Origin of the sequence: Chloroflexus aurantiacus J-10-fl, assembly GCF_000018865.1 — a bacterium.
Taxonomy (GTDB): Bacteria; Chloroflexota; Chloroflexia; order Chloroflexales; family Chloroflexaceae; genus Chloroflexus; species Chloroflexus aurantiacus.
The window spans coordinates 1326446-1384116 of sequence record NC_010175.1 but is presented as its reverse complement, the minus strand read 5'-3'; the positions used below and the strand labels follow the sequence as shown (position 1 = coordinate 1384116).

General features: G+C 58.5%; 46 protein-coding genes (2 of these 46 running past the window's edge). 32 read left to right on the top strand and 14 right to left on the bottom strand.

Going from position 1 to position 57671, the window contains the following annotated elements; translation table 11 throughout:
• The 3 genes in view from CAUR_RS05235 to CAUR_RS05225 are tightly spaced (at most 36 nt apart) and all read left to right on the top strand, a layout consistent with a single transcriptional unit that may run on beyond the window.
• On the top strand, window positions 1-1298 hold the 3' portion of the coding sequence (locus CAUR_RS05235) for an efflux RND transporter periplasmic adaptor subunit (RefSeq protein WP_012256886.1). It extends 463 nt beyond the left edge of the window; 1298 of the gene's 1761 nt are visible here — the last part of the coding sequence; its start codon lies beyond the left edge, outside the window; the stop codon is at window positions 1296-1298.
• Window positions 1299-1322: 24 nt separating this feature from the next.
• Window positions 1323-2126: an ABC transporter ATP-binding protein gene (locus CAUR_RS05230; RefSeq protein ID WP_012256885.1), complete on the top strand. Its 804-nt coding sequence runs from the start codon at window positions 1323-1325 to the stop codon at window positions 2124-2126.
• A 36-nt stretch (window positions 2127-2162) separates the two neighbouring features.
• Window positions 2163-3413, top strand: a complete 1251-nt coding sequence (locus CAUR_RS05225; RefSeq protein ID WP_012256884.1) for an ABC transporter permease — start codon at window positions 2163-2165, stop codon at window positions 3411-3413.
• A 360-nt stretch (window positions 3414-3773) separates the two neighbouring features.
• Here the strand turns inward: CAUR_RS05225 and CAUR_RS05220 are convergent, their stop codons facing one another.
• A complete protein-coding gene (locus tag CAUR_RS05220) occupies window positions 3774-4388 on the bottom strand; it encodes an SH3 domain-containing protein (protein WP_012256883.1) in 615 nt (204 codons plus the stop codon).
• A gap of 74 nt (window positions 4389-4462) precedes the next feature.
• On the bottom strand, window positions 4463-5746 hold the full coding sequence (locus CAUR_RS05215) for an NAD(P)/FAD-dependent oxidoreductase (protein WP_012256882.1): 1284 nt from the start codon (window positions 5744-5746) through the stop codon (window positions 4463-4465).
• Between the two features lie 86 nt (window positions 5747-5832).
• Between CAUR_RS05215 and serC the strand changes: the two genes are divergently transcribed.
• The 4 genes from serC to dcd all read left to right on the top strand — a co-directional run bounded on the left by serC (window position 5833) and on the right by dcd (window position 9217).
• The gene (gene serC / locus CAUR_RS05210) at window positions 5833-6915 is read left to right on the top strand and encodes a 3-phosphoserine/phosphohydroxythreonine transaminase (RefSeq protein WP_012256881.1); all 1083 of its coding nucleotides are present in this window, start codon (window positions 5833-5835) and stop codon (window positions 6913-6915) included.
• Window positions 6908-7288 carry a VOC family protein gene (locus tag CAUR_RS05205; RefSeq protein WP_012256880.1) on the top strand — a complete coding sequence of 127 codons (381 nt, stop codon included), beginning with the start codon at window positions 6908-6910 and terminating at the stop codon, window positions 7286-7288. The genes serC and CAUR_RS05205 overlap by 8 nt, the downstream gene beginning before the upstream one ends.
• 168 nt (window positions 7289-7456) lie before the next feature.
• Window positions 7457-8557 (top strand): glycosyltransferase family 4 protein, encoded by a 1101-nt coding sequence (locus tag CAUR_RS05200; RefSeq protein ID WP_012256879.1) that lies wholly within the window; start codon window positions 7457-7459, stop codon window positions 8555-8557.
• Between the two features lie 99 nt (window positions 8558-8656).
• The gene (gene dcd, locus CAUR_RS05195; RefSeq protein ID WP_012256878.1) at window positions 8657-9217 is read left to right on the top strand and encodes a dCTP deaminase; all 561 of its coding nucleotides are present in this window, start codon (window positions 8657-8659) and stop codon (window positions 9215-9217) included.
• Between the two features lie 47 nt (window positions 9218-9264).
• On the opposite strand, the gene CAUR_RS05190 is transcribed toward dcd, so the two are convergent.
• The 3 genes from CAUR_RS05190 to CAUR_RS05180 all read right to left on the bottom strand — a co-directional run bounded on the left by CAUR_RS05190 (window position 9265) and on the right by CAUR_RS05180 (window position 12346).
• The gene (locus CAUR_RS05190; protein ID WP_012256877.1) at window positions 9265-10935 is read right to left on the bottom strand and encodes a ribonuclease J; all 1671 of its coding nucleotides are present in this window, start codon (window positions 10933-10935) and stop codon (window positions 9265-9267) included.
• A gap of 154 nt (window positions 10936-11089) precedes the next feature.
• Window positions 11090-11677 carry a hypothetical protein gene (locus CAUR_RS05185; RefSeq protein ID WP_012660581.1) on the bottom strand — a complete coding sequence of 196 codons (588 nt, stop codon included), beginning with the start codon at window positions 11675-11677 and terminating at the stop codon, window positions 11090-11092.
• 36 nt (window positions 11678-11713) lie between these two features.
• Window positions 11714-12346 carry a uracil-DNA glycosylase gene (locus CAUR_RS05180; protein ID WP_012256875.1) on the bottom strand — a complete coding sequence of 211 codons (633 nt, stop codon included), beginning with the start codon at window positions 12344-12346 and terminating at the stop codon, window positions 11714-11716.
• Between the two features lie 135 nt (window positions 12347-12481).
• On the opposite strand from CAUR_RS05180, the gene CAUR_RS05175 reads away from it, so the two are divergent.
• The 9 genes from CAUR_RS05175 (at window position 12482) to CAUR_RS05135 (ending at window position 25611) form a co-directional block, all read left to right on the top strand.
• Window positions 12482-13588, top strand: coding sequence for a TRM11 family SAM-dependent methyltransferase (locus CAUR_RS05175; RefSeq protein WP_012256874.1), 1107 nt, complete (start codon window positions 12482-12484; stop codon window positions 13586-13588).
• Window positions 13589-13608: 20 nt separating this feature from the next.
• Complete coding sequence (locus CAUR_RS05170; protein ID WP_012256873.1) at window positions 13609-14277, top strand: TIGR04283 family arsenosugar biosynthesis glycosyltransferase; 669 nt, start codon at window positions 13609-13611, stop codon at window positions 14275-14277.
• Window positions 14278-14340: 63 nt separating this feature from the next.
• Window positions 14341-15249 carry an AAA family ATPase gene (locus CAUR_RS05165; RefSeq protein ID WP_012256872.1) on the top strand — a complete coding sequence of 303 codons (909 nt, stop codon included), beginning with the start codon at window positions 14341-14343 and terminating at the stop codon, window positions 15247-15249.
• Complete coding sequence (locus tag CAUR_RS05160) at window positions 15246-15623, top strand: hypothetical protein (RefSeq protein WP_012256871.1); 378 nt, start codon at window positions 15246-15248, stop codon at window positions 15621-15623. The genes CAUR_RS05165 and CAUR_RS05160 overlap by 4 nt, the downstream gene beginning before the upstream one ends.
• On the top strand, window positions 15620-16666 hold the full coding sequence (locus CAUR_RS05155) for a glycosyltransferase family 4 protein (protein WP_012256870.1): 1047 nt from the start codon (window positions 15620-15622) through the stop codon (window positions 16664-16666). The genes CAUR_RS05160 and CAUR_RS05155 overlap by 4 nt, the downstream gene beginning before the upstream one ends.
• Window positions 16667-18503: 1837 nt before the next feature.
• On the top strand, window positions 18504-20840 hold the full coding sequence (locus CAUR_RS05150) for a transglycosylase SLT domain-containing protein (RefSeq protein ID WP_012256869.1): 2337 nt from the start codon (window positions 18504-18506) through the stop codon (window positions 20838-20840).
• A gap of 428 nt (window positions 20841-21268) precedes the next feature.
• Window positions 21269-21763: a c-type cytochrome gene (locus CAUR_RS05145; protein WP_012256868.1), complete on the top strand. Its 495-nt coding sequence runs from the start codon at window positions 21269-21271 to the stop codon at window positions 21761-21763.
• Window positions 21764-21802: 39 nt separating this feature from the next.
• Window positions 21803-23443, top strand: coding sequence for a multicopper oxidase family protein (locus CAUR_RS05140; RefSeq protein ID WP_012256867.1), 1641 nt, complete (start codon window positions 21803-21805; stop codon window positions 23441-23443).
• Window positions 23444-23619: 176 nt separating this feature from the next.
• Complete coding sequence (locus CAUR_RS05135) at window positions 23620-25611, top strand: heavy metal translocating P-type ATPase (RefSeq protein WP_242605073.1); 1992 nt, start codon at window positions 23620-23622, stop codon at window positions 25609-25611.
• Window positions 25612-25615: 4 nt separating this feature from the next.
• Here the strand turns inward: CAUR_RS05135 and CAUR_RS05130 are convergent, their stop codons facing one another.
• Window positions 25616-26404 carry an ABC transporter permease gene (locus CAUR_RS05130; RefSeq protein ID WP_012256865.1) on the bottom strand — a complete coding sequence of 263 codons (789 nt, stop codon included), beginning with the start codon at window positions 26402-26404 and terminating at the stop codon, window positions 25616-25618.
• Window positions 26405-26893: 489 nt separating this feature from the next.
• On the opposite strand from CAUR_RS05130, the gene hutU reads away from it, so the two are divergent.
• From hutU to CAUR_RS05090, 8 genes are all read left to right on the top strand, one after another.
• A complete protein-coding gene (gene hutU, locus CAUR_RS05125; protein ID WP_012256864.1) occupies window positions 26894-28543 on the top strand; it encodes a urocanate hydratase in 1650 nt (549 codons plus the stop codon).
• Window positions 28544-28974: 431 nt separating this feature from the next.
• Window positions 28975-30225 (top strand): imidazolonepropionase, encoded by a 1251-nt coding sequence (hutI, locus tag CAUR_RS05120; protein WP_242605072.1) that lies wholly within the window; start codon window positions 28975-28977, stop codon window positions 30223-30225.
• Window positions 30226-30263: 38 nt separating this feature from the next.
• Window positions 30264-31835, top strand: coding sequence for a histidine ammonia-lyase (hutH, locus tag CAUR_RS05115; protein WP_012256862.1), 1572 nt, complete (start codon window positions 30264-30266; stop codon window positions 31833-31835).
• A 1104-nt stretch (window positions 31836-32939) separates the two neighbouring features.
• Window positions 32940-34481 (top strand): glutamine-hydrolyzing GMP synthase, encoded by a 1542-nt coding sequence (guaA, locus tag CAUR_RS05110; protein WP_012256861.1) that lies wholly within the window; start codon window positions 32940-32942, stop codon window positions 34479-34481.
• A 33-nt stretch (window positions 34482-34514) separates the two neighbouring features.
• Complete coding sequence (gene cmk / locus CAUR_RS05105) at window positions 34515-35228, top strand: (d)CMP kinase (RefSeq protein ID WP_012256860.1); 714 nt, start codon at window positions 34515-34517, stop codon at window positions 35226-35228.
• Window positions 35229-35266: 38 nt separating this feature from the next.
• Window positions 35267-36817: a PH domain-containing protein gene (locus tag CAUR_RS05100; protein WP_012256859.1), complete on the top strand. Its 1551-nt coding sequence runs from the start codon at window positions 35267-35269 to the stop codon at window positions 36815-36817.
• Window positions 36814-38688 (top strand): hypothetical protein, encoded by a 1875-nt coding sequence (locus CAUR_RS05095; RefSeq protein ID WP_012256858.1) that lies wholly within the window; start codon window positions 36814-36816, stop codon window positions 38686-38688. The genes CAUR_RS05100 and CAUR_RS05095 overlap by 4 nt, the downstream gene beginning before the upstream one ends.
• A gap of 26 nt (window positions 38689-38714) precedes the next feature.
• Window positions 38715-39662: an ABC transporter ATP-binding protein gene (locus tag CAUR_RS05090; RefSeq protein ID WP_012256857.1), complete on the top strand. Its 948-nt coding sequence runs from the start codon at window positions 38715-38717 to the stop codon at window positions 39660-39662.
• Between the two features lie 240 nt (window positions 39663-39902).
• On the opposite strand, the gene CAUR_RS05085 is transcribed toward CAUR_RS05090, so the two are convergent.
• The 3 genes from CAUR_RS05085 to CAUR_RS05075 all read right to left on the bottom strand — a co-directional run bounded on the left by CAUR_RS05085 (window position 39903) and on the right by CAUR_RS05075 (window position 45539).
• Window positions 39903-42227 carry a SpoVR family protein gene (locus CAUR_RS05085; protein WP_012256856.1) on the bottom strand — a complete coding sequence of 775 codons (2325 nt, stop codon included), beginning with the start codon at window positions 42225-42227 and terminating at the stop codon, window positions 39903-39905.
• A gap of 24 nt (window positions 42228-42251) precedes the next feature.
• Window positions 42252-43355, bottom strand: a complete 1104-nt coding sequence (locus CAUR_RS05080; protein ID WP_242605071.1) for a DUF444 family protein — start codon at window positions 43353-43355, stop codon at window positions 42252-42254.
• A 105-nt stretch (window positions 43356-43460) separates the two neighbouring features.
• Window positions 43461-45539 carry a PrkA family serine protein kinase gene (locus CAUR_RS05075; RefSeq protein WP_012256854.1) on the bottom strand — a complete coding sequence of 693 codons (2079 nt, stop codon included), beginning with the start codon at window positions 45537-45539 and terminating at the stop codon, window positions 43461-43463.
• A gap of 306 nt (window positions 45540-45845) precedes the next feature.
• Between CAUR_RS05075 and CAUR_RS05070 the strand changes: the two genes are divergently transcribed.
• Entirely contained in the window at window positions 45846-46361 is a 516-nt protein-coding gene (locus tag CAUR_RS05070; protein ID WP_012256853.1) for a CvpA family protein, read from the top strand.
• An 18-nt stretch (window positions 46362-46379) separates the two neighbouring features.
• Here CAUR_RS05070 and CAUR_RS05065 read toward each other — a convergent pair whose 3' ends face one another.
• Window positions 46380-47657: a glycosyltransferase family 4 protein gene (locus CAUR_RS05065; RefSeq protein ID WP_012256852.1), complete on the bottom strand. Its 1278-nt coding sequence runs from the start codon at window positions 47655-47657 to the stop codon at window positions 46380-46382.
• A 109-nt stretch (window positions 47658-47766) separates the two neighbouring features.
• Here CAUR_RS05065 and CAUR_RS21720 point away from each other — a divergent pair, with 109 nt between their 5' ends.
• Complete coding sequence (locus CAUR_RS21720; RefSeq protein ID WP_012660577.1) at window positions 47767-47889, top strand: hypothetical protein; 123 nt, start codon at window positions 47767-47769, stop codon at window positions 47887-47889.
• Window positions 47890-47935: 46 nt separating this feature from the next.
• Here the strand turns inward: CAUR_RS21720 and CAUR_RS05060 are convergent, their stop codons facing one another.
• On the bottom strand, window positions 47936-49699 hold the full coding sequence (locus CAUR_RS05060; protein WP_012256851.1) for a dynamin family protein: 1764 nt from the start codon (window positions 49697-49699) through the stop codon (window positions 47936-47938).
• Between the two features lie 31 nt (window positions 49700-49730).
• A complete protein-coding gene (locus tag CAUR_RS05055) occupies window positions 49731-50081 on the bottom strand; it encodes a hypothetical protein (protein ID WP_012256850.1) in 351 nt (116 codons plus the stop codon).
• Between the two features lie 726 nt (window positions 50082-50807).
• Here CAUR_RS05055 and CAUR_RS05050 point away from each other — a divergent pair.
• Window positions 50808-51185: a response regulator gene (locus tag CAUR_RS05050; RefSeq protein ID WP_012256849.1), complete on the top strand. Its 378-nt coding sequence runs from the start codon at window positions 50808-50810 to the stop codon at window positions 51183-51185.
• 26 nt (window positions 51186-51211) lie between these two features.
• Here CAUR_RS05050 and CAUR_RS05045 read toward each other — a convergent pair whose 3' ends face one another.
• A complete protein-coding gene (locus CAUR_RS05045; RefSeq protein WP_012256848.1) occupies window positions 51212-52624 on the bottom strand; it encodes a sensor histidine kinase in 1413 nt (470 codons plus the stop codon).
• Window positions 52625-52813: 189 nt separating this feature from the next.
• Between CAUR_RS05045 and CAUR_RS05040 the strand changes: the two genes are divergently transcribed.
• The 5 genes from CAUR_RS05040 to CAUR_RS05020 all read left to right on the top strand — a co-directional run bounded on the left by CAUR_RS05040 (window position 52814) and on the right by CAUR_RS05020 (window position 57494).
• On the top strand, window positions 52814-53638 hold the full coding sequence (locus CAUR_RS05040) for a response regulator transcription factor (RefSeq protein WP_012256847.1): 825 nt from the start codon (window positions 52814-52816) through the stop codon (window positions 53636-53638).
• 134 nt (window positions 53639-53772) lie between these two features.
• Complete coding sequence (locus CAUR_RS05035) at window positions 53773-55890, top strand: C25 family cysteine peptidase (RefSeq protein WP_012256846.1); 2118 nt, start codon at window positions 53773-53775, stop codon at window positions 55888-55890.
• On the top strand, window positions 55887-56627 hold the full coding sequence (locus CAUR_RS05030) for a hypothetical protein (RefSeq protein ID WP_012256845.1): 741 nt from the start codon (window positions 55887-55889) through the stop codon (window positions 56625-56627). Before CAUR_RS05035 ends, CAUR_RS05030 begins: the two co-directional genes overlap by 4 nt.
• A 30-nt stretch (window positions 56628-56657) precedes the next feature.
• Window positions 56658-56981 (top strand): hypothetical protein, encoded by a 324-nt coding sequence (locus tag CAUR_RS05025; protein WP_012256844.1) that lies wholly within the window; start codon window positions 56658-56660, stop codon window positions 56979-56981.
• A gap of 57 nt (window positions 56982-57038) precedes the next feature.
• Window positions 57039-57494 (top strand): SufE family protein, encoded by a 456-nt coding sequence (locus tag CAUR_RS05020; protein WP_012256843.1) that lies wholly within the window; start codon window positions 57039-57041, stop codon window positions 57492-57494.
• On the opposite strand, the gene CAUR_RS05015 is transcribed toward CAUR_RS05020, so the two are convergent.
• Window positions 57491-57671, bottom strand: the 3' portion of a protein-coding gene (locus tag CAUR_RS05015) for a hypothetical protein (protein ID WP_012660574.1). 14 nt of this gene lie beyond the right edge of the window; the window shows 181 of its 195 coding nt (coding positions 15-195); its start codon lies beyond the right edge, outside the window; the stop codon is at window positions 57491-57493. The genes CAUR_RS05020 and CAUR_RS05015 overlap by 4 nt on opposite strands.

Below are 57671 nucleotides of genomic sequence, written 5' to 3'. Positions count from 1 at the left end.
TGGCGCAGACGCAGACCAATGTGACGCCGGCAGATATTGCGGCTGCGCAGGCTGCGGTGACCGAAGCCCGTGAGCGTTTGCAGAAGTTGCTGAACGGGGCTACGAATGAGCAACGGGTGCGCGCTGAAGCAGCTCTGGTGCAGGCCCAGGCCGAACTTGAGCGGCAGCGCGACCTGCTCTCGGCGGCTAAATCTGAGGCCCTGGCACGAGTAGAAGCTCAGGCCAATGCTTTGCGTAACGCTCAGAGTGCATACAGTGATGCCTACTGGAATTGGGAGCATGTGAAGGCAAATGGTACCGATCCGCGCACTGGACGCTCTCTCAATGAGACCGAGCAGCGCGATTTTGAACGCGCGTTCGAGCGAGCGGCACGAACATTGGCCGATGCAGAATCTGCATTAGCCCAGGCCCAAATCGCGTATCAGACGGCGGTGCAAAATGAGGTGAGTGGTCTGGCGGCGGCTGAGGCACGGGTAGCCAGCGCAAAAGCCGATCTCGATGCTATTCTGGCCGGCCCTGACAGCGATGCCATTGCGGCGGCCCGGGCGCAACTGGCGCGGGCCGAGGCCGAGCTGGCCCGTCTGACCGGTGCGGCACGGCAGAATGCGATTGCTGCCCAGCAGGCACAACTCGCTGCGGCGCAAGCCCGTCTTGCCCAATTGACTGCCGATCCACGCGCCAGCGATCTGGCCCGCGCCGAAGCTCGCCTGGCCCAGGCTCAGGCGCAACTCGAAGCGGCCCGCATCCGCCTGGAAGAGGCTACGCTGCGCGCACCATTTGCCGGTGTGGTGGCCGCTGTGAATGTTTCGGCGGGTGAAGCGGTCAGTGGTCAGACCCCGATTGTCCTGATTGATGTCAGTCGCTATCTGGTGAAAGTGACGGTTGATGAAGTTGATGTGGCGCGGGTTGCGCCTGGGCAGCCGGTAGAGGTGACCGTTGATGCTCTGCAGGGGCCGCCATTCCGCGGTGAGGTGGTGAACATCGAGCCGCTTCCCGCCGGTACCAGTGCCGTTACCGCTTATCGCGTGACCGTTGCCTTTGATCCGTCCGGTCAACCGGTGCGTGCCGGGATGACCACCACGGCTGCGATTATTGCCGCCACGCGCAGCAATGTCTTGCAGGTGCCGGTGACTGCTCTTCGCAATGAAGGTGCCAAGACCATGGTTCAGGTTGTCACCACCGATGAAAATGGGCAGCGCACCATCAGCGAGCGGGCCGTCCTGGTTGGATTGCAGGCCAACGGTCTGGTCGAAATCAAGAGTGGTCTGGCCGAAGGCGAGCAGGTTGTTGTGCGCTAATCAAATCCTGGAAGGAGTGCCACTGTGACGACTGAATATCGAGGCCGGCCAATTGTTGAGTTGCGCAATATTCGCAAGACGTTCCCAACCGGCGATGGCGAATTTGTTGCGCTGGACGATATTAGCCTGACAATTGAAGAGGGCGAGATGGTCGCCATTATGGGGCCATCGGGGAGTGGTAAGAGTACGCTGATGACGCTGATCGGGTTGCTCGACAGCCCGACAAGTGGCGAGTATATCCTCGATGGCGTTGATGTCTCGCGCCTGAACCGCCAGGAACAGGCCCGGATTCGCAATCGGAAACTGGGCTTCGTCTTCCAGAACTTTAATCTGTTGCCCCGTCTGACGGCGCAGAAAAATGTTGAGTTGCCACTGGTGTATGGTCGGGTCGGCGCGCGCGAACGGGCCGAACGGGCGCGCGCAGCTCTGGAAGCGGTCGGTCTGGGCCACAAGCTCAATAACCTGCCCAACACCCTGTCGGGCGGGCAGAAGCAGCGGGTGGCGATTGCGCGGGCACTGGTGCATGATCCGGCGATTATTCTGGCCGACGAGCCAACCGGTGCCCTCGATACACGCACCGGGGCCGAGATTATGGCGCTCTTTCGCCAGCTCAATCGCGAACAGGGGCGAACTATCGTGATTGTTACCCACGATCCGGAGATTGGCCGGCACATGGATCGGGTGATCGGTCTGCGTGACGGACGCCTGGTTGACAATATCTTGAGCGAATACTACGGGGTTGAGGTGCTGGAGGAGGTTGAGCGGAGTCGTGATCTGGAGCCGGTACCGGTTCCGGTGCGGCGTCAGCCAACCGACGAGGCCGCCTGATGCACTGGTACGGCCAGACCATGATGAGAGGGAACTATGCTCACTGAGTTAATTGCAATGGCGTTTGACAGCCTGCGCGCTAATAAATTTCGCTCGTTACTGACCATGCTCGGCGTCATCATCGGCGCGGGGACACTGGTTGCAGTGTTGTCACTGGGTAACGCCTTGCAGGGGCAGGTCTTTGAACAGTTTGTCGATCTGGGTACCCGCCGGATTGCCGTGACGCCGGGCGATCCGCGGGCGAAGGGTGCCCGTGATGTGCCCGGCTACGGTCTGCTCTCGATCCAGGATTTTCAGGTGTTGAATCAACTGGTTGCTGACCGTCCTGATCTGTTTCGGGCGATTGCGCCAGAAATCACGGTCAGCACCCAGGCGCGGGCCGGTACGGTCGCTTTGCAGACCCTGCTGGTTGGCACCAGTGCTGACTATCCCCAGGTTCAGCGCACACCGATGCTGCACGGTCGGTTTTTAACCCCCGCCGATGAAGCAACCGGAGCGCGGGTTGGGGTGCTGGGCTGGCTGGTGGCCCGTGATCTCTTCGGCACCGACAAAGAGGCGTTGCGGAATGTTATTGGGCAAACGATTGAGGTGAACGGCCAGCCGATTGAGATTATCGGCATTATCAACGAAAACGGCGGGCCGTTCTCGACCGATGGCCGCATTTTTACCCCGGTAAGCACCATGCGGCTGCGGCTGATCGGCGATCTTGACCTGCCGGGGCGCGGGTTGCAAATGAGCAGTATCCTGCTCGGCTTGCAGAGTGAACAGCAGGTCAACGAAGCGGTGGCCTTGATCGAACGCACGTTGCGGGCGGCGCGGAATGTTCCCGCCGATGCCATCAACGACTTTGATCTCCAGACCCCCACGCAGGCGCTGAACGTGCTGGCCGGCATCAGTACCGCGATTACCGGTTTCATTGCCGTAGTCGCCGGGATCAGTCTGGTCGTTGGTGGCATTGGCATTATGAACATCATGCTGGTCGCGGTCACCGAACGCACCCGCGAGATTGGGGTACGCAAGGCACTGGGGGCCAGTGATGGCGATGTGCTTGGTCAGTTTGTGATGGAAGCGGTGGCGCTGAGTCTGGTGGGCAGTATAATCGGTGTGATCGGCGCAATCGGCATTGTCTGGCTGATCAGCACGGTGAGCGGCATTGCCACCGGCATCTCGTGGATCGGCATCGTGCTGGCCCTGACCTTCGCGTCGGTGATCGGGATCGGGTTCGGCTACTACCCGGCCCGCCGGGCCGCACTGTTGCCGCCGATTGAGGCGTTGCGGTATGAGTGACGAGCAGGTGCGACGTTGCACCACATTTTGCTCAACAGTGTGCCAGGGGTGATCCTCGTGCTGAAGCGTTTTCAGGTGTGTTACCGGTGCGTAGGGGCGGGTTCAGAACCCGCCCCCTCCCTGCAGGGGCGACGCATGCGTCGCCGCTACGGGTGTGAGGCGGGGCTACCAGATTTATCTCAGTAATCATCATCGCCCAGCCAGATGATCCTGAAAACGTATGTTATCCCCGTGACCGGCAGAATAACCGATGCGACATTGCCCGGTATCATGCATGGCAACTGCAAAAGCCACGCTCCCGCACTCCAACCCACGCGAGGTAACTACATCCTATCTGGCAGTAGACGGACGACCCCTGTCTTAACCTTCCGGGCTGGTGACCAGTTCGGTACCGGCGACCCAGCCTTCGCGCCCGTCGGTTGTGCGAATCTGCCACCACGGATAACCGTCTTTCTCTTGCGGGCCGGCCAGTAGCGTGAGTTGGGTGCCGGGGGGCAGGCCGTCGAGGACGGTTGAGTCGAGGCCAGGGGCGCTGCGCAGGCGCAGATTCTTGCCGCCGGCCTTCTGCACATACGCCACACCACCAACCTGTAAGCCGCCGGTTGTGGGGGTGGCTGCCGGGGTGCTGGGGCCGATCTTGACCACGCCACTGCTGCCCAGCGCACCGATGGCCCCACCGATGTCGGTGGCGGACGCCGTTGGACTCACTGTTTTGCCGCCGGTACTGGCTGTGGCCTGTTGATCGCGCAACCGTTTTAGTTCAGCCTCCATCTGCGCCAGCCGTGCTTCGGCCTCGGCCAATGCCTTGCGAGCCTGTTCGGCGGCTGCGGCATCCTGCTGCGCTGCCTCAAGTGCTTCCTGCAACCGCTTAATCTCTTGCGCCTGGCGACCGATCTGATCGCTCATCGAACGCAGTGCTTCGCCGACCCCCTTGCCCGCCTCGCCCTCGTCCTTCTTGCTGCCATAGTTGATCATGGAACGACTCCTTCCCTTGCGCACCGCCACCGCATCTACGGTTAGATGCATTATAGCTGTTCCCGGACGTGTTGTCAGCGTGGTAGATCGGCCTGGATCGCCTCTGCGCAACGTTCGCCACTGAGCAGGGCAGCATTGATGCTACTGGCTTCCGTCACTTCCCCGGCCAGATACAGACCACGCCGTTCGGTTCGGTTGTCGGGCAGGTTGGGGTGCAGGCCGGGTGGTTGGCGGAACTGACTGAACGGAATCCGGTCAACCCGCAGGATACGGGCATTCGCCAGCGCAGTGGTGGCTGTGGCTTCGTTGATGAACATGCGATTCAGATCGACCATCGCGCGGGCGACGACCGTGCTGTCGTCCTGTTCGGGAACGCCGAGGATCGCTGCGGCGTAGAGATGCCAGCCGGTGGGCGCATAGCCCGGTGCCACTGCACTCATGGGGGCAAGGGTGTTGACAAAGGCTTTTTCGTCGGCATTCAGGATCAGCTTCTTGCCCCGATACAGCGGCTGGCGGGTGGCCAGCCAGACACACGCCGAACCGAGCTGGCCTTCCGGCATCGGTAAACCGCTGAGGCGGGCTGTTTCGGGGGCCGGGGTCGCCAGGACGACGGCGTCGGCCATCATTGTACTGCCGTCGGCGAGACGCACGCCGCACACCCTGCCAGATTCCTCTACCAATGCCACCGCCCGTGTATTGAGCCGTATGCGTCCGGCTGTGCGCAAGTCAGTAGCGAGCTGTTCGGCAATTGCGCCCATCCCCCGATTCGGCACCACCGTCTCACCGTCGCTCATCATCTTGAAGTTGAACCGGAAGCACTTGGCGCTGGTTTGTAGCGAACGATCCAGAAAGATGCCGCCGAAGAAGGGGCGGAAGAAGCGGTCAATCATCTGGGTACTAAACCCCAGTGCCCGTAACTCTTCAATCGTGGTGCGGTCCGGGCCGGCCAGCAGGTCATCAATCGTGTGCCGGCGCATGCGCAACGCCACCTGGAGGGTGCGGAGTTTATCGCTGAAGGGAACGACCGGTGCCAGTACAGCTCCGGCCAGTGCCGCAGGATCGCGATCCCGGAGTGGATCGGTTAACACGAAGTGACGGCCTTGCCAGACGACAATCGCGCCTGGATCGAATGCCCGCAGGTCTAACGCCGCGAGCTGAAGTTGCCGTTGTACCGCCGGATACGCGGTAAAGAGCACCTGAAAGCCACGGTCGAGGATAAAGCCATCAACCTGATCAGAACGCACCCGGCCACCGAGACCATCGGTGGCTTCGATCAGAGTTACCTCATACCCCTTGCGGTGGAGTGTCCGCGCACACACCAGACCGGCGACACCGCCGCCGATAACAAGTACCTGCATACTCCTTCCTTCTAGGTAAGCACGTTACCATTTCGAGTATACTATGTTTCACAGCGAGCCTGCTCGAAAGGATAAAGGGGGACATCATGATTCACAACTTCAATCCCGGCCCGGCAGCGTTGCCGCCTGACGTAATCGCACGTGCGCAGGCGGAACTGGCTGATTACCACGGCTGTGGGATGTCCGTTCTTGAAATAAGTCATCGCAGCAAGGAATACGAGGCAATCAATGCGGCAGCGGAAGCCAATCTGAAGGCGCTGCTGGGTCTGGGTGACGATTATCGCGTGTTGTTTATGCAGGGCGGCGCCTCGATGCAATTTGCCCTGATCCCGCTCAACCTGTTGCCTGCCGGTGCCACTGCTGAGTATATCGTCACCGGTACCTGGGGCGAGAAGGCGTATGAAGAGGCGCAGCGGGTCGGTGCGGTGCGGTTGCTGGCAAGCACAGCCGCCGATGGCTACCGCAGTTTGCCGTCCATCGATGCCATTACGCCTGACCCACAGGCGGCCTATCTCCACCTTACCACTAACGAGACGATTCAGGGGGTGCAGTGGCCGGCTGAGCTGCCCGATCTCGGTTCGGTACCGCTGGTCGCCGATATGAGCAGTGATTTTCTCTCGCGGCCATTCCCGGCGCAGCGCTTCGCGCTGATCTACGCCGGTGCGCAGAAGAACCTGGGGCCGGCGGGTGTTACTGTGGTCGTGATTCGGCAGGATATGATCGAGCGCGGACGCAAAGACCTGCCGGTCATTATGCGCTATGCCACGTTCGCCAAAAACAATTCGCTTTACAACACGCCACCCGTCTTTGCGGTGTATATGGTGAATCTGGTGTTGGAGTGGATCAAGGATCAGGGTGGATTGGCGGCGATGGCCGAACGGAACGCCCGCAAGGCGGCACTGGTCTACGCCGCGATTGATGGTAGCGATGGCTTCTACAGCGGTCACGCGGTGCCGGCAGCACGTTCGCTGATGAATGTAACCTTCCGTCTGCCCACGCCCGAACTGGAAAAGCAATTTCTGAATGAAGCCCAGGCCGCCGGGATGGTCGGGCTGGCCGGTCATCGTTCGGTAGGCGGCATTCGCGCATCGCTGTACAACGCGGTCGCGCCGGAGTCGGCGGCAGCCCTGGCCGACTTTATGCAAGACTTCGCCAAACGCCATGGATGAGCATCCTTACGCGGCAGCCATCACCTTCATCCCGGTCACCGATTTGCAGGCGAGTGCACGGTGTTACGCCGATGCACTCGGCCTGCCGCTGGTGCTGGATCAGGGTGGGATTCATATCTACCGGGTAGCGCGGGGTGGTTACCTCGGTTTGTGTCAGCGCACTGAGCCGGCGATTGCCGATGACCGTCTCATCCTGACGATTGTCAGCAGCGAGGTTGATGCAATCTACGAGCGGCTGGTTGCCGCCGGTATTGCCACCGACGGCCCACCGCGCGAAAACCCGCGCTATCGCATCTACCACTTCTTTGCCCGCGATCCCGATGGCTATCGGCTAGAAGTGCAGCGGTTTCTCCATCCGTTCGACGAGGGTTGACGCAGTTTCAGCCATCTGTGACCGGCCAGAAGCTGGACTGCCCCCGCCCATGCCCATCCGCTGCCATCCACGGGTCGCACCCTTCGTGGGGCAAGAACTTGATATAATGCCACCGGGATTGGCCGGACATCGCTTACCTGGTTATCTACTACGTCGAGATATTCGCTTATGCGTGTTGTCATGCTCTCGAAGGCCGTGGTCGCCGGGGCCTACCAGCGCAAGCTGGAGGAGATCGCTCGCCTTGGGGTAGAGTTGACCGTTCTGACCCCAGACGGCTGGCGTGAACCGCGGGTTGGACTTATCCCTCTTGAACGGCGCTTCACCGACGGCTATACCCTGCTCACAGTGCCTATTGTCTGGAATGGTCATCATCATATTCATTTCTACCCCGGCTTACGTCCGCTGCTCGCCCGCCTGCGGCCACAGGTCTTCCACATTGATGAAGAGAGTTTTAACCTCGCTACCTTTCTGGCCATGCGGGTCGGACTGGCGGTCGGTGCACGGTGCTGTTTCTACAACTGGGCCAACATTGATCGGCGCTACCCACCACCGTTCTCCTGGTTTGAACGCTACAACCTGCGCCACGCCGCGCACGCGATTGCCGGGAACCAGGAAGCGGCAGCCATTTTACGCCGTCACGGCTACAAAGGGCCGCTCAGCATTATCCCCCAGTTTGGGGTTGATCCCGACCTCTTCACGCCACGTGATGCAGAGCGCCGGCGCTCAACCTTTATTGTCGGCTACGTTGGCCGGCTGGTGCCGGAAAAAGGGGTAGCCGATCTGGTGCAGGCGCTGGCCGGTCTGCCGTCCAGTGTCCGGCTGCGGCTGATCGGTGATGGGATCGAGCGCACACGCTTGCAAAAACTGGCGGCAGAACTGGGGGTGAGCGAGCGGCTTGAGATCAGGCCGGCAGTGAGCAGTACTGCGGTGCCGGCAGCGATGCGTGATCTTGATGTGCTGGTCTTGCCGTCGCGCACACAGGCCAACTGGAAAGAGCAGTTTGGGCGGGTATTGATTGAAGCGATGAGCTGTGGCGTGCCGGTGATTGGATCGACGTGTGGCGAAATCCCGCACGTTATCGGCGACGCCGGGATCGTCTTTCCCGAAGGCGATGTCGCTGCGTTGCAGTCAGCACTTATGCGCTTGATCGAACATCCCGATCTCTGGCACGACCTGAGCCGGCGCGGACGGCAACGGGTGCTGGATTCGTTCACACAGGCAGCCATCGCCCGTCGTCACGTCGCCGTCTACGAGGAGATGGCGCGATGAGCGGCGAGCAGTACCTGAATAAAAATCGAGCTGTAATGTTCTTTTCAGGCAGAGATTGTATGCTGGAAAGCAGCATTCACCAACCGTAAGGAGTCACCGATGCCAATTAAATCAGATCGCTGGATTCGCCGTATGGCACTCGAACACGGCATGATTGAGCCGTTCGTTGATCACCAGGTACGCCGGGGGGTCATCTCGTATGGTCTGACCTCGTATGGTTACGACATGCGCGTCACCGACCACTTCAAAGTCTTCACCAATGTCTACAACGCCCTTGTCGATCCGAAGCAATTTGATCCGCGCTCCTTTGTTGATATTCGTGCCGATTACGTCGATATTCCACCGAACTCGTTTGCGCTGGCGCAATCGCTGGAGTATTTTCGCATTCCCCGCACGGTGAGTTGTATCGTGATCGGCAAATCGTCGTATGCCCGCTGCGGCATCATCATCAACGTTACCCCGCTCGAACCGGAATGGGAAGGCCATGTCACGATTGAAATTAGCAACACGACCCCGCTCCCGGCGCGCATCTACGCGCACGAGGGCATTGGGCAGGTCTTGTTCCTGGAGAGTGACGAGCCGTGCGAGGTGTCGTATGCCGACAAGAAGGGTAAATATCAGGGACAGACGGGGATCGTGCTGCCGCGGATCGATCCGTAAAGCCGCGAGACGTTGTGGCAACCACAACGTCTCGCTCGCAACCACAATCACACTTCCATAACCATCGGCAGTACCATTGGCCGCCGCCGCGTCTCGCGGTAGAGGAATTCGCTCACCACATCGCGAATTTTGCGATTGATGTAGGCTGCGTCCACCGGGTTGCTGCCATTGCGGTTGGCCAGGGCAGCGCGCACCGTTTCTTTGGTGGCCTCGATCAAATCCTGGCTCTGGCGCATATAGACGAAGCCACGCGAGACCACGTCTGGCCCGGCAACGAGCTGACCGGTGGCGCTATCAATGCTCACCACCACGATCAGCATACCGTCTTTAGCCAGCAACTGGCGATCACGGACAACCACATTGCCCACATCACCAACCGTCGTACCATCAACGTAGATATACCCAACCGGGGCCTTGCCGGTAATCTTACCGAAGCCGGGGGAGAACTCCATAATCGTGCCCCCTTCGGCCAGCAGCACCCGCTCACTGTCGGGCACCGCGCCAATTGTTGTCGCCAGCTTGCGGTAAAGCATCAGGTGGCGATAGTCGCCGTGGAAGGGCACAATGTAACTGGGGCGCAGCAACGCCAGCACCAGCTTCAACTCTTCCTGCGCGGCGTGCCCGGAGACGTGGACCCGTGCTTCAGGGCCATAAATCACATCAGCCCCCAGCTTGAAGAGGTTGTTGATCACCTTATTGACACTCACCTCGTTGCCGGGAATCGGCGTAGCCGAGAGCACTACGGTGTCGCCGGGTTTGATCTTGACATTCGGATAGTCACGGTTGGCCATGCGGTTAAGGGCCGACATTGGCTCACCCTGGCTACCGGTGCAGACGATGGCAATCTCCTCGTCGGGGTAGGCCGACATTTCGTGCGGACGGATGATGGTGCTCTCATCGGCCCGCAAATAGCCTAACTCGAAGGCGATGCGGGCATTGGTCTCCATACTCCGCCCGGCCAGCATCACTTTACGGCCATACGCCTCTGCCGAGTCGATTACCTGCTGCACTCGACTGATGTTTGAGGCGAAGGTTGCGACAATGATCCGGCCCGGTGCGGTAGCGAAGATATTATCAAAGGCTTCACCAACAGTCGCTTCACTGGGGGTGTAGCCTTTTGATTCAACCCGTACACAATCGGTTACCAGCACCAGCGGCTTGCGATTACCAAGTTCGGCAATCTTCTCCAGATCGGTTGGTCGGCCATCAACCGGCGTGTGATCGAGCTTCCAGTCGGTCAGGTAGACCAGCAGACCGGCAGGTGTGGTAATGGCAAACCCGACTGCATCGGGGATGGAGTGGGCAATGTGGAAGGCTTCGACATTGAACTGACCAACCTGAAACGGCACCCGTTCATTGATTTGAACGGTCGTCACCTTATCGTGCAAACGATGTTCGCGCAACCGATTGCCAAGCAGGCCCAGGGTCAGTTTGGTACCGTAGATCGGTGGAAAACCTAAATCGGCGATCAGATGTGGCACGGCGCCGATATGGTCTTCGTGACCGTGGGTGAGGAGAATACCGCGAATATGATCCGTCTTCTCGCGTAAGTAGGTAATGTCGGGCAACACGAGATCAACACCGAGCATATCGGCATCGGGAAACATGACACCACAGTCAAGAATGACGATGTCATCGCCATACTCGACCACCCACATGTTCCGACCGACCTCCCCGGCGCCACCGAGTGGAATCACACGGAGACGTTGTTTGGCCATAGATTTCTACCAGGATCGTTGTGCAGACGATCCCTACTCCTTTCTGTTGTATCCAGATATTCGCTTACAAAGGCGCTCCAGCGCAGGCGCCTTACGCACGTATATTGACAGGGCATACCCGAACCCTGAACGTCCCTTTTGGTTGTTGTCGGCATCAAGATGCCGGCGCATGTACTGCGTCTGTCGTAGCGCGTGATCGCACACGCACCATTTCTTCTTGAATGACCCTGATCAGTTCCGCCCGTCGTTCAATCCCGGCACCAATGATCAGGCGTTGGCGGCCATGGGTCTGGCGATGCAGCCAGCGGCGCAGCGGATTGGCTATCGTCTCAGCCGGATCGTACCAGCACAGAATCACAGCCGCTTCATCGGGTGTCACCGGGTGTGGCTGAAGAGCACTCATCACGTGCCAGGGATAACACAAACGAACACCCAGCGTTTCGTACTGAAGTCCCTCTGCTTCCGGGCGAAACGTCGCGTCCCATTCGGCGATCAGGTTCCAGATCAGCAGGGGTGTGGCCACAACCAGCACCAGCATCAGCAGTGCCGGCACAGTCTGCTCAAGTGCCGGCGGTTGGGCCAGAAGCCGTTGCAGATCAGACAGAAATGCGGCGGGATGCAGACTCAGCCGGAGCGTACTGGAAATACTCCACACCGCAAAGACCCAGAGGATCATTGCCACGGCAATCATCAATAGGTTGTCACGCCGTCCTGCCGGCGCGAGGCGATAGTTCTGTGACATTGAATCGTCGCATTGCTGGCGACTTGCGGCCAATGGTCAGAAGAGACGGAGTTGCTCTGGCGGCTCGTCGGGCTGTGGTGCTGGAGTCGAAGCCATCTTTCGTTGCCGCTCGGCTTCGGCCAGAATGTCGGGCAGGCGGCGAAAATCGGCTTCGAGCAATGGCCGGTTCTGCGGCTGATGAAGCGCAGCCGCCGGGTGGATCATCGGCACGATTAATCGCCCCTGAACATAACGCGGTTGACCGTGAATCCGCGAAATCCGTTCACCGGGCAAAAACAGACCCATCGAAAAGCGCCCTAGCGTCACAATCACTGCCGGATCAATGGCCGCAATCTGGCGCATCAGAAACAGTTTCGTACACGTCGCAATTTCTTCTGGTTCGGGATCACGGTTCTGGGGCGGACGACATTTCACAACATTCGCAATATACACTTCGTCGCGCCGCAGACCGGCCAGGGCCAGCAGGTCGGTCAGGAACTGGCCAGAAGGGCCAACAAACGGACGACCCTGCCGGTCTTCGTGATAGCCCGGCCCTTCGCCAATCAACATAATACGTGCGTTTGCCGGCCCCTCGCCGGGCACCGCACGAGTACGTCCTTTGTGCAGATTACAGGCGGTGCAGTGTTGCACCTCTTGCGCAATAGCAAATAGTGTATGATCGGCTGTCACGCGCTTACCCTCGCATGTTCAGCTTTACCAATTTATATTATAGCATACCAATCGGATGGTTGCAGATTTTCGATCCGGCTGATTTTATGCTACACTACCAGTAATAGCCGATTTGCCCGACAGGAATAGTCGCCCATGACAGAACGTTCGTCCTCGGCCCAGTCGCCGTCTCATGCGGATTCGCCCCAGTGGTTGCTTAATCGAGCGGAGTTGACGGCGGTGATCGCCTGGTTGTTCGCTGCGCCAACCCCAGGTGAACTGCGGATCAGACTGGAACAGGTGCAACAGCGGTTGCTGGACGAACACGATCCATTGCACGCTGCCGATGATCAGGCCATCCGCTTTACGCCAGAGGTTTTGCAGGCGGAACTGGAACAGATCGCTGCCGCCCAAACATTGGAGCGGGCACATTACTACCTTAACCGCCTGCAACGCTCGTTGGACGGCCCGCGCTTTGCGCCGGACAGCGATATCGATTTGCGGCGCTGGAAAGAATATGACGACATTCTGACCGATAGCCTCTGGTTAATCGAGCGCCGTGATGGCTCCGGTGTTCACCGCGCCGACTACTGGGGGAATTTCGTCCCGCAGATTCCCCATCAATTCATCCGTCGCTACACCCGCCCTGGTGAATGGGTGCTTGACCCGTTTGCCGGCTCAGGAACAACGCTGATCGAAGCCCGACGTCTGGGCCGTAATGCGATAGGGGTGGAACTTCAGCCGGCGATGGTGCGCCATGTCGAGGAGTTGCTGGCTGCCGAGCCGACTCCACATCCGACTGTTGCGGTTATCGAGCAGGGCGATAGTCTGACGGTGGATTTTGCCGATCTGCTGCGACGTTACGGTACCAGTACGGTACAACTGGTCTTGCTCCACCCACCCTACCACGACATTATCCGGTTTAGTGACGATCCACGCGATCTCTCGAATGCCCCGACCGTCGATGAGTTTCTCCAGCGCCTGACCATCCTGACCGAACGGATTGCCGGGCTGCTGGATCACGAACGCTATCTGGTGCTGGTCATCGGCGACATGTACCGGCATGGCGAGTGGTATCCGCTCGGTTTTCAGGCAATGGAAGCCGTGCGCTCCTGCGGCTTTCGCCTGAAGAGTATCATCGTCAAGAATATTACCGGCACCCAGGGCAAGCGGGGCAGCAACGAACTGTGGCGGTACCGGGCCCTGGCCGGTGGTTTTTACGTCTTCAAACACGAATATCTGTTTCTGTTCCAGCGCCGCTGACCTTCTCGCCAGGAGGAGCTATGCTCAAGATAAGTGTGATCATTCCGGCACTGAACGAAGCTGCCCAGATCACCACCTGTATCCAGGCAGTACGCCAGATCGATCCGACAGTCGAGGTAATTGTTGCCGATGGCGGGAGTGAAGATGATACACCGCGACTGGCATGGGCTGCCGGAGCGAAGGTGGTGAACGCGCCGCGTGGTCGTGGTCGTCAGCTCAATGCCGGTGCTGCGCTGGCCGGTGGTGATCTGCTGGTCTTTCTGCACGCCGATACGCGCTTGCCGGCCAATGCGTTTACGTTGTTGCAGGCAATGTTCGCCGATCCACAGGTACAGATAGCCAAATTCCGTCTCTCGTTCGACGATCCCGATTGGCTGCTGGCCCTGGCCGCACGGTTAATGTGGTTCGACTCTCTGCTTACCAGCTACGGCGACCAGTGTATGGTGTTGCGGCGTGATCTCTTCGCGGCACTGGGTGGATTCCCCGATTGGCCCCTCTTTGAAGATGTCGAACTCTTCCGGCGGGCGCGCGCTGTGACGCGGGTTCACGTGGTGCCGGCGCAAGTCGTAACGTCGGCCCGCCGCTTCCGCGCCAACGGCATTGTCCGTCAACTGCTCCACGATTTCTGGCTCTGGTTGCAATATCTGGTCGGAGTATCACCTTACGAAATTGCCCGTCAGTACCGTTGAATGGCGGGCCGGTGAGTCGGTGTACAATACAATGAGAAACATTACGCCGGGAGCACGTACCTTATGACGTATACCTCTTTCGCGACAATTGACGAACTACAGGCTGCGCTTGCCGCGCATGCCTACATTGCCGACCGTGCGCTGACAACTGCGATCTTTCTGGCCCTGAAGCTCAACAAGCCGCTCCTGCTGGAAGGTGAGGCCGGTGTCGGCAAGACCGAGATTGCCAAAACCCTGGCCCGCATGCAGGGGCGAGAACTGATTCGCCTGCAATGCTACGAAGGGCTGGATGTCAATACCACCATCTACGAATGGAACTACGCCCGGCAGATGCTGCAAATTCGCCTGCTGGAAGCGCAGGGGGCCGCCCAGAACACCGCAGCCCAGCAAAGCATCTTTGGCCCGGAGTTTCTGATCAAGCGGCCTTTGTTGCAGGCAATCGAGGCACGCGGTGATCAACCACCTATTCTCCTGATCGATGAACTTGATCGCGCCGACGAGGAGTTTGAGGCGTTTCTGCTTGAGCTGCTCTCCGACTGGCAAATCTCAATTCCTGAGATCGGCACCATCCGGGCCGAAGTACCGCCAACGGTGATCATCACCTCTAACCGCACCCGTGAAGTACACGATGCGCTGAAGCGCCGTTGTCTGTTCTACTGGGTGGATTATCCGACTCTTGACAAAGAGATACAGATCGTCAAGGCTCGTGTTCCTGGCGCCAGCGAGCGGCTGGCGCGGCAAGTCGTGCTGGTGGTGCAAGAGTTGCGCCGGATGGACCTCTACAAATTGCCCGGCGTCGCCGAGACCCTCGATTGGGTGACTGCTCTGGTGGCGCTTGATCAAACCGAACTGACGCCGCAGGCGGTCGAGGATACGCTCGGTGCCATTTTGAAGTATCAAGACGACATCGCTCAGGTTCGTGGTCAACGCCTGAACGAGCTACTGAAACGCGCAAGTGTGGGGGTGGCATGAGCGCAGAGATCGATGTCGCAGCGACCCTGGCTGCGTTGCGGGCCGAGGTGCGTGCCCGGCGGGCTGCATTGCCGGCAGCCGAACCGACACCGACCGAACGTGAATTGCAGCGTGTGCTGGAAGAGCTAGAGTACACCCGGGTTGTCAGCGCCCACTGGCCGCTGGAAGGCCGCAATCCGCTTGAGCAGGTCGTGGCGTTGATCAACAAAGTGGTACGGCGCTATCTGCGCTGGTACATCAACCCGATTGTCGAACAACAAAATTCGTTCAACGATACCGCGGCGCGGGCTATCCGCCTGTTAGCCGCCGAGAACGCCGCTTTGCGTGCCGAACTGACTGCCCTGCGCAACCAGATAGAACAATCGTCATCATGAGTCGTATTCTGATCTGTGCCACGCAAGTTCCGTTCGTTCGTGGTGGCGCTGAATATCTGGTTGAAAGCCTGCGCGATGAGTTGCAGCGCCGCGGCCATACTGTTGATGTGGTCGCGCTGCCGTTTCAGTGGCATCCGGTAGAACGCATCATCGACAGTGCCCTGGCCTGGCGCCTGCTCGACATCAGTCACGTCAACGGCGAGCCGGTTGATCTGGTGATTGCAACCAAATTCCCGTCGTACCTGATCCGCCACGCCCGCAAAGTGCTCTGGCTGGTACATCAGCACCGGCAGGCTTACGACTGGTATGGAACGCCGTTGAGCGATTTTGACGGTTCGCCTTCACACCGGGCAGTCCGCGAGCAGATCTTTCGGATTGATAGCCGGGCCCTCAACGAATGCCAGGCCCGTTTCACGATCTCGCACAATGTCAGTCGGCGTCTCGAACGCTTCAACGGCCTGAGCAGCACACCACTCTACCCGCCCAGTCGCTACGCTGGCAAATTGTGGGCAGGTGACTACGGCGACTACATCCTCTCTCCGGCCCGGCTTGATCGGGCCAAGCGGATCGACCTGCTCCTGGCGGCGCTGGCACAGACTGCCTCGCCAGTCCGGGCAATCATCGCCGGCACCGGCCCTGATCGCGAACGGTTGCAGCGTCTGGCTGCCGACTACGGGCTGGGTGATCGGGTCAGTTTTCGCGGTTTTGTGCCGGACGACGAGTTGATTGACCTCTACGCCCACGCCAGAGCCGTCTACTACGCACCGGTTGATGAAGATTACGGCTTTGCGACGGTCGAGGCATTCGGTGCCGCTCGCCCCGTCATCACTACCGACGATGCGGGTGGCGTGTTGGAGTTCGTCCGCCACGGGGAAAATGGCCTCGTTTCACCGCCCGACCCGGCAGCGATTGCCGGTCATCTTGATCAACTGACCGGTGATGTTGCCCTTGCCGCACGCCTCGGTCGTGCCGGCAGGCCGCTGGTGGATGGTATTACGTGGGATCGGGTGATTGGGGCGTTGTTGGGGGGAAATAGGAGATAGGAAATAGGAGAGAGGAGATAGGAAATAGGAGAGAGGAGATAGGAAATAGGAGGGAGGAGATAGGAAATAGGAGGGAGGAGATAGGAAATAGGAGAGAGGGAAGAGGAAATAGGGGTAGATGTAAGATGGTGTGTGAGTACTGCATGCCCGGCTTTCTCACCTCTCGCTCCGTAGGCTATGCATTACCCACAAGTCACCTAGTAGTCGATACGATGCATCGGTGTATCACGGGCCACCAGGGATCGCCTTGGCCGTGTCCGGTAGGGGCGCACGGCCGTGCGCCCCTACCACTGCCGGTACGGGATGCTGCCGTCATCCACGGCACGACAATCGTCGCTGGCTGGCACCCGGTGATGCCCGATCAGGGTGCAGCAGTGCCCACGGCGGGGATGAGCGCCTGTCTGGGAAGCACCAGTCCTGACCTATCCCGCAAGATACCTCCGTGTGCCACCACGGTGTCCATCCGGGTGTCGTCGGTGATCCCTGTGGCGACGGGCGGATGAACCGGATAGCTTCGGCATCACGACAGGGCTGGTACCGAGCAGTGATGCCCGGGGGAACACAGGCGGCGATAGTCCCTGATGAGAAGCGCAGATGGCACCTATAGCGTTGTGGGTAATGCATAGCTCCGTAGGGGCGGGTTCTGAACCCGCCCCTACAGGCGGTGCATGTGCCCGTTTGACATCCGAGGGATGCGGTGAACGAGGGGGGGTAAAGGGTGCGTTGTGGGTCGCGTGCCAGGCGTTGGACTGTACCTGATTTGATCCTGGCAGCGTGCGCCGCCGGCACGCATCAGCTCACGCCCTCGACACGAACCGCGTGAGGAGCGCATGCACACTCTCACCCTGGCAGCGTGCGCATCCGGCGCACCCGCAACCTGTAGCGGCCTGCATTTCGACACGTACCGATCAGGTCATTCCCATCCCCAACCATAACTATCCGTCCTATTCGCGACGTGCCGTGTGTGTCACCTGCATGCATGAATGTGTCGGTCGTAGGGGCGGGTTCTGAACCCGCCCCTACGGGAGGTGTATGTGCCCGTTTGACATCCGAGGGATGCGGTGAACGAGAGGTTGAAAGGGTGCGTTGTGGGTCGCGTGCCAGGCGTTGGACTGTACCTGATTTGATCCTGGCAGCGCGCGCCTCCGGTGCGCATCAGCTCACGCCCTCGCCACGAACCGCGTGAGGAGCGCATGTACACTCTCACCCCTGGCAGCGTGCGCTGCCGACGCACCCGCAACCTGTAGCGAACTGCACTTTCGACACGTACCGATCAGGTCATTCCCATCCTCAATCATAACTATCCGTCTCATTTGCGACGTGCCGTGCGTGTCACCTGCATGATGTCGGTATAGTAGGGGCGGGTTCTAAACCCGCCCCTACGGAGGGTGTGTGTGCCCGTTCCCATTGACATCCGAGGGATGCGGTGAACGAGGGGGGAAAGGGTGCGTTGTGGGTCGCGTGCCAGGCGTTGGACTGTACCTGATTTGATCCTGGCAGCGCGCGCCTCCGGCGCGCATCAGCTCACGCCCTCGCCACGAATCGCGTGAGGAGTGCATGCACACTCTCACCCCTGGCAGCGTGCGCTGCTGACGCACCCGCAACCTGTAGCGGCCTGCACTTCCGACACGTACCGATTAGTTCATTCTCATCCCCAACCAGAAATATCCGTCTCATTCGCATACCCACTCACCCCTGGCAGCGCGCGCCTCCGGCGCGCATCAGCTCACGCCCTCGCCACGAATCGCGTGAGGAGTGCTCGCTCACCCACTCACCCTGCCGCCCGGCCTGACACACCCAGAAATGCTATACTGCCTCTGAGTAGAAAGGAGCACGTATGGCGTTGATGCAGTTGTCTCGACAGCGTATCGCAGCGCTGTTGACCTGCTGGCTTTGTATGTACCTGGTCGCCTGCGTGGCACCCATGGCGCAATCATCGGCAACTGTGACCCCTGAACCATTACCGGCAACACCAACTGCCGTTCCAATCACTGCCACCGATCTGCTGCAACGAGCGCAGGCAGCGCTTGAGATTGGTGATGATGACACCGCTGCCGAATTGCTCAGCCAGTTGTTGCAGGTTTTCCCGGCTGCGCCGGAGACAACACCGGCACGCCTGTTATTGGCCCGTTCGTTCGCCGACCGTGGGCGCTGGACATCGGCGGCTGAGGTGCTGCGGCCATTGCTCGCCGTACCGGGCACACCGGCGTATGCGCCGGCCCTGTTTCTGACCGCGCGCGCCCATGAGGCTGCCGGTATGCACGAGGCCGCCGTAGCCACGTATGCCCAATATGAAGCGCTGAACACCCCGCTGGCACCGTATGCAGCAATGCGGGCTGCTGCACAGTTGCAGGCGCTTAATCGTCTGGCAGATGCCGAGACCACCTATCTGCGGGCCGCCGCCGGTGAAATGGCCGCCGGTCAGCGTGCCGCTGCTTACGAACGGGCGATGATGCTGGCCGTTGCGCAGGAACGGCTACCCGATGCCATCGATTACGCCCGCAACATCCTGTCCTTCGCCACCCAGGCTGATTACCGGGCACGCCTGCTGGTCCAGGCAGCCGATCTGGCTGCAACCGCCGGTGATCCAGCGACCGCCAATGCGTTGCGCCGTGAAGCACTGGCAGCCTTTGCCGGGGCAGAGACGGTCAGCGCCGTAGATGCGCTCCGCGCTGCCGGCGACCTGCAGTTCGATCCGTTTGCGGCGGCTGCGGCCTATCGCGCCGTTGAACGCTGGAATGACGTGATTGTCATGCTCGATATTGCCCTGGCGCGTGAGCAGAATCCCGGCGAAGCGCTGCGCCAGCGCGGGTTGGCCCGGCGTGCGTTGGGGGATTTCGCGGGGGCATTGGCTGACCTGGCAGCGGCTCGCGAGCGTGAGCCGGACAGTGATACCGCTCGCCAGGCCGCGCTGGACTGGATTCAAACCTACGGGCAGAGCGGGGCCACCGCCGAAGCAGCAGCGCTCTACCGTCAGTATGCGGATGATCAGCCGGATGATCCGCGAGCGCCGATTGCCCTCGACCGGGCGGCTCAGTTGTACGACCGGCTTGGCGATAGCGCAGCGGCAACCGCTACCCGGCTCGAACTCGGCCAACGGTATCCGACAACAACGGTTGGCCTGACCGCGTTGCATCGGATTGCCCTGGCACGTTTCGATGCCGGTGATCTGGCCGGTGCCGGCGAACTCTGGCGGTTGCTGGCAGAGCGGGGAGAAGGGATCGGACAGGCGTTAGGTGCATTCTGGGCCGGACGAGTGGCGAAACAGATGGGTGATGAGGCGGCTACCTCCTTCTTCCAACAGGCAATTCAGGCTGCACCGGAAAGTTACTATGCAGTGCGTGCGGCTGAAGAATCAGGCACAATCACAGCAGGATCAATCCCTATCGCTGCACCCATTAGTAACGACGATTGGGCATTGCTGAGCGATTGGGTGCTGAGCTGGGCAAGTGGTGAGACCGATCCGGGTCTGGTTGGCGTCGCTGAACGGGCACGGCTCCTGCGCGAGGTGGGACTGTACACTGAAGCGCACGGCGAATGGCTCGATGGCCTGCGCCGGGCCGGCGACTCGCCGCTGAATCTGCTGGCGCTGGCGCAGGCCGCCTATCAGGCCGGTGCCACCTACCCCGCATTACTGGCTGCGGAACGCATCAATCGCCTTGCGCCGGCCACTGCCGCGCCGATACCGACAGCATTACTCCGCCTGCGCTTCCCGACACCGTATGCCGATGTGGTACAGCGTGAAGCAACTGCATTCGGGGTTGATCCATTCTTACTCTACGCCCTCATCCGGCAAGAGAGCCTCTTTCAGCCGAACGCAACCTCGTGGGTAGGCGCACGCGGATTAACCCAGGTGATGCCCGATACCGGGCGCGGGATTGCTCAAAACCTGGGGGTCAGTGACTTCAACCTTGACGACCTGTATCGACCGCATGTCAGCATTCGCTTCGGCGCCTTCTACCTGGGTCGCCGGATCAGCGACATGAACGGCAGCCTGCACGGTGCGCTGGCCGCCTACAACGGTGGACTCGGCAATGCACAGCGCTGGGCAAATGGCACTGTCGTCGGTGACCCGGATCGCTTTGTGGAGAGCATCGACTTTGCGGAAACGCGGAATTACGTCTGGGCAGTCTATGCGTTTTACGGCGTCTACCGCGGGTTGTACGGGGAGTGAGGTGAGAGGGCAATCCCACCCCGGCCCGCCCCCGCTGGCGGTGGGATTGCCCCACCCTGGCCTGCCCACGTTTAGAGGCAGCTAGCATCTCCATAGTACTCGAATGAGAGCGCCTGAAAGGAGTGAAAAAGCCTCTCAACTGGCGCTCTCCGACTATCTGCGTCATACCATATAGCTCCTTACAAGTTTCATCCATCCCCTATTCCATTTCTTGAACAAATCTTGAGCCACCCTTTACCCATGCTTGAGCCGGAATCGCTACACTGAATAGGGTGATAGACGCAGCGCTTTTGAAGAAGGTAGATCAGTGGCAAGGGGGCTGAGAAGCTGCTGTCGTTTCCTGATCACACCACTGGCAAAGTGTCATAAGCATGATCGTGCGTGAGGACAATCGATGCGCACTATGCTGCTATCAGATGAGGGACTCCATGGGACGTCGCATTCGTCATCATCAATATCGGCTATCACAACGCACCATCGGATTTCTCGTTGCTGGCATAGGACTGACAGGCATCCTGATTGCCAGTTTGATCACAGCTCAACCGGGCAGAAATACAGCAATTACGGCTGATGCTTCCCAGATTGCCGATGGGCGATCACTGTACGTAACATATTGCGCCAGTTGTCATGGTCTCAATCTTGAAGGACAGCCTAACTGGCAACGACCACTGCCCAATGGCATGATGCCGGCACCACCGCATGATGCCACCGGACATACCTGGCATCATCCCGATACTTTCTTATTTCAAATCACAAAGTATGGCGGGCAAAGTGTAGCCCCGCCGGGGTATATCAGCGGGATGCCGGCGTTTGGCAATCAGCTCACTGATCGTCAAATCTGGGCCATTCTGGCCTATATCAAAAGCACCTGGCCGCCCGAAATTCGGGAAGCGCAGGAATCTATCAACCGCCAATCGCCGTAGCTGATTTCTTTCACACCACACTTGCAGAAGGAGAGATCTATGCTTTCACGACTCACACGGCGGGGTTTGTTGCGCTTGTTTGGCGCAGGCGCTCTCGCCTTTGGCAGTGGCGTTCTGAATGGGTGTGCCCTACCGACGCGCTCTTCTTCCATGCCGCAGCCGCAGACCAATCCCAGTCCTGCCTTTACCCCCGATCTCGATCTGACCATACGCGCAGTTGCCGCAGAGGTGCCAATCCTGCCGGGAACGCCGACCAGGGTGTGGACATATCAGGCTCAGGTGAATGCCGGCGATCCGGCAGCAGTACAACCCATTCCCGACAGCTATCTTGGTCCGATTATTCGTGTTCGCACCGGGCAGAAGGTACGTATCACGTTTGAGAATAAGTTGCCTGATCCCCGGCAGGATTCGATTATTCACTGGCACGGTCTGCATACCCCACCCGCGATGGATGGGCATCCGCATACAGTGGTACGTCCCGGCGAACGTTATGTCTACGAGTTTACCGTCACCGACCGGGCCGGTACATACTGGTTTCATCCCCATCCTCACGGCCAGACTGCCCAACAGGTCATTATGGGTCTTGCTGGACTGTTTGTGGTGAGTGATCCTGCGGAGGATGCTATCGGGTTGCCGGGCGGTGAATATGACCTGCCACTTGTCATTCAAGACCGTACCTTTGATGCTGACAATCAGTTCGTCTACGACTCAGACCCAATGACCCGCCTGATGGGGTTTCTCGGCGAGCGAATTCTGGTCAATGGCCGGCCAGACCTGACCATCACCGCCGCGACCCGCGCATATCGCTGGCGCATCCTCAACGGATCGAACAGTCGTATCTACAAGCTGGCCTGGGATTCGGGCATGCCACTGACGGTCATTGCCACCGATGGCGGCCTACTTGAACATCCGCTTACCCGCCCGTTCGTTATGCTGGCGCCGGGTGAGCGGATCGAACTCTGGGTTGATCTCCGCGATATTCCACGCGACACCACCCTCAAACTGGTAAGTCAGCCGTTCAGTGGCGCAGAGGGCGTTGGCATGATGGGTGAGAGCGGGAATATGGATCACGGGATGGGTGGTATGCACGGTCAGATGGGAATGATGCGCAGCGGTAATGCCCCGCCCCTTGGTGCACCGCTCGACATTCTCCAGGTGCGGGTGACACGTCAGGAGCAAGAAACGCTCGTGCTTCCCGCCTCGCTGATACCGATCCAGCGTCATCGGCGGGAAGCAGCTGTTAATGCGACAACACCACGGCGTATCGCACTCTCGCTGCGTGGTATGGAATGGCAGATCAATGGGAAAACATTCGTGATGGACGAAGTGGCGCCGGATGAAATTGTACGGCTGAATACCCTCGAACTCTGGGAGATTGTCAACGAGACGAATCCAGGTGAAATGATGGACCCCATGGGAATGGCGCATCCCATTCACATTCACGGTGGTCAGTTTCAGATCGTTCAGCGCACGGTGCTTCCCGAATTACGGGCCGGTTGGGAAGAGGTGAAGGATGGATACGTTGACGAAGGCTGGAAGGATACCGTCCTGGTGATGCCCGGTGAACGGGTGCAGTTATTGATGGCCTTCCGTGACTATACCGGTATGTATGTCTATCACTGCCATAACCTTGAACACGAAGATGCCGGCATGATGCGCAATTACCGGATTGAGGCATAACGGTCTGACTATATCCTGGCAAACAAAGGATTGGATACATGCAAACATCACCCTCATCACACGACGACCACCAACATGCAGCAGGACCTGCTCAATTAGCACACGATCATCACGATCATAGCAATCACCGTATGAGTTCCCCACACGCTGCCGGACATCTGTCGCACCAGGATCATGTGGAGCATTCACCAGATCTATTCCGACGTCGATTCTGGCTGGCATTCGGATTAACGATCCCGGTTGTGATCTACTCACCGATGATTCAGCAATTGCTGGGATACACTGCCCCTACCTTTCCCGGTAGCGATATGATCGGCTTCTTGTTGGGAACAGTCATCTTCTGGTATGGTGGATGGCCTTTTTTGCAAGGTGCAATTAGCGAAATTCGGCAGCGCACACCCGGCATGATGACGCTGGTAGCACTGGCAATTACTACGGCTTATGTCTATTCAGCAAGCATCAGTCTTGGCCTCATAGCCGGCATGGATTTCTATTGGGAACTGGCAACGCTTGTAACCATTATGTTACTGGGGCACTGGCTGGAAATGCGTGCTGTAGGAAGTGCGCAGAGTGCGCTCAACGAACTGGCAAGGCTCATCCCCGATACTGCCGAGTTGTTAACACCTGATGGCAGTACTCGCACTGTGGCGGTACGTGAGTTACGTAATGGCGATGTAGTGCTCGTGCGTCCGGGTGCAGCAGTACCGGCAGATGGTGTTGTTGAACACGGCGAAAGCCAGATCAACGAGTCGATGATAACCGGTGAAAGCCGTTTGATCGATAAATACCCTGGTGAGCGTGTGATTGCCGGTACAGTCAATGGAAATGGCGCACTGCGCGTAAGAATTGACAAAACCGGCGATCAAACTGTATTAGCCGGTATCATGCGCCTGGTTGCTGAAGCTCAGCGTAGCCGGTCGTGGATGCAGGAACTGGCTCATCGTGCTGCCTTCTGGCTGACCTGGATCGCATTAGGAACGGCATTCCTGACTGCTCTGATCTGGGGTATTACCAATGGATTGAATGAAACAACGCTTGAGCGTGTAGTAACAGTACTGGTTGTGGCTTGCCCACATGCACTTGGCCTGGCTGTTCCGTTAGTTGTGGCAATTTCAACAACGCTCGCGGCGAAAAATGGCATACTTGTGCGTGAGCGACGTGCGCTCGAGGCGGCTCGTCGCATAAACACCGTTATGTTCGATAAAACCGGTACACTCACACGAGGTGAGCTGGGTTTGGTAGCACTGGCGACCAATGGTACGCTTACTGATGACGAAGCTCTGAGGCTCGTTGCCGCAGCCGAACACAATAGTGAGCATCACCTGGCACGCGCAATTGTCACCGCAGCTCAGGAACGGGGTCTTGAACTGCCAGAAGTTCAGTACTTCGAGTCTCTACCCGGTCGTGGCATCAAGGCAACTATCGGAGATGCAACCTATCTGGTAGGTGGCCCACGTCTGTGGGAATATCTGGATGTTTCCTTTCCTGATGAGTTGCTCCAACGGATTACGATTTGGGAACAACATGGGCAGACGGTTGTCGCGCTCATTCGGGATCGCGACGTGCTGGCAGTACTTTCACTTGCCGATGTTATTCGACCGGAGTCGTATCAGGCCGTGCGCATGCTTCAGTCCCAAGGGATTGAAATTGCCATGCTAACCGGTGACTCGCAGGCGGTTGCTGATTGGGTCGCCAAAGAGTTAGGAATTTCGAGAGTGTTTGCCCAGGTGTTGCCAGAACATAAAGCTGCGAAGGTGCGCGAATTGCAACAACAAGGTAAACGTGTAGCAATGGTCGGCGATGGCGTCAACGATGCACCTGCACTGGCGCAGGCTGATGTCGGAATTGCTATTGGTGCAGGTACCGACATTGCCCGGGCTTCTGCGGGAATTGTGCTCGTGCGTAATGATCCACGCGATATTGTGCGCATTGTGCGGCTAAGTAGTGCCAGTTATGCCAGAATGGTGCAAAATCTGGCCTGGGCTGTTGGCTACAATGGAATTGCCTTGCCGCTGGCTGCTGGCATCGCTGCACCGCTAGGTCTCACACTACCGGCATGGATGGGGGCATTGCTGATGTCACTCAGCACTGTTATTGTCGCTCTCAATGCACAACAATTACGCTGGCTTGACCTTCACGTGGATTTGAAAGACAGAATGGATCATTAATTCCCTACGCCCCCACTGCACTATACCGCTGCACGCCGCCGCGCCAGAGCCAGCGCAACAACAGCCCAAACAGCCCAATCCAGGCCAGTTGATGCGCGAAGCCCCAGATGATTGCCAGCAGATCGATCCGCCCCAACAACAGTTCGAGCGGAAAGGCCAGCATCGCCCGGAAAGGCAACCAGTCCAACACCATTCTGACCGGTGGCGGCAGCAGATCGAGCGGTACCAGATAGCCGCTGCAAAATGCATACATCCCAAACCAGAAATCTTGCAGCGCCAGCACTTGCGTCCACCAAAAGCTCAGCACACCGATACAACACTGGTTCAGAAAGTAGACGGCAAAAGCCAGCACAATGGCCAGCGGCAACAGACTCCACCGCAGCGGATCGGGCTGCGGGATCGCTCCCGGTGCGATCAAGGCCGTGATCAGGGCAATCGGAGCAACCATCAGCAGCCGGAGCGGTTTATCGGCCAGGGCCATCGCCAGGTACCGCCACAGGGGGTGAACTGGTCGCAACAGGTGCGGCGACAATTCGCCGAGCCGAATCTCGCGTTCCATATCCCAAATGATCCACACCCCGGTCAATTGCCTGATACAGAGCGCCCCCACAAAATAGGCCACAAAATCGTCACTGGCGTATCCACCGATCACCCCATCTCCGGCCAGCGTGCGCCAGACTGCCAGCATAATCAGCGGCAACATGCCGGTGATCACCCAGATCAGCAGTTGCGCACGATACGCCAGCGCATCGGCCCAGGCTACCCGCATCAGAGCTGCAAACTTGGCAGACATACCCGTTCTCTTTCTGTTTCACCACAGAGGCACAGAGGGCACGGAGGAAAATAACTACTCTCTTTTCTCTGTGCCACCGGGCAGGAACCGGACTTTGGCGTGCGGCAGCCGTGCTGCCGCGCTGCGCTCACTCCTACCCCCTCCCAGCGCCACCGGGCAGGAGACGCCCCGTGCCGCACGCTCCTGCCTTCCACCCCCCTCCCAGCGCCACCCGGCAGGAGCTGCCCTGTGCCGCATCCCGCTCACTCCTGCTCACCCCTACCTGATGGTGGACGGGCGCCAGCACGCTCTCACCCTATACCCACCGTACTAACGCTACCGGGCAGGTTGAGCGAATGTCCCCTCTGCGTCGCGACGATGTTATCATCCACCATCCCACCGACATCGCAGGCAACCGACCACCTTTCTCCACTTGTCGAAGCAGCCATTCGGCGCTACTATAGCACCAATCGGCAATGAATGCCATCTATCGTACAGGGAGGTACGCCTATGAGTCGCATCGTGCGGGCGCCACGCGGCACAACGTTGACCTGTGCCAACTGGCAGATTGAAGCGGCCTACCGCATGATCCAGAACAACCTCGATCCCGATGTCGCCTTCGACCCGGATCATCTGATCGTCTACGGTGGACGCGGGCGAGCGGCCCGCAACTGGGAGTGTTTCGACGCCATCCTTGCCACCCTCCGCCGACTCCGTCCCGACGAGACGCTGATTGTGCAATCGGGGAAGCCGGTCGCTGTCTTCCGTACTCACACCGACGCTCCCCGCGTGCTGATCGCCAATGCCAATCTGGTGCCGGCCTGGGCCACGCAGGCCAATTTCGACCGCTGGGAAGCTGCCGGGTTGACGATGTACGGGCAGATGACCGCCGGAAGCTGGATTTATATCGGTACCCAGGGTATCCTGCAAGGCACCTACGAGACCTTCGGCGCGCTGGCGCGCTCGGCGGGCTGGGGAACGCTCCGCGGCAGGCTGGTGGTCACTGCCGGTCTCGGTGAGATGGGTGGCGCGCAACCGCTGGCCGTGACCCTGAATGAAGGTGTGCTCATCGCAGTCGAGATTGACCGCTGGCGGGCAGAGCGTCGCCTGCGCCTGCGTCAGGTGGATCGCCTGAGCGATGATCTCGAAGAGGCGATGACCTGGGCCGAAGAGGCACGGGCGAGCGGCACGCCGCTTTCGATTGCGCTGATCGGTAACGCAGCCGAGCTACTGCCTGAGATGCTGCGCCGCGGTGTGGTTCCTGATGTGGCAACCGATCAGACCAGCGCCCACGATGTGCGTTACGGCTATATCCCTGCCGGATTGTCACTCGCCGAAGCTGCCGAACTACGCGAACGCGACCCCGCCGAGTATGATCGGCGTGCGCTGGCGTCGATGGCCGAACACGTGCGTACTCTGCTGGAATGGCAGCGCCGCGGCAGCATCGTCTTCGATTACGGCAACAACCTCCGCCAGCGCGCCTTCGATGCCGGTGTTCACGATGCGTTTAACTATCCCGGCTTCGTCCCGGCCTACATCCGACCTCTCTTCTGCGAAGGCAAGGGGCCGTTCCGCTGGGTGGCCCTCTCTGGCGACCCCGAAGACATCTACGTCACTGATCGCGCCATCGCCGAACTCTTCCCCCACGACGAACACCTCGGTCGCTGGTTGCGCCTTGCCCGCGACCACGTCGCCTTCCAGGGTCTCCCCGCCCGCATCTGCTGGCTGGGCTACGGCGAACGGGCACAAGCCGGCTTGCTTCTGAACGACCTGGTCGCTCGCGGCATCGTCAAAGCCCCGATTGTCATCGGTCGTGACCATCTCGACGCCGGTTCGGTCGCCAGCCCCAACCGCGAAACCGAAGGTATGCGCGACGGCTCCGATGCAATCGCCGACTGGCCGCTGCTCAACGCCCTGATCAACGCGGTCGGTGGCGCCACCTGGGTCAGCATCCATCACGGTGGTGGCGTCGGGATTGGCTACAGCATCCACGCCGGCCAGGTCATCGTCGCCGACGGCACGCCCGAAGCCGCCCGCCGCATCGAACGGGTGCTGACCACCGATCCCGGTATGGGAGTCGTCCGCCACGCCGATGCCGGCTATCCCGAAGCCATCGCGTTTGCCCGCCGTCACGGGATTGATATGCCAATGCTGGAGTGAGCCGGTATTGCCGACGGGGTGACAACGCTCCCGCGGCACCCGGCCCCGGCCCAACCCCGGCCCACCATATGCGAGAGTGCTGAACGGCGCACGCACGTATCTGTCACCACGGGGGTTATGCCGGTGTTGGCCTGAGCCGATTGGGTCGGCGGGGTGACAACGCTCCCGCGGCACCCGGCCCCGGCTCAACCCCGGCCCGCCATATGCGAGAGTGCTGAACGGCGCACGCACGTATCTGTCACCACGGGATGGCTATGCCGGTGTTGGTCTGAGCCGGTTGTCTCGGCGGGGGTATCGCTCTCCCGCGGCACCCGGCCCCGGCCCAAGCCCGGCCCGCCATATGCGAGAGTGCTAAACGTCTGGAATACTAACAACCGGTGCGTAACACCAGAGGCGATATGATAGAACCATGTGATCTTCTGATTCACTCTGTGTCCCAGCTCGTCACCTGTGCCGGGCCACCTGGCCCTCGTCGTGGTGCCGCCATGCGCGATGTCGGCATCATTCCCGACGGCGCCGTGGCGATTCGCGGCTCGACCATCATCGCCGTCGGATCGAGTAACGAACTCCGCCGTCGTTTTCGTCCTGCGCAAGAAATTGATGCCGGCGGTCACGCCGTCTGCCCGGGTCTGATCGACTGCCATACCCACATCGTCTACGCCGGGGATCGGGTTGCCGAATTCGAGCAACGCTGCGCAGGTGCGACCTATCAAGAGATTATGGCCGCCGGTGGCGGCATCCTGCGCACAATGCAGCTCACCCGGGCTGCGACCACCACCACTCTGGTTGCCGAGACCCTGCCCAGGCTGAACCAGATGTTGCGGTTTGGTACCACCACCGCCGAAGTCAAAACCGGGTATGGTCTGGAGCAAGACGCCGAACTACGCCAGCTCGCCACCATCGAGCTGCTGGCTGCCGTCCAACCGATTGAACTGGTACCGACCTTCTTACCGGCTCACGCCATACCACCAGAGTTCGCCGACCGCCCCGATGCCTACATTGATCTGGTCGTCGAATCAATGTTGCCTCTGGCCCAGGAGCGCTACCGCAACTCGCTCTTCGCCGGACATCACATTCCCCTCTTCGTCGATGTCTTCTGCGAGCGCGGTGCCTTCGATGTCGCGCAGAGTCGCCGGGTGCTCAGTGCAGCCCGTGAACGCGGCTTGCCCCGCAAAGCGCACGTCGATGAGTTTACCGAATTGGGAGGACTGGCAATGGCCCTGGAAATGGAAGCCACCTCGGTCGACCATCTTGATGTGACCGGTGCCGCTGCCTTTCCCGCGCTGGCCGCCAGCAACACCATCGCCGTCTTGCTCCCGCTCGTCTCGATCAATCTCGGTATCACCCATTTTGCCGCTGCCCGGCAGATGATCGATGCCGGCGTCGCGATTGCCCTCAGCACCGATGCCAATCCCGGATCGGCGCCGTCGCTGTCGTTACCGCTAACTATGGCGATTGCCTGTCGCTACCTGCGGATGGTACCAGCCGAAGCCCTGCTGGCAACCACGGTCAATGCGGCACACGCTATCGGGCTGGGTGGCAGAATCGGTGCATTGATGCCCGGTATGCAGGCCGACCTGATCATCCTCGCCGAGGCCGATTACCGCTGGCTCATGTACGAGTTAGGCGGTACGCCGATCGCGCAGGTCATCAAACGCGGTCAGATTGTCTGGAAGTCGTGATTCAGTTGCCAACATGCCAACACACTCAACGAGGAGCTATGCAGATTCGTGAAGTCATTCTTGATGGCGAAAGCCTGACCATCGAACAGGTACTGGCCGTCGCTTACGGCCAGCCCGGTACCCCTGTCGTGCGCCTGGCCCCAATTGCCCGGCAGCGAGTCGAACGGGCCGCGCAGGCGGTGCAAGACTTGCTGGCACGCGGTGTGGTTGCTTACGGCATTACCACCGGTTTTGGTGCATTTAAAGATCGGGTCATTGCCCCCGACCAGGTTGAACGCCTGCAATACAACATCCTGGTCAGCCACGCTGTAGGGGTTGGGCCGGTCTTTGATATTCCTACCACCCGCGCCATCATGCTCATTCGCGCCAACACGCTGGCCCGTGGGCATTCGGGCGTGCGTTTGCAGACGGTTGAACGTCTGCTTGATATGCTCAACCAGGGCATACATCCCCGGATTCCCTGCAAGGGATCACTGGGCGCGAGTGGCGATCTGGCGCCACTGGCCCATATGGCGTTGCCGCTCATCGGGTTGGGCGAGGTCGAATGGCAGGGTGAGGTATTGCCGGCGGCAACGGCTTTGGAACGACTGGGCTGGCAACCGCTTCATCTGGCCGCTAAAGAGGGGCTGGCCTTAACCAACGGTACCGCGGTCATGTGTGCGCTGGGCGTGATCGAAACCGCCCGCGCCGAGACCCTGAGCGCCACTGCCGATATTGCCGGCTGCCTCAGCTTAGAAGCGCTCTACGGCACACCGGCAGCGTTCGATGCCCGTTTGCACGCACTGCGCCCCTTCCCCCGCCAGATCGAATGCGCTGCCCATCTGCGCCGCTTACTGGCCGGCAGCACCTTCGTCCGCAACAACGACCCGCGCCACGTCCAGGATGCCTACACCCTGCGCTGCATCCCACAGGTACACGGTGCCGTGCGCGATGCAATTGCCTATGCCCGTTGGGTCTTTGCCATTGAACTGAATGCCGTCACCGACAACCCGCTCCTGTTCGTTGACGACGATGGCAACGTCGAAGTCATCTCCGGCGGCAATTTTCACGGCGAGCCGCTGGCAATCGCTCTCGATTACCTGGGCCTGGCTGTAGCCGAACTCGGCAACATCGCCGAACGACGCCTAATGCGGCTCACCGATGAAGCATCCAACACCCATGTCTTGCCGGCCTTCCTGACCAGGGCCGGTGGGCTGAATTCGGGCTTCATGATCGTCCAGTACACGGCAGCGGCTCTGGCTACCGAAAACAAAGTGCTCGCCCACCCGGCCAGTGTCGATAGCATTCCCACATCGGCAAACGTTGAAGATCACGTCAGCATGGGTGTCACTGCCGGCCTGAAACTGCGCAGCATCATCGACAACGTCAGCCAGATTCTGGCGCTTGAGCTATTCGCTGCGGCGCAGGGCATCGACTTCCGCCGCCAGGAACTGGGCAGTCAGGCCCGACTGGGGCGCGGCACCGGGCCGGTGTACGAACTGATTCGTCAATACGTACCATTCATCGCCGAAGACACCCTCCTCCACCCCTACATCACTATCATCAGTGAACTCGTCGCTCAGGGCAAGATCGCCGCTGCCGCTGCCGTTCACGACGACGCGGATGCGTAAGCATCGCTCACCGCAATCCAGACATCGCCAGCCGGGAAGACGAAACAGCGCGTGCGGAAGCCTGACGCTTCCGCACGCTGCCCAGGCTCTGACGATAACTGCACAAGCGTGATCTGCCAGTAGACTATCACCTGGCGCTGCACCTGAATGATGCCCTGCACCGACCTGCGTTGACCCGTTGACTTCCGCCCCAACCGCTTCAAGGAATTTAAAACGACTTCTACCGCAGCAGTAGGCTTTAGTACGAGCTTCTCATCTTCTCCTCTCCCGCGCTGCGAGAGGAGCTGGTGGAGAGGACGTTCAGCGCATACTCAGGTTCTATCTCCTGCATACGTTCGCCAATCCTGTCAACCCCTGAACTAGAACTTATTTCAAAAACATCTACTGGAAGCTATCTCAATTCATTATTGGCAGACTCCATGATCGTGACGAGCACACATAGCATCCTCATTGATCAGCAGGGTCAGCAGTGTACCACGCGCCGGATCGTGAGCATGGCTGGCGCGGCAGCATGGTTGCTGCACGCCAAACGTCGCGACATGCGCCTGACGAGCGTACAATGCAACCAATCCAGCGCGTGATAGCACCGGAGATGGTCGTCAGCCCTCCTCACGTCGCGACATGCGCCTGACGAGTGTCCAATGCAACCAATCCAGCGCGTGATAGCACCGGAGATGGTCGTCAGCCCTCCTCACGTCGCGACATGCGCCTGACGAGCGTGCAATGCAACCAATCCAGCGCGTGATAGCACCGGAGATGGTCGTCAGCCCTCCTCGCTGCCATACCAACAGACCGCGAGCAGGGTAGACTGTCGTCATTTCCTGCTTTCCTTCACCCTACTCCCTATTTCCTATTTCCTATTTCCTACTTCCTACTTCCTACTCCCTATACTCTGCTCCCTATACCCTACACCCTACACCCTATTTCCTATTTTCTACTTCCTACTCCCTACTCATCCAGGTTTGTTATAATGCCAACAACTGCACGACAGAGCGCAGACGGCTGCGCGTTTTCGTTTGACATGTATTCCTGCCCGAAACAGCGTAAATCGCCACCTGACGCGGAGCAGTCGGCGGGAACATCTATACCTGATGAGGACACCACATGACCACACACAGCATACCGGTACTGGATTTTGGTTCGCAAACCGCTCAGCTCATCGTGCGGCGGTTGCGTGAGCTAGGCTACTACAGCGAGTTATTACCACACGACGCCCCCGAAGATCAGGTGCGAGCGCTGGCGCCGGTTGGTATTGTACTCAGCGGTGGCCCGGCAAGTGTCTACGAACCTGGCGCCCCTACGCTCCCGTCGTGGTTGCTGGAGAGTGATCTACCGGTCTTCGGTATCTGCTACGGTATGCAACTAATCAGCCACACCCTGGGCGGGATTGTCACCCGGCCGGCTGGCCGCGAATACGGCCCGGCGATGATCACCATCACTCATCCGCACCCCCTCTTCGCCGACACCCCAACCGAGCAACCGGTCTGGATGAGCCACGGTGATCGGATCGAACAGTTGCCCACCGGCTTCACAGCGATTGCTGCCAATCCGGCAACCCCCTTCGCCGCCATTGCTGATGATCGGCGCAAGTGGTATGGTGTTCAGTTTCACCCCGAAGTGGTGCATACCGTCTATGGCCGAACCATCCTGACCAACTTTGCCCGTCTGTGTGGGGCACGCCCTGAATGGCAACCGAACAGCTTCGTCGCCGAAGCCATCGAGCGGGTCAAAGCCCAGGTCGGCGATCACGGGCGCGTTATCTGTGCGTTGTCTGGCGGTGTCGACTCAGCCGTGGCCGCGCTCATTATTCATCGCGCTATCGGCGACCGCCTGACCTGCGTCTTTGTTGATAATGGTCTGTTACGGGCAGGCGAAGCGGAACAGGTGATCGCTACCTTCAGCGAGCATTTTCACGTGCCGCTGATTGCGGTTGATGCCCGCGAAGAGTTTATGACCGCTCTGAAAGGGGTGACTGACCCCGAACAGAAGCGCAAAATTATCGGCGAGAAATTCATTCGGATCTTCGAGCGTGAAGCCCGCGCCCTCGCCGGGGTTGAATTCCTCGCCCAGGGCACTCTCTACCCCGACGTCATCGAGTCGACAGCCCCCGACCGCCCAAAGGCGGCGAAAATTAAAACCCACCATAATGTTGGCGGTCTACCAGCCGACATGCAGCTCAAACTGGTCGAGCCGCTGCGCTATCTGTTCAAAGACGAAGTACGCGCCGCTGGCTTACAACTCGGGCTGCCCGAAACGTGGGTCTGGCGCCATCCCTTCCCTGGGCCGGGGCTGGCAGTGCGTATTATCGGTGAAGTAACCTGGGAGCGCCTGGAGATACTGCGGCAGGCGGATAAGATCTTTTTGGAAGAGTTGCATGCCAGTGGCTATTATCGCGCCACCCAGCAGGCGTTTGCCGTCCTGCTACCGGTACAGAGTGTGGGGGTGATGGGTGATGGTCGTACCTACGGCGTCACGATTGCCTTGCGCGCGATTACGACCGAAGACTACATGACCGCCGACTGGGCACGTCTGCCTTACGAGCTGCTGGCCCACGTGAGCAGCCGCATCGTCAACGAAGTCGAAGGGGTCAATCGGGTTGTGTACGATATTTCGTCGAAGCCACCGGCAACTATCGAATGGGAGTAGTCAGCATCGGCAGCGCCGTGCTACAATAGAGCCATGCGCATACCACGAACAATCGCAATTGACGGCCAATCGGCCGCAGGGAAAAGTACATTAGGTGCACTGCTTGCCGCTGAGCTGGGCTACCTCTACTTCGACACCGGTGTGATGTACCGTGCACTGGCTCTGGCGGCGCTGCGTGCCGGTATCGATCCCGATGATGAGGCCGCGCTGACAGCTCTGGCCCATCGGTTAACTATCGATGTTACAGCACCAACGGTGACGGATGGGCGTCAGTATACAGTGCTGATCGATGGCGAAGATGTGACCTGGGCCATTCGCGACCCTGACGTTGAGCGGATTGTCTCGCGGACAGCCCGCTTTCCAGCGGTGCGGCGCGAGATGATTCGCCAGCAGCAGGCCATCGGGCGGCGGGGGCGCGTGGTGATGGTTGGCCGCGACATCGGGACAGTGGTGATGCCTGATGCTGATCTGAAAATCTATCTTCAGGCATCATTGACCGAACGGGCACGACGGCGCCTGGCCGAACTGCGCAGCCGGAATATTGAGATGTCGCTTGAACAGGTTGCCGCAGCACTGGCGGAACGCGATGCGCTGGACGCTCACGTTGCCCAACCGGCGGACGATGCGATTATCCTGGTGAACGATGGTCTGACGCCGGCTGAAGAGGTGGCATGGGTACTACAGCAGTTTGCCAATGGTGACCAGCCACTCGCGCAAGAGATTAATCGGTGCAAGTCCACCCCCTGAGCATCTGATCGGTACAGCAGGTTCAGGAGAGAAGCCTTATGGCCGGAAACATCATTGATCGCTTACTGTACGAAGATGCCGACAGTGCACTCGATCTGGCACCAAACGAGGAGATACTCTATGTTATCGGCCGGCATTGGATCGTTCTCCTGTCGCGTCTGATTGTGCCGTTGCTCGGTATCTGTTTCTTTGGCGGGATTGCCCTGTACCGGGCTGTCGGGGGTGGCTTTCTGGTGTTCAACACCGGTGAGCCAACCGGTTTTGATCTCTTCAACATCGTGCTGGTTTTGATCGAAGCAGTCTTGCTGCTCTTCTGGGTGGCACTGTGGGTACGCGGTGGTAAAGACCCCAATCCGAAGCGAGTGTTGTTTACGGCGAATGTAGCCGTACTTGCCCTGATCTGGTTTCGCTACAATGGTGGTCGCATCTTCTACATCGATCCCGGTCGCTTTTTCGGTCAGGCGTTTGATCCGCTCAACCTGCTCTTCATTGGCCTGGCAACCATCAGCCTCTTCTCGATCTTCTTTGTTGTTTATGATTGGCTGAACGATGAGCTGATCCTCACCAATCGTCGGGTGGTCTACGACAACGATCAGGTCTTCATTCCGCGCCTGCTCGAGCAGCGGGTGCAACAACAGATCTTCATCGAGGAAATTCAAGATGTTGCCGCAGCAACCAAGACCTATCTCCAGCACTGGCTGAAATACGGAACCATCGAGGTCAAATCGGCGCGTATCGGTGGGAATATCGTCTTTCACAGTGCTCGTGATGCAAAAGAGATGCAGCGGCGAATCATGGCCCAGGTTAACGAAAACCGGCGTAAACGTGGTGAACATGATATGGCTGTACTGATTGAGTCCCGCGTTTATAATGAACCACTGCCACGCCCAAAGCGCCAACTACAGATGACTGCGCCCCGCTGGCGATGGTTGGGCTGGTTGTTACCGCCAAACCCTGAAGTGCAACCGGAAAAAGAGACCATCATCTGGCGTAAACACTGGCTATTTTTGCTTCAGGGTCTCTTCCCACCGCTGGCGATGCTCTTCACGGGCTGGATCATTGTGGTGTTAGTGGGTAGTCTGGGCTTGTTGTCTTCACTCTGGCTCACAGTATTGATCATCGCAATCCTGATCGCGTTTCTGGCCTGGTCGGTGTGGGAGGTTGAAGACTATCGTAACGATATGTACATTCTGACCCCAACCAACGTGATTGATGTCGAGAAGAAACCGTTTGGCCCGGAAGATCGGCGGGCGGCCAGTCTCGGCGCGGTCACGAACGTCTCGTTTGAGACCACCTTTATCAGTAATCTGCTGGGGTACGGTGACGTTGTGGTTGAGACGGCTGGTAGTGGTGGGAAGTTTACCTTCATGCACGTACCCAACCCGCGTGATGTAGTAACGAAGATCAACGATTATTATGTGATGTTCAAACGTGCTGATAAAGAGCGTTCTCTCAACGACATGCTGGAGCTGCTCCGGCATTATCATCTCGCTCAGCAACGGCATAACGAATTGCTACCGGCCAACGGTACTACCCTCCGCCTGAGCGAACAATCAACCGAGACTACTGAGGAGCAAAAATCGCCATGAGGCGCTACGCCCTTCTCTGTTGCCTGCTTACACTTATTCTGACACCCTCAATCGTTGCCGCGCAATCACCATCATCGATAACCATCACGGTACGGGCAGGTCTCGATGGAGAAGGAACCTACCACCCGTCGTTCTGGTTTCCGGTGGAAATCACGCTGGCAAATGATGGTCCCGACCGTGAAGTCGTGCTTGAATGGCGTGCCACCAATATGCAGTCATTTCGGCAACGCTACCGGGTTGATTTGCCCGGTGGTGCTCGCAAGCGGATTGTCTTGCCGATAGTGCAACCTGCCGGTGGTCAGGCTGCGCTCGTAGCGACTGCCGATGGTGTTGAACTATGGCGCGAGCGGATCCCGCTAAAGCAGCTCAGCGATAATCTACCGACACTCGGTCTACTGAGCAGTGACCCGTCGGTGTTCAGTAGCTTAACTGTTGCCGACACGCAGGTTGTGCCGTTGGATCCGACCTTTCTTCCAGACGATCCGATCCTGCTGATGGCGTTTGACGTTATCGCAGTGCGTGAACTGACGGCCGAATTACAACCAGAACAACGGGATGCCTTGATCACCTGGGTACACCAGGGCGGAACCCTGCTGGTTGGCGGTGGAGTGGTTGGCGAAGCTGCCATCCGAACCTTTAGCGATATACTGCCGGTAACCGTTGGCCCGCTTCGCCGTGATGTGCCTATCGACGAATTAGAGCGGATCAGCGGCTTGAACGGATTGCGCAATTTTGTCCCGTCGCTGACCGCTAACGCCGTCACTGTGCGACCTGAAGCGCAGGCTATCACGACCGATGGCCTGATCAGTCGGATTGATGTGGGATCAGGGAAGGTCATCTTTGCCGCGTTTGATCTGGCTACCTTGCGGGCATCACCTGCTGAAGCGAAATTCTGGCGGGATGTGTTCGATCTTCAGCCCCGTATCAATCTCGCCGGTAGCCTGCGTACTAGTTTTAATGATCTTATCCAGAGTAGTCTGGCGCAATCCTTATATGCCTTCCCTTCAACAGCAACCTTGCTGCTACTGATCGGCTCCTACATTGTCATCATTGGCCCGATCCACTACCTCGTTCTGCGTGGTTTGCGGCGGCTTGAACTGGCCTGGATCACCACCCCGCTCCTGATTGTCATCTTTCTCGGCGGGGCATTTGTGGCGAGTTATGTGGTGCGTGGTTCACAAGTGCAGGTCATCCAGTTGGCGATTGTGCAAGGCGCTGCCAATAGTCCACTGGCAACGACCACTAACCTGCTTGGTGTACTCTCCCCACAACGTCAAAGCTACGACCTGACCTTTCCCGGTGATGCTCACATATCGCAGTTGGCCGATGGTACGATGCGTGGCACGGATATGAACCCCGAATACGGTGGCACAAATGTGACCATTGCTGACCTGGTGATTGATGCGGCGGCACTGCGTACCCTGATTGTGGAACAGAGTACGACCAATGCTGTTCAACTGACGCATAATCTGACCTGGGATCAGACGCGCTGGCAGGGGACATTGATCAATACCGGTCCCATTGAGCTACGTGATGCAGTGGTTGTCTGGCAAAATGAAATGCAGTGGCTCGGCACGCTGACGCCGGGGACTGAGGTAGAAGTTAATCTGGCTGACGGTCAGGATAACTTCTTACGCGAAGTCATGCCTGTTGAAGAGACAACCCTGTTCAATCGGCAGAGTGTTCTTGATAATATATTCTGGTATCAGCTCAGTAACGTGATGATGTTTCCCGAGGCTGTCAATCTACCTGCCATACCCGGCGACGGTGTGTATGTTCTGGGCTGGAGCACAGAGGTGACACCTGTTGTCCAGATCGATGGCACATCTGTGACGCGCGGTGAAACACTCTACATTATCAGGCTGCGCTGATCGCTTACGTATCTGGTGTATTCCCTATGACAGCTATCGTTGAAACCAAAAATCTCACCCGCTACTACGGCGCCATGCTCGCCCTCGATCATCTCAATCTGCACATTCCCGCCGGTGCGGTCTATGGCTTTATTGGCCCGAATGGTGCCGGTAAGACAACGACGATGCGCATCCTGACGACCCTGCTGACACCATCGGGTGGCGAGGCATGGGTCGCCGGGTTCTCGGTCACCCATCAACGAACCGAGGTGCGGCGGGCGGTGGGATTTATGCCCGATTCGTTTGGTTTCTACAACAACATGACGGCTGCCGAATACCTTAAGTTCTTCGCCGATGCGTATCACGTGCCACCCGCCCGTCAGCTTGGATTGATCGAGGATTTGCTGACCCTGGTCGATCTGGCCCACAAACGCGATAGTGATGTGATGTCACTCTCTCGCGGCATGAAACAGCGGCTCAGTCTGGCCCGTACCCTGATCCACGATCCGCAGTTGTTGATCCTGGATGAACCGGCCAGCGGCCTCGATCCGCGGGCGCGCGTCGAGCTGCGCGAGCTGCTCAAAGAGCTGCGCCGGTTGGGCAAGACGATCATGATCAGCTCACACATTCTGACCGAACTGGCCGAGATGTGTACCCACATTGGCATCATCGAGCGGGGCAAACTGCTGGCATCAGGCGATGTCACCACGATTATGCGTTCGCTGCAACCGCACCGCACGTTTGAGGTACACGTCATCAGTGATCTTGAGCAGGCTGCGGCAGCGGCGGCGACCGCCGACCACGTTCTGGCCGTGCGCACCATCACCGACGACGAACCGCCACGGCTCGAAATTGATGTTGACGGCGATAATCATGCGGTGAGTGCGTTACTGGCCCATCTGATCAATCACGGCGTCGAAGTTGTTCACTTTACGGCGCAGACCAGCAATTTAGAAGAAGTATTTCTCAAGGTGACGCAGGGTGTGGTTGGGTGACAGATCGCCGCCGCATACCATATTCGTCTCTGCCGAACCCGTTTTGGCTGGCGTCACCACCCGGTCGGAGCGCTCAGGACGGCAGCCGCACTCCACAGGGGCGCACCTGGCAACCTTCGCTGCCCTGTCGGACTACAAGAGCTTACAGAACTCACGGATGATAGTGCCTGGTTCGCAACATAGTCGCCAGGGCGACCAAATAGTCGCCCTGGCGGCTGTGCTGAGGAATGAACGATTCGCCTAATCCAGTCGGCGTTCGCTAAAATCACGACCATCGAACGACAGCAGGCGGCGCTTGTCTTCAATCACCGTCTCCAGATGGACGGGGCGCGTCCAAATCTTGTACAGGTTGCGCATCGTCTCGCGGGCATAATCCATCTTGAGATCAACGCCTTCATGACGATGACGCAGATAGAGTTCGCCGCGATTGCCGTAGTTGCCGTCTTCGACAAAGATCACTGGCTGGCCAAAATTGGTGAGCCGGAAGAGCAGCTTCTCTTTGATCTCCTTAAATTCACGCGAGGCAATTTCGTAGAGATCGGTATCGCGGTTGTAGCGGAAGGTAAAGAGCTTCTGCTCCATCACGAATTCCGGGGTGAGGAATTCATCGATGAAGGTGACGTCATTGTAGAGACGGCGCACTTCAAAGATCTTTTGGCGGCCCAGACCGAGTTGTTTGTCCCAGGATCGCTTGAGCGCAATGTCGTCGCACTCTTCGTACTCCTTGCCGAATTTGCCCTTGTTCCAGCGATCCTCAATATCGCGCAGAAGTTCCAGCCCCAGCTTGTAAGGGTTCAGGCGACCGCCGCCGGTGGCAACGACGCCTGAATGCAGGTCGGCGAAGGAGACAATCTCGGCTGCCGAGGCAACCCGCTGGGTCATGATGGTGCTGTGCCAGTAGCTATTGTGGTTGATAAAGCCCTGCGCAGCATAGCGATGCGTTGCCGTCACCGAGATGTCGTAGACATCGGCAGTGCCGTGTTCAAGCGCGACGACCTCATCTGTCCAACCTGTAGGTGTCGCCAGGGTCGTATAGGCGCGTTCCAGATCATCACCATTGTCAATGCGTACTGTGGTGTCGGTGCGGTGGGCCAGCACACCCAGATTGGTCAGCAGCAACTGCACCGTAGTTGCCAGATCAGCATCCGCGCAGGTGAGCGTGAGACCACTCGCTACGGACTGTCCGGCACCCTGGCAGAAGGCGCGGAGGAACGCAACGACTTGCGGACGTGGCGAGCGTCGAATGGCGTCTAATGCCTGCTGATCGGCGTGCGTGACGCAGCGCCGACCGATTGCCGCTGCCAGCTTTTCATCGACGACCACAGCCGCTGCCCTGCGGTACCCACGACGGTGTGGCGACGACGTGGTGGCAGCAGGTGCTCCAGCCGTTACCAGAACCCGTGGTAATGGCCGGCGGCAGCGGAGTAGTGCCGGTTCGGTTGCCCACAGTTCGGTACCGCCGGCAATGCGCACCCGGTCACCGATCTGCAGCTCGTCGAGCCGGCGCCAGGTACCATCGGCCAGCATAATCCGATGGTTGTGTGAACCGGTCAGGGTAAAACCGGCGCGGGTACGCATGGTCACCGTCGGGTAATCGGCAAAGCGGTTCCAGTCGTACACCGTTTGCTGGCGTTCGCCATCGCTCACCTGGAGGCGCTGACGATGATTCACGACCTCGCGCATCGGCACCAGCCCGTGATCGGTCACGATCAGGCTGTCGCCGTGCAGACATGCCCAACCTTCGTTGAGGATTTTGGTCATCCCTTGCGGCGCGAAGTAGTAGGCTTCATCGCGAATAATTTCGAGCACGGTATGCTGCCAGCTTTCCAGCGGGGCAAAATTCATCAGGAAGAGCAACACATCGCGCTGCGGGTTTTCAGGAAACCGCCGCTGGCGGGCGCGCTCCTCTTCAAGCTTACGGCGCTGGGCTTCGAGGAATTCAGGCGGGTTGATATAATCTCGCATGTACTCGCGCTCGACCGGCAAGCCCTCCACCACCGGCGGTTCTTCCTCGTTCACGATAGGGCGCGGGGTGACGGCTTCCGGGCGACGGATGTAGGGGGCATGGTAGTCGATCAGGTTCTCTAACGACAGACAGGTGTCGATGAATTCTTCTACCGGATCATAACCAATGCGGTCAATAATCCGCTGAATCCGGGCGGCGTGGTTTGCCATTGTATCGAGCATCTTGCGATTGGTATGGGCAAACCACATATTATTCTTGAAGAAATCAACGTGCCCGGTAACGTGCGCCATCACCATCTTTTGGGTGACGTCTTCATTTCCTTCGAGCAGATAGGCATACGCCGGGTTGTTGTTAATCACCATCTCGTAAATGGTGCTCCCGGCCCAGACATGCCCTTTCAGCAACTGATCGTACTCCATGCCGAAGCGCCAGTGTGGATAGCGCGTCGGAAATCCGCCGAACGCCGCCGTCTCATAGAGCGTTCGGTAATCGAGCACTTCGTAAATAATGGGAAAGAAATCGAGGCCGTATTCACGGGCAATTTGCTCGATCTCCTGACGCGCCTGTTCGAGATGAGCGGGAAGGCGGGTACTCTTCATACACACACCATAGGGGTAACGCAATCAGCGCCCTTTGCCGAGGAAGGCGCGAATTGCATCATAGATATCGTCACGGTCGGCAATTTCGGCAATCACTACTCGATCATCACCACGGAGGTACTCTTCCAGATCGTGGGCGAAGCGCCCTGATCCGTACAACGAACGCACCTGGCCGTAGCAGAAGAGATTAACTTTCGGCAGTAGCTCGCGCTTGAGCAGTTCAACACATTCGCGGGTATCACCACCGCCCCAGTTGTCGCCATCAGAGAAGTGGAACGGGTAGATGTTCCACTCAGTCGCCGGATAACGCTCGTCGATCAGGCGATTACAGAGCTTGTAGGCCGACGAGATTTTGGTCCCGCCACCTTCACGAATGTGGTAGAAGGTCTGCTGATCAACCTCTTTGGCGGCTGCATCGTGGACGATATAGCGAATTTCGATGGATTTATACTGTGAACGCAGCCAGGTCTCGATCCAGAAGGCGGTCATGCGTACCAGCTCTTTTTGTTCGGTACCCATCGACCCTGAAACGTCCATCATATAAATAATGACGGCGTTACTTTCGGGCATCAGGGTCTCTTTCCACGAGCGGTAACGCATATCGTCGGGAATAGGCACCACCACCGGATTGTGAATATCGTACTCGCCAGAGGCGATCTGGCGACGGAGTGCCTCGCGATAGGTGCGCTTGAAGTGGCGCAGCGAATTAGGCCCGGTACGGCGGATACCGCTGTACTTATCCTTCTCGCTGATCAGGTTCTTCTTGCCTTTGGGCTGAATATTGGGCAGTTGTAACTCTTCACCCAGAATCTGAGCCAGCTCTTCAATCGAGACATCAACCTCCAGGATATGCTGGCCGGGTTCGGCACCGGCCTGGCCTGCACCGGGCTGACCATCACCCTGGGCGATTGGATCACCGACATTTCCTTCACCCTGACCAACGCCACCGGCCTGCTTGGCCCCGTAGCGGAACTGCGGAATATCAATCTGCGGCATAGGGATACTGACAAAGCGTTTCCCCTGCCGACCGATCAACTCACCCTGAGACATATATTTGCGCAGGTCTTTTTTAATCCGACCACGCACAATCTCACGGAAGCGACTGAGATCGCGTTCTGCGCGTTTCATTGACATCGACATTGTAGCCCCCCATCCTGGTATCGGAAGAGGGCGCTTGACCGCCCTCTTCCGTGCCGGTTATTGGTTGCATAGCGAACGTGGTATCACCGACGCCTAACGGCGGGTATCCCCACGGGCAAAGATTGAGGCCACATAATTGAGCACATCGGTGGCCGATTGCTCGTTGTACCCGAAGTCGCGGATCAGGCGGGCTTTCACCACGTCGATCTTCTCTTGCGTGTCGCGGTCGATCACGCGCGAGACGAGTGAGGTGAGCTTGATGCTGTCTTTCTGGTCTTCAAACAGCTTCAGCTCAAGCGCCTTGTGCAGACGCTCGTTGGTGCGGTAATCGAAGGTCTTCCCTTCGATAGCCAGCGCACCGATATAGTTCATAATCTCGCGCCGGAAGTCATCTTTGCGCGACTCAGGAATATCGATCTTCTCCTCGATGCTGCGCATCAGGCGCTCATCAGGTTCTTCGTACTGGCCGGTGTAGCGGTTACGCACCTTCTCGCGCTGGGTGTAAGCCTTGATGTTATCGATGTAGTTGGCGCACAGGCGCTTAATCGCCTCTTCGTCGGCTGAGATGGCTCGCTGCACTTCGTTCTTCACGATCTCCGTATACTCCTCACGAACAATTGCCAGCAGGTCGCGGTAGCGCTTGCGCTGCTCTTCATCGGTAATCAGCGCGTGATTCTTGAGGCCACTCTCTAGCTCGTTGAGCACCATAAAGGGGTTGATATAGCCCTCTTCCTGATTACTCACCAGAGCATTCGAGATCTTATCCTGAATGTAGCGCGGCGAGATGCCTTCCATGCCCTCGCGCACCGCCTCTTTGCGCAGCTCCTTGATGTTGTCTTCGGTGAAGCCGGGCAGCGTCTTGCCGTTGTAGAGCTTGAGCTTCTGCAAGAGGGTGAGATTCGGCTTCTTCGGTTCTTCGAGCCGGGTCAATACGGCCCACATCGCCGCCATTTCGAGGGTATGGGGCGCAATATGGACTCGCACCTTCTTCTTGTTGAAATCGCGCTCGTAGATACGTACCTCGTCGCGGAGACGGGTGACGTAGGGAATATCGATGCGAACGGTACGGTCTTTGAGCGCCTCCATGAATTCGTTGTTCTCCAGCCGCCGATACTCAGGCTCGTTGGTATGCCCGATAATCACCTCGTCGATGTCGGTTTGGGCAAATTTCTTCGACTTGATCCGATGCTCTTGCGACGCACCGAGCAGGTCGTAGAGGAAGGCCACATCGAGCTTGAGCATTTCGACGAACTCAATAATGCCGCGGTTGGCAATGTTGAATTCGCCGTCGAAGTTGAAGGCGCGTGGATCGGAGTCGGAGCCGTAGATCGCAATCTTGCGATAGTTAATATCGCCGGTCAGTTCCGTGCTATCCTGGTTCTTCTCGTCTTTCGGCTGGAAGGTACCGATGCCAATCCGATCCTGCTCGCTGAAGACCAGGCGGCGCACGCGCACGTGGTTCATCACCTTCAGCCAGTCACCGTCGTACCGCTGCATCAGCTCGCGGAAGTGGAAGCGACAGACCGGGCAGAGATCGCCTTCGATGCGAATCTGATGGTCGGGTTCGAGAGTCTCGTTGAGACGCTCGATAAACGTCGTCCGCAACTCGCGGGGAATGAGATGCAGTGGCTCCTCGTGCATCGGGCACTTTTCCCATTCCGCTTCAGGCACCTGACGCCAATCGAAGGTATCATGATTCTCGATCACGCCGGGGTACCAGTCGTAGGTGTAGAGTGCCCCTTCTTCGGTTCGCGAGTAGTGTTCGAGACCGCGCTTGAGGCGGCGAACAATCGTTGATTTCGAGGAGCCAACCGGCCCGTGGAGCAGCAATACCCGCTTCTCAGTCCCATAACCGCGGGCAGCACCTTTAAAGAAGTTGACCAGTCGCATCAGAGGGATTTCAAGGCCGAAGATCGCATCATCGCCATCAAACGACTCATCAGAGAAGAACTTGTAGCGGATCAGTCGTTTTTTGGCATCAATAAATTCTTCGGTGCCATACGACATAATCATGTCGTAGACCCGTTGAAAGGCATTACGAGCAACTCGCGGATTGCGAACGACGATGTCGAGATACTCGCTAAAGGTTCCGCGCCAGTTGAGCTGTTGGAAGCGGCGACGATCTTGCTGTTCACCGATCATCTTCATCAGCTCAAAACCGGATAGAGTCATGTTCATACAACCTCCTGCTGAGGGATGACCCCGCCGACGATCCGACGGAGTGTTTGATGCGTTGCAGCGGGCATCACGATGTTGGTGATGCATAACCAAAGCCGGGATGCCAACGTGCAGGGTACGGACTGGCCAGTAAACGGTGGTGTTACCGTGTGCCAGTGAGCGCGCACGCCGTATGGGACAGCTTTGCGTGCTCAGGGAAGCAATACGAGGAATCTTTCAAGTGAAGGTATTATAGCAAGGTGTTTCTTGCTCGTCAAGGACTTTATGTCGTGTTGATCATTTGTTCAGGAAGGAAAGGGTATGACTGAAGTAGATCTTGTGTTGTTCGTTATTCTTGGTTTGTTTACCATCCTTGGCCTGTATTGGGGGATTATTCGCCAGGTGTTGGCGGTCGTCGGTCTGGTCGTGGGCTTTATGCTGGCCGGGCAGTACGGCAGCGAGGTGGCGGTGTGGCTGGGTTCGCTGATTACCGATCCGAATCTGGCGCAGGTGTTGGGCTTTATTGCGGTGTTGTTACTGGTCAGTGCGACGACCAGCCTGATCGCGTCGTTGTTGCACGCGCTGGCGGGTCTGGTTTTTCTGGGTTGGCTTGATCACTTGCTGGGGGCGCTCCTGGGTCTGGTGCAGGGATTGTTGGCGGTAACGGCAGTCTTGATTGTCCTGGTGGTGTTTCCGGTCGAACCCTGGAGTGGGTTTGTGCGTAGTTCGTTGCTGGCCGGTTGGATGCTGCGAATCGGTGAACCGCTCACGATGTTGTTGCCGGATCTGTTTGCAACGGCGGTACGAACCTTTAATGAGTTTGGGGTGTTGCCGTAACCAGTTGGCCGGCTTCGTTTATGGTTGCTTTGACTGGCATAACATCATGTAGAGCGCTTCGTAACGCGGTAACAGGCAATCGGCAGCGAAGCGACTCCTGGCTACACGCCGTGCACTTGCCCCCAAGTGCTGACGTGTAGCCGGGTCGTTGAGTAAGCGCACGATCCAGTCGACCATTGCCGGTACCGTGGGAGACAGAATGCCGGTCTGGCCGTGGTCGATAATATCGGGTGTACCACCGGTCGGCATCGCAATGATCGGTGCGCCGAGCGCAGCAGCTTCGATCAAGGCTCGTGAGAGCGGTTCGCCCCAGTTTGAAGGAAACAGGAATAGGGCACAGCGCGCGGTCAAACGCAAGAGTTCATCGTGGTCAACCCAATCGAGCACGCGACCGGGTAGGCGATGGCGGGTCAGCGCCGTGGCAATAGCCGGGCGCAATGCACCATCACCGGCTATCAGGAGGGTGAATGGTGGTAATGTGTGCTGATGTTCAGCCAGGGCTGTAATCAGATCGAGCAGTAGCCCGGCCCCTTTATTGACCTCTAATTTGCCGGCGAAGAGGATCAGGTCTCCCTCCCACGTGGTACGCGGCGGTGTCGCTACGATGGCGTCACTGGCAGCGATGTCAACCATGTTGGGGATGACATGAATCCGTTCCGGCGCAACCAGGTTCGCGAGGCGACAGGCAATGTACCGGCTCGGTGCGATCACTGCATCTGCACTCGCCAGCAGTCTGGCCCGGCGCCGGAGATGTTCGTACAAATACGGGATCGCGGGCAGCGCAAGGACACCGCGCAGTGCACCCAGGCGGGCGGGCAGATCGGTCACCAACGCGGCCCACGAACCGCCGGGATGGGGAATCCGATTACCGTGGAGACCGGTCGCGAAGTAGTCCCACGGCCAGTGATCGCGCACCGTAACCACGACCGGCACCTTGAGCCTCTCGCGGGCAAGGATGGCAGCCGCAGCGGCCTGGGTGTGTTGGGCATGGATCAGATCGACCCCGCCTTGCCTGTTGGCGGTCGCGATCATTGCCTGGGCCAGCCGCGGCCAGAACCGTTCATGACGAAAGTAGTTTTGCACAAAGGGTATTGCCGGTGCGTAGTAGGGTACCCGTTGGATCGGGATGCTGTCCAGATGTGAGAGCACAGGTGAACGACATGGTTGTCGGCACGGCACCAGCACCTGTACCGTATGCCCGCGACGGTGCAGCCCACTGGCCAGCGTAAAGCTGCTCCAGGCCGCACCACCGCGCCCATCGGGTGGAAAGACATCGGAAGGGATGAGAATGCGCATACGATCACATCTTGTTTATTATAGAACCCAGTCTTCTCCCTTCGCCACCACCGAGACACGGCGAGCACAGAGGAAGTGGATAACCCGCGTTGCTACCGTGAGGCGTAAAGTGGCGCGTCCATGGGAACTGGCTGCTACCCACATCGTTCATGCGCTTGCACCGCAAGGTATTGAGCGCAACGTCGTGCTGTGCATTCTGGTAGTCAGCCGCCGTGGCCTGCGCACAGCATAGATGGTAACTTGATTTGATACAAGACTTGGCTATCGCTTGACCATTGCTATTCAACCTGCTTGCTGAACTTTTCGATAGCGACGGTCAAATCGGAAAAAGTGCGTTGCAAGCCGACCAGATGCTCTTGCTGGGCACGGACAAAGCGGACAAACGGTGCATTCCGCTCGCGAATCTGGCGGAGCGTGTGCTCGCTCTCCCGCTCGATCTGCTGACGTAGTTCGGTGCGCAGTTGGGCGCGTACCTCGTCGATCTTCTTGCGCAGGCTCTCTTTTGCCTGTCGCCGTTTGGCCGGAAGAATTGCCAGTCCCAGGCCGGCCACCGTCAAAGCGGCCAGAATACCGGTAAAATCGAGTAACACGGTGTGAAACACCGCAACCAGTGTCGCGCCCAGACCTACCGCACCCAGCCCGGTGATGGCAGTCGCCGCAACCGATGACTGGACTTCACCTGCCAGTTGTTGGGCTTCGGTCTGGCGGTTGTAGCCGGCAATGGCGTTCTGGGCAGCCTGACTGATATTTTCCAGAAGGGCCTGGCGGTTGTAGGCGAAGCTTCCTCCCACTTCACCCAGCATGTGATCGCGATGGGCTAGTGCCCGCCGTTGAATGAACTCATCAACGCTCTGTTGCAGGCGCAGGTTCTTTTCAACCAGCCAGTCGATCAGCTTCTGGATGCGTTGGTCAATCTGCTGGTACGTATCACCAATCACCTCTTGCTCGAAGGCGGCACGCAGGCGATTGCCGTCGATCAATTCGCGAATCCGACTCAGGCGAATGGTCTCGTCGCAGAATTGTTCCCCACGCGCTTGCAAGGTCGTCAAGACCTGATCAATCTCGTTCAGATGGTATTCCGCGTCCTGTTTCAACTCATCCCCGAAGAAGGCAAGCTGCCGCTCGATCTGGTCAATCGCCTGAATGTCGTCGCTGAGCGTAGCCAGTCGCGCTTCGGTGGCCGCGAGATATTTACCGGTGATCCGGCGGGCTACACCCAGTGGTGAGAGGAGTTTGAGCCGCAGGCGGGTCTCTTCGTCAAGCGTGTCAACCACAAAGTGCTCAAAGGCCGCCATCCCGCTGGCCTGCCACTGCTCGACCGAGTCGTCGGTTTGCTGGCGGGCTTGCAGGGCACGCCGGGCCGAAACCAGGAACAGCTCTGGCGAGTGTTCTAACACGCGATTGACGTGGTCGCGAACAAACTGGGCAACTTGTTCTTGCTCGGCTTGCGTCAAGATGTCAATCTTGTTGATCACCACGACAATCTTTTTGCCCCAGTCCTTAATCAATTCGAGAAAGGCGCGCTCGCTTTCGGTAAAGGGGCGATCTGCCGAGGTGAGGAAAATCACCAGATCGGCCCGTGGAATAAAGTCGCGGGTGAGACGTTCGTGGTGCCGGATGACCGCATTGGTGCCGGGTGTATCCACCACCGTAAGCTGACGCAGCATCTCGGCGGGATAGTGATGAATGCGGAGACCGGGTTCGACCAGCTCATCGAATGGCTCCGACCCGTATTTCAGCAGTGTGATAGCGTCTGTCGTTGGTGTCACCCCTTCAGGCAGCACCTGGGCACCGAGCAGGGCATTGAGAAAGGTTGATTTGCCGGAGTTAAATTCGCCGGCTACCACGATCAAAAACAGCTCACGTAAACTGGTTCGGCTGCCGGCAAGGGCATTGCGGTCGCTTGCTTCAACATCGGCGCCAAACTGATCAAGGGCGGTATCGATCTGTTGCAGCAGGGCATCGAGTTCGTTGAGCAGCCTGTCCTGTTGGTCGGTAGTTAAGCGTCGTCGCCGAAACAGGCCGAACGGTAATGTGATCACAGCAGTCCTCGCACACTATTCAGCGGGCCGATTATACACCCAGATTGCGGGCAACCACGGCCAATGCGGCTAATGCTAACGCCAGTCCAGCGATGCCGTACAGTAAACCGGAAGCGAGGTTGTGTCGATCCCACAGTGGCCTACGGCGCGAAGGGCCGGTAGTCTCGATCCGACGGCCACGCCAGTATGTGACCCTGGTGTTTGATTGGCGCAAGCCGGGCAATGAGATGCCAAAGGTCTGTGCAGCCTGATACAGCAGCCAACCGGCTGGAAATGCCAGCGCCAGGGCTGTGATCGGCCAGGGCAGACTGCGGGTGTTTGCCAGAATGATAATAATAGCGAAGAGCGCAATCCAGCGCCAGTCAATGCGAAACGCAGGCATGAGCATCTCCTTTCGCGATATAGGGTATGATAGCATATATGTGAGGATGTCGGTTTATGTCCGCTGCCGGCTCTATTTGACGGGCAAATCGCCATCGTCATCCTGTGCGGGTCATTGCTGGCGAGAGTATACCTGCGCTGTACGTGTCCCTATCCTCTCCCCGATCCCGGTTCGAGTACAAAGGGGGAGAGGTAAAAACGATGATACCTGTTGCGCGTTAGAACTTCTTTCATAAAAGCCGTGCTGTTGTGATCCCAGACGGCCGCACAGGCGCGTGAACACTTGTCAATCACCAACGACAGTATATCTTGCTCCCAGGCTGCCGGTATGGAAGCAAGGAGGGCTGCTGAACATCGTCGGTGCCATCACGCGCCGGGTTGGTTGCCTTGCCCGCTCGTCATGCGTGTGTCGCGGCGTTTGGCGTGCGGCTGCCATGCTCACGATCCGGCGCATGGCACGCTGTTGACTCTGCTGGTCACGGGGATGCAGTGCGTGCTCATGACGTTCATCGAGTCTGACAGTAATGCCCGTATAGAGCCATTGTGCTATTTGCTCATCCCTCGCCCTGTTGTAGTGCTCTACAAAGCCGTGGTGTGTTTGTTATCGCTTCACCACTACACGTTGTTGTCTCAAGTCTCGCCGGAACCATCACAACCACGTAGGATGAATAGCAAAGCATAACCTTCTGCTACCACCGAACTCTATCCGTATCTGGAAGCAGGTACCATGGCGGCATATCGCATTCTTATCTACGATGAAGACCCCACCGCAGCGCTGGTCACACAGCGTGGTTTACAGACATTGCTTGGCGATGAGGTTGTCGTACAGGTTGCCACAAATGCAAATGAAGCCTGGCTGACCTGTGCACACGGCAATGTTGATCTGCTCATTGTCGATCCCAGCCCGTACAGTGCTGCGGCGGCTTTAATTCGGGCTGTACGCACCTATCGACCGTATCTGCCAATCCTGGCTCTAACGGCCTACGATACACCCGGTCTGCGTGCCCGTATGCAGGCGTTGGGTGTTGAACTCTACGCGGCAAAGCCGATTGAATTGCGTGAACTGGTACCACTGGTTGCCCAGGTGTTACATCAAACCGTGTGAGTCATTGGGTGTGTTTCCATTCTTCCTCACTCTACCTTTGGTACTTCAAGTGGCAGTAAAATAGTGAACGTGGTTCCCGACCCTGGCTGACTATCGACCAGAATTCGACCGCCGTGTTGAGTCACAATATGGGCACTGATTGCCAGTCCCAGTCCAGTGCCATGCGGTTTCGTAGTATAGAACGGCTCGAACAGGTGGGGGAGGTGTTCTGGAGCAATCCCGACACCAGTATCACTGATCGCAATCGCCAGGGCTGCCGGCGCCTCCGGTCGTGCAGCGATCAGACTGCTTTTGACTGTCAATTCGCCACCATTCGGCATGGCATCACAGGCATTGAGAATGACGTTGAGAAAGACCTGCCGCAACTGATCGGCGTGAGCGGTGATGGCAGGTAGATCGTTTGCCAGATGCGCGTGGACAGCCACGTGATTGTGCCGAAGATGCGTGGTCACCAGTTCGAGGGTCTCGCGCAGAAGGGCATTAACGTTAGTGCTGCTCAATTCACCGCGCGAAGGACGGTAAAAGTCACGCATGCGGGTGATGATGCGGGCAATCCGACCTAACTCTTGTTGGGCAATGGTGAGAAAGGTACGTTGCGGTGCGTCAGGTGGCAGGTCTTGCTCTACCAGATAGAGACTGTTGCGGGCGGCATAAAGCGGATTATTGATCTCGTGTGCCACCGAAGCAGCCAGTTCACCGACGGCGGCCAGCTTGGCACTTTGGAGCAATTGAGCCTGCGCCGCATTCAGACGGGCTTCAGCCTCGGCCCGGAGCAATTGCGTATGTACCAGGTCGCGTTGTAGTGCCGCAGCGCGCTGGCGTTGCTGAATCTCGTCAATCGCAATCATTGTCAGATCGGCCAGCGCCTGTGCAAATGGCAGATCGCGTGGCAAAAATGAATGATAGAACTGATCGCTGCACACAATCAGCGCTCCCATGCGCTGGTTTTCGATCCGCAGTGGTGCCAGTAAAATACTTTGTGGCGTTGCACAATCGCCATTGATGGAACCGTCTGAGGCCGGTTGCTGATCGATAAGCCGTTCTAATTCTGGCCCATTCAATAACATTGCCCGTGGTGCCCTAATCGCCATTTCGGCCAGTGTCGTTATCAGGGCAGAAGGGGTGTGATCTGGAATTGATGCTTTCAGTTGAATAGTACTCTCACTGCTGCCGTCGAGTAGGTAGAGATACGCAGCCGCAGTTCCGGGGAAGAGACTTGTCGCATGTTGCACCACCAGTTTGACAATGGTTTCAACATCGCGACTGATAAGCAGAGCCGCCGAGATTGACAAGAGTGCTGTCAGCCGTTGATCAAGATGACGCGCGTACTGAGCATGGAGCGTAGCTTCACGTTCAAGTGCTACAATTCGATCCTGAGCAGCCTGCAATTCCCGCTCCAACCTGGCAACGTATGCAACCGTATCTTCCCGCTCTATCATGTGCGCGTCTCCTCTCGCAGGTAGTAAGCCAGACATGGCAGACGTCTTCGCAAACATTGGCTGTGTGATAGTCGGGTAGTATGATGTGCGATGTGTACACCGTTGACCACACGATCAGCTCATGCTATGATATGCCAATAACGATATAATCCCAAATATAATTGCAATTGAAATGGAGTGCAAGTACATATGACCAACCAGCCTCGAGTGTTGGTAGTCGATGATGAGCAAAACATTCGGCTGACCCTCAACGCTTTGCTGAGCCGGGCCGGGTATGCAGTAACGACCGCTGCTACCGGCGAAGAGGCAGTCGCGTTGTTTGAGCGTGAACCCTTTGATCTCATGCTGGTTGATTTGCAAATGCCCGGCATGAAAGGGATGGAAGTTGTGGCAAAGGTGCGTGAAGCCGGCCACGATGCAATCATCATTGTTTTGACCGGTCATGGGTCACTTGATTCGGCTATTGAAGGCATCCGGTTTGGGATTTTTGATTATTTATTGAAGACCAGCGACCCAAATCATATTCTGGCCCGCGTTGCGGCCGGTCTTGAAGAGCGCGCTGCTCGCCGTCGTCAGAGCGATCTACTCGATACCATCGGTGCTGCCGTGCAAGAGCTTACCGGCGGCAAGGTAGCGACCAATCCGACCTTCACCCCATCCCAGACATCCGTTCCACCTACCCCTGCTGCCTCAGCCGAACCGGCAGGCCGGATTCTTACCATTGGGCCGCTCACCCTGGATACGTGGCACCAAACCGCAACCCTGAATGGTCGTTCGCTGAACCTGACCCCAACCGAGTTCCGCTTGCTTTTGTGTCTGGCCGAACACGCCGGTCAGATGCTGTCGTATACGCAACTGGTACGGTGTGCCCAGGGCTATGAAACGACCGATCTCGAAGCCGGTGAGCTGATTAAACCTCATATTCACCATCTGCGCCAGAAGATCGAGCCAGAACCGAGCGCTCCCCGCTATCTGCTCAATGTCCGCGGTAAAGGGTACATCTTGCAGATTTAGGCAGATCGTGCGGGCCTGTCGAGAGGCTGGTATGAGGATGGCAAGCAGTATAGCAGGTGATCTGGCGCGCACGGGCTGAACCTCACCAGGCGGTCGGTGTAAATGTCAGGCAGATCACCTCCAGGATAACCATTATGGCCGCAGAATGGCTCTACTTCAACGGCGTGAACGCGAGTCGCGGCGAGTATGCGCATGAACCTCTCTCTGCTGATGAACTGGCCCGCCTGATCCTCGGTGAACAACCATCACCCGACCGTGTTGACCCCGATCCCGAACAACGCGCTGCCCTCCGTGAACGGCATCTGGCCGATACGAGCGGCGCGTTTCGGGTGAAGGAAGGTGTCGATCCAACCGATCTGGCGCAGGCCGGTTGGGCTGTGATCTTCCCAGCGACGATAGATGCGGCCCCGATCCGTGAGGCGCTGAGTGAGTTGCTTACCTGGCGCCAGGCCCAGGCCGGATCACGCTATCGTGAATGTATCGGTGCGCAGGGGTATCGCCCCGGTGAAAGTAAGGTCGCTTTCCTGCGCCGTCAGGGTGCGGCAACCAGTGGCCCGGTTGACCCTGATCGGTTTCCCTATTACCTGCTGCTGGTCGGTTCGCCCGAAGAGATTCCCTTCCGGTTTCAATATCAGCTTGATGTGCAGTATGCAGTGGGGCGCATTCATTTTGCGACCCTCGACGAATACGCGGCCTATGCCCGTAGTGTCGTTGCAGCGGAACGTGACGGGGTTGCGCTGGCGCGAAAGATTGTCTTTGCCGGGGTGCAACATCCCGATGATATGGCAACTGCCCGTAGCCTTCAGGGGTTAGTGCAACCGCTGGCAGCGGATCTGGCCGGTCATCCGCAGCGCGGCGAGTGGTCTGTCACAACCATTACCGGTGCTGAGGCCACCAAAGATCGACTGAGTCAGCTTCTCCATCACGAACCACCGGCCTTGCTCTTTACTGCCAGTCATGGCGTGGAGTTTGATCCTATCGACTCGCGCCAGATGGCGCATCAAGGGGCGATCCTCTGTGCCGACTGGCCTGGCCCCCGGGCCTGGCAGAGTCGGGCCATTCCACCCCAGTTCTACCTGTCTGCCGACGACATTGCCGGTAGTACTTCGCTGCACGGCGCCTTCATCTTCCAGTTTGCCTGCTTCGGTGCCGGTTGCCCCCGCGAAGATGATTTTCCCCATCTCAGTGGTAGTCGTACTGCCATTGCCGAACGTCCATTTGTTGCCGCCTTACCCCAACGGGTGCTCGGTTTACCGCGAGGGGGGGCGCTGGCCTACATTGGTCATGTTGAACGGGCCTGGACATTCTCGTTTAGCGATGTGCGTGGTGGACGCCAGATCGAGACCTTCAGCAGTACGCTGCGCCGGTTGCTCTTTGCCGGGACACCGGTCGGGTATGCGCTGGAGTTCTTTAACGAACGTTATGCTGAGCTGGCAACGGTGTTGACCGAAGATATTGAGAATGCGCGTTGGGGGGTGCCACCCGATCCGATAGAGCTTTCGACCCGCTGGACTGAACATAATGATGCCCGCAGCTATATCATTCTCGGTGATCCGGCGGCGCGCATGTGCCGCCAACGCGCGCCTGAAGCGAGAGATATGACACCGCGCATGATAATGACATCTTCACCATCACCCCCGGCGCCATCGCCTGCCCCCATGCCGTCGGGTGAAGCGCCATCGCCTGCCCCCATGCCGTCGGGTGCAGCGCCGTCACCACCACCCCCGGCGCCATCGCCTGCCCCCGTGCCGTCGGGTGCAGCGCCGCCACCATCAATCGTCCAGCCGGCGGTGCCGGTACCGGCCGGCAGCCTCCCGCCCGAAACGCCGGTAATCCCGGTTGCCCTGCCCGATGCCGGCGCCAGCTTTGGCCTGTTTGGTAACAAGCCGGCGGAAGCGATGCAAAAACTCTCGGCTACCCTGCAGGAGTTCGGTGAGCGGCTGGCGATGACGCTTCAGCAAGTGATTACCGATGCTGCCCATCTCGAAGTCGAGACCTATGTGGCCGAAGCACCGGAAACCATCAACTATCGCCAGGGCAATTTTGCCGGGGCCAGTTTGCGGGCTGTGACCCGGATGAGCCTCGATGGCGATACCCAGGTGCTGGTGCCGGTCGGTGACGACGGGGTGGACGAGCGGCTGTGGGCCATCCACGTCAGTATGGTGCAGCAGGCGCAGGCGAACCGGGCCGAGATGGTGCGGGCTATCGCCGCCGCTGCTGCCGGCCTGTTGAGTGCGTTGCAGGGCAAATGAACGCGGTCTTTTCAGTGATCGAGCCTTTGCCGGCGGCAATTGCCCCACCCGGCCCCTGGCAACCGGTCGTGACCGGTAGCGCCTTCACCGCCGGGGATCAGCCTGATGTCGTCTGGCAGGCACGCTTACCGGAAGAACTGGGAGCAGCGCAGGCAGCGTTGCACGAAGCGGCGACTCGTCTTCGTGCCGACGAGCAGGCTTTGGCGACGGTAGAACGCCGACTGCTCCAGGTTGCGAGTGGTGCCGTCAGTTTCAGCACCCTGATGCCGCAGCCTGAGCAAACGTTGCTGCGCTTGCTGGCAACGGTGGATCCGGCCAGCGGTGCCAGTTTTGGTCTGCGCGACGAGATACAAGAGCGCTGGCAGGCGGCTCAAGACCAGCTTGCTGCGCTGAGTGCCCAGGCGTGTGAAGCTCTTGGCTCCTATGCCACAGTCGAAACGATTCAGGGTGCGCGCCTGATCGGCCGTACCCGAATCAACTGGCACGGTGATGCCCGCTCATTGTTGATTGCCGACATCGATCTGGCGCAGGCGGCGATCCATCGCCAAACGCTGGCGCTGGCACTTCGCTCGCGGGCTGCACTCTTGCGAATGGTCGGACTGGTAGGTCGGGGAGCAGCGATTGCCGCCACAATGTTCACATCGCCAGCCGGTGCGCTGCTGGCATTACCGGCAGTCTGGCAATTTGTGCAAGAGGTATTGGCCGAAGTCCGTCAATCAATGGTATCATCTACATGAAACACCCGCACGAATATGAGGAGATACGGCATGGCTAGCGAACTGGAAAACTCGATCCGCAGTGCGGCAGCTAAAGTGGCAGCCTATGTGGCCGATGCAGCGGTCATGGAGGTGACGACATCATACGTCGTGGTCGGGCCGACCACTACCACAGAGAATGCCCGTCCGGCGGCAAAAACCGTCATTCGGCTCGACGGCGACTGCCATGCGACCGTACCGATGCGCGAGGGGCCGGGTGGGGTGTTGGAGGTTGACAGCGGCCTGTTTGAGATCCATCAGGCCAACGTTGCCACGGCTACCGAATATCGGGCGCGGGTGTTAGGGGCATTGATTGGTCTGTTGCAGCGCAGGTAAAGCAACAGCGAATGCTATCTCAGACCGACAAGTCCGGTCTGTTGTGACGAGGATTGTATGGACGAGAAAGGGTTTATTCCACCACGACTGGCGGAAATAATCGCTGACTTTCGCAATGCCAGTCGTGAAGAGAAGCTGGAATTGTTGTTGGAGTTCTCAGATCAGCTACCACCGTTACCGCCGGATCTGGCCGATCATCGAGGGATGGATCAGGTACACGAGTGTATGTCACCCGTCTTTGTGATTGCCCGGCTCGATGGCGAACGGGTCGTCTATCATATTGACGTGCCACCAGAAGCGCCAACCATTCGCGGATTTGCCGCTATCTTACGCACCGGGCTAGAGGGATTAACACCGGCAGAGGTGCTGGCTGTTTCAAGTGAATGTATTCAGCAAATGGGGTTACATCAGGTGTTGAGTCCACAGCGGCTCAATGGGATCGGCGCGTTGCTCGCGTATATGAAACGGCAGGCATTGCGCCTGCTTGAACAACCGACGGTAGAGGCACATTAAACGCGCGTGCTCAGCAAAGCCTGAGCAATAGTGTTAAAAACGACCGCTGGTCGGCGGCTATCGGCAATTCCCAACCGGTAGATCAGCGCACGTCGGTAGACATGGCGCGAGGTGGGGGCTAACCGGCAACGGCGACGGCGTCTGGTGCAGGAAGATGTTGGTTGCGCGTCGGGGAAG

Coding starts and splice junctions, on each gene's coding strand:
- dcd (WP_012256878.1), top strand. CDS start 8,657: ATGCCAATTAAATCAGATCGCTGGATTCGCCGTATGGCACTCGAACAC.
- CAUR_RS05145 (WP_012256868.1), top strand. CDS start 21,269: ATGGGACGTCGCATTCGTCATCATCAATATCGGCTATCACAACGCACC.
- cmk (WP_012256860.1), top strand. CDS start 34,515: ATGCGCATACCACGAACAATCGCAATTGACGGCCAATCGGCCGCAGGG.
- CAUR_RS05225 (WP_012256884.1), top strand. CDS start 2,163: ATGCTCACTGAGTTAATTGCAATGGCGTTTGACAGCCTGCGCGCTAAT.
- CAUR_RS05075 (WP_012256854.1), bottom strand. CDS start 45,539: ATGACTCTATCCGGTTTTGAGCTGATGAAGATGATCGGTGAACAGCAA.
- CAUR_RS05140 (WP_012256867.1), top strand. CDS start 21,803: ATGCTTTCACGACTCACACGGCGGGGTTTGTTGCGCTTGTTTGGCGCA.
- CAUR_RS05040 (WP_012256847.1), top strand. CDS start 52,814: ATGACCAACCAGCCTCGAGTGTTGGTAGTCGATGATGAGCAAAACATT.
- CAUR_RS05055 (WP_012256850.1), bottom strand. CDS start 50,081: ATGCCTGCGTTTCGCATTGACTGGCGCTGGATTGCGCTCTTCGCTATT.
- CAUR_RS05190 (WP_012256877.1), bottom strand. CDS start 10,935: ATGGCCAAACAACGTCTCCGTGTGATTCCACTCGGTGGCGCCGGGGAG.
- CAUR_RS05085 (WP_012256856.1), bottom strand. CDS start 42,227: ATGAAGAGTACCCGCCTTCCCGCTCATCTCGAACAGGCGCGTCAGGAG.
- guaA (WP_012256861.1), top strand. CDS start 32,940: ATGACCACACACAGCATACCGGTACTGGATTTTGGTTCGCAAACCGCT.
- CAUR_RS05215 (WP_012256882.1), bottom strand. CDS start 5,746: ATGCAGGTACTTGTTATCGGCGGCGGTGTCGCCGGTCTGGTGTGTGCG.
- CAUR_RS05175 (WP_012256874.1), top strand. CDS start 12,482: ATGACAGAACGTTCGTCCTCGGCCCAGTCGCCGTCTCATGCGGATTCG.
- CAUR_RS05070 (WP_012256853.1), top strand. CDS start 45,846: ATGACTGAAGTAGATCTTGTGTTGTTCGTTATTCTTGGTTTGTTTACC.
- CAUR_RS05220 (WP_012256883.1), bottom strand. CDS start 4,388: ATGATCAACTATGGCAGCAAGAAGGACGAGGGCGAGGCGGGCAAGGGG.
- CAUR_RS05095 (WP_012256858.1), top strand. CDS start 36,814: ATGAGGCGCTACGCCCTTCTCTGTTGCCTGCTTACACTTATTCTGACA.
- CAUR_RS05035 (WP_012256846.1), top strand. CDS start 53,773: ATGGCCGCAGAATGGCTCTACTTCAACGGCGTGAACGCGAGTCGCGGC.
- CAUR_RS05160 (WP_012256871.1), top strand. CDS start 15,246: ATGAGCGCAGAGATCGATGTCGCAGCGACCCTGGCTGCGTTGCGGGCC.
- CAUR_RS05025 (WP_012256844.1), top strand. CDS start 56,658: ATGGCTAGCGAACTGGAAAACTCGATCCGCAGTGCGGCAGCTAAAGTG.
- CAUR_RS05205 (WP_012256880.1), top strand. CDS start 6,908: ATGGATGAGCATCCTTACGCGGCAGCCATCACCTTCATCCCGGTCACC.
- CAUR_RS05050 (WP_012256849.1), top strand. CDS start 50,808: ATGGCGGCATATCGCATTCTTATCTACGATGAAGACCCCACCGCAGCG.
- serC (WP_012256881.1), top strand. CDS start 5,833: ATGATTCACAACTTCAATCCCGGCCCGGCAGCGTTGCCGCCTGACGTA.
- CAUR_RS05185 (WP_012660581.1), bottom strand. CDS start 11,677: ATGTCACAGAACTATCGCCTCGCGCCGGCAGGACGGCGTGACAACCTA.
- CAUR_RS05150 (WP_012256869.1), top strand. CDS start 18,504: ATGGCGTTGATGCAGTTGTCTCGACAGCGTATCGCAGCGCTGTTGACC.
- CAUR_RS05170 (WP_012256873.1), top strand. CDS start 13,609: ATGCTCAAGATAAGTGTGATCATTCCGGCACTGAACGAAGCTGCCCAG.
- CAUR_RS05090 (WP_012256857.1), top strand. CDS start 38,715: ATGACAGCTATCGTTGAAACCAAAAATCTCACCCGCTACTACGGCGCC.
- hutU (WP_012256864.1), top strand. CDS start 26,894: ATGAGTCGCATCGTGCGGGCGCCACGCGGCACAACGTTGACCTGTGCC.
- hutH (WP_012256862.1), top strand. CDS start 30,264: ATGCAGATTCGTGAAGTCATTCTTGATGGCGAAAGCCTGACCATCGAA.
- CAUR_RS05020 (WP_012256843.1), top strand. CDS start 57,039: ATGGACGAGAAAGGGTTTATTCCACCACGACTGGCGGAAATAATCGCT.
- CAUR_RS05030 (WP_012256845.1), top strand. CDS start 55,887: ATGAACGCGGTCTTTTCAGTGATCGAGCCTTTGCCGGCGGCAATTGCC.
- CAUR_RS05200 (WP_012256879.1), top strand. CDS start 7,457: ATGCGTGTTGTCATGCTCTCGAAGGCCGTGGTCGCCGGGGCCTACCAG.
- CAUR_RS05045 (WP_012256848.1), bottom strand. CDS start 52,624: ATGATAGAGCGGGAAGATACGGTTGCATACGTTGCCAGGTTGGAGCGG.
- CAUR_RS05130 (WP_012256865.1), bottom strand. CDS start 26,404: ATGTCTGCCAAGTTTGCAGCTCTGATGCGGGTAGCCTGGGCCGATGCG.
- CAUR_RS05165 (WP_012256872.1), top strand. CDS start 14,341: ATGACGTATACCTCTTTCGCGACAATTGACGAACTACAGGCTGCGCTT.
- CAUR_RS05155 (WP_012256870.1), top strand. CDS start 15,620: ATGAGTCGTATTCTGATCTGTGCCACGCAAGTTCCGTTCGTTCGTGGT.
- CAUR_RS05080 (WP_242605071.1), bottom strand. CDS start 43,355: ATGAAACGCGCAGAACGCGATCTCAGTCGCTTCCGTGAGATTGTGCGT.
- CAUR_RS05100 (WP_012256859.1), top strand. CDS start 35,267: ATGGCCGGAAACATCATTGATCGCTTACTGTACGAAGATGCCGACAGT.
- CAUR_RS05065 (WP_012256852.1), bottom strand. CDS start 47,657: ATGCGCATTCTCATCCCTTCCGATGTCTTTCCACCCGATGGGCGCGGT.